Below are 53453 nucleotides of genomic sequence, written 5' to 3' on the forward strand. Positions count from 1 at the left end.
TCGCGCTTAATATTCCCGCACCATCGCCAGAATCTTTATCCGCGCTACAACCACCGGGGCGAAGTATCTCAAAAACGGGAATATCCCGGAAATATCCCTATATAGGTGCCTCAACTTTGAAGTTACCCCTTCTATCAGGTATCCACTGATTAACTTAATTAGCTTTGTAGCGATCGCAGGTCTTACCCCTTAGCTTTTGTGATAGTTAAAATTCCAAAAGTCTAGTGTCTTAAAAAACTGGTTCTAGACTTTTGAAAAACAACAGTTAAAGCTTTCGTTAGCTGGTACGGACAGTTTCCGCTTTAACTGTTGTAGAAAACATTAGCTCCGACTTACAAATACCGTACTTTTTTGTTTCGACTTACGTCCTGTTTTCATATTAATAATATAGCATATATAGATGGTAAAAACAAAAGAAAAACACTGCCTTTACCATAACTTTATTTTTATCTTAATTTCTCTTTTTCAAATAAATACGCGGCTGCTGTATGATGGCAGAAAATCTTATTATTTAAAGCTTTATATAGTTGCGGTAACTCGTTCGGTATTCGGTTTCTCCAGCAGCGATGCTTCATGCATTCACATTGCCATCCTTTGCCTTGATTGAAATATACAAAGTAATTTTTACTGTGGTCTTGAATTGAACTTACCAACCATCCGCCTCGGACTTTTTCAACTGGTAACTGTTCGGTTTGGCTAATTGCCGCTTCTCTCCAATACTCTGCGATCGCATCATAACTAATAATTGTCCCGGCTTGCTTTACCCATACTCCGGTTGTCCAAAACTCGTATTCTAAATCGTGGATGTTGTATTTATATTCCCAATTTATTCTACCTAGTTGAAAAAGAATATCTTTTAATACATATCTTGATAAAACCTGTGATTGTAAAGCGCTTGATACTTTCATAATTAAACCCCTATCCTTTTAATTTATATCTTGATTTTACCATATATAGAAGCTATAATGTATATATAAACTTAAGGAAATAATAAAAATGAAATTTGAATCTTGGAGAATTAATCGTAGTATTGTTGATGATGGTGATGAAGTTTGGGAATGGGCGGAGTTTTATTTTAGAGATGATGAAGGACTACTTGAAGGCAAAAGCCCCGTGTATGTTGTTGGAGCGTCCGATCATCATTGCTTAATGGAAGATACTTTAAAAGTTGTGCATCAACTAAGAGATGGGGAGAAGTGGGAAACTGTTTGTAGAAATTTTAGACAGTCTTGGTAATTAAATTAATAGAAGTAGCGGCGCATTAGCGCTGCTTTTTATTTACTAATTATTTATAATTTACCTTATATACAAGGTATAATATAATTATTAATTAACTAATTTAAAGATGAATATTGCATTTACAGGAACGCGAAAATTAATTAATAATCAAAATAAAATTGTTTGGGCTAAGCTCGAAGAAATCAGCCAAATTGAATCGACTTGGCACGTTGGCGATGCAGCAGGCGTAGATGCTGCTGTAAGACTTGCAGCGCAGCGCTATAACAAACAAATTAACGTATACGAAGTGCAAAACAAACAGCAGCGCTATGCATATGCTCAACGCAGCAAACGTATGGTTAAAGCAATTTCGCAAGTCCCACAGCCGAAGTTAGTTGCTTTTGCAAATAAAGAATGTCCCGACGGCTGCACACCTTGCGCTAGCCCGAACGGACGCGGAAGCGGTACTTGGTTGACTATTGCTTACGCATTTTATTTGAATATTGATATTGAAATAATTTTCTTAGAAGAAAACTTACAATTACCTTCTTGGATACTGCTGCCACAGCCAAAACAACTTTCGCTTTGGTAACACAAATTCTTTTATTCTTTCAACCATTTTTGTAAAGGGTAAAAAATGGACAAATTACTTTTTGAATTGCCCAAACGAAGAGCGATCATAGCAAACAGGTAGCTGAAGTAATTCAAAAATCATTTGTATTTTTTACCCTCCCCACGGGTAATTTATCTGTGGGGTACGTTTGCGGTTTTAACAGATTAGTTTAGGTTTCATTCTGATTAAGGTAAGCGATCGCAGCTTGTTCGAGCCATTTAGTTTTAGTTATCCCCGCTTCTTTTACTGCCGCTTCTATTTGGGCTTCAACGGTCAGCGTTGGGCGAAAACATATCGGCTTTTGCGATCGCGCTTCTTTCCCCTCAACCTTAAAGCTAGTGTCATTTTTTTTCTTGGGATTGCTCACCCCTGGTTTTCCAGTCCGCCCTTCTATTCCTGACATAATTCTTTCCAATATAAAGTTATTGTAAATTATGCCGCGTATACATGGCATAATGTTTGTATACATGGCATAATAATAATAACAAAAGAAAACCCGGCTACCAACCGGGAGAACATTTATAAATTATTCAACCATGTTACACAAACCCGAAGCCTCCAATCAACTAGCTTTAACTCTTGAGCAATTCGTAGCAGCAGCCGAAGCATTTTTACAAAATCATTATTCTGTAGGCAGCGATCGCGAAGATATCAGCAAAATTTTAAGAGACATTGAAAATCTGCGGTTAGATATCGATACAGAACAGCTTGAGCAAGAGTTTGGGTTATCTCAAGAAAAAAAAGACTTGATAGTTGATTTCTGCATTAAATTCTAACGATTCGCGACCTGGGTAAGTCTTGAAAACTGCCCAAACTTAAAAACTGCCGCCCAACCCGACCAAGAGCAAGCGGCAGCACCACCCACAAACAATGAGAGGTTTTTAAATCATGACACAAGATAACACCCCGCGCATTTATGTAGCTTGTTTAAGCGCCTATGTAAACGGCAAACTACACGGAGAATGGATTGATTGCGATCGCGACGCAGATGATATTTGGAAAGAAATAGAAAAGATGCTCGAAGCTTCCCCAGAGCCAGACGCAGAAGAATGGGCAATCCACGCCTTTGAAAACTGGCACGGTATCGAAATCAGCGAAAACGAAGATATAGAAAGCATCGCAGAGTTAGCCGAGCTAATTGAAGAACATGGAAAAGCTTTTGCAGTTTACTGTCAACATTACGGTACTGATGCGAGTGTTGAAGACTTCCAAGATAGTTACATGGGTGAATACGAAGACGAGGAAGACTTTGTTTACCGGATGTGGGAAGACGTAGGAACGCTTAAACAACTTGAAGAAATAGGCATCAATGAATTTTACATTGATTGGAGCGCCGTAGCCCGCGACTGGTTTATTAACGATTACTTCTCTGTAGAAGTTGGTTACAAGGAAACCTACATATTTAGACACTACTAAAAAAAACGACCTGAGCAAGTCGGTAAACTGCTCCACGCCTCACCCAAACCAAAAGCCATCCTCAGTTAAAACATATGATGACACCACAACAAGTAACCGAATACAAAGCAGCTTGCCGCAGAATTCAAGAACTCTACAGCTACGACTATATCAATGAGGAACTAGAAGCGTTAATGCGATCGCCCCAGTGGTCAGCAATTTACAGCCAATTAAATAAAAACGAACGGCGAGAAATTCGCGGATACCTTAACTACATTCAAGACAACGGTTTTGGATATCTTGATACTCAAATTAAAAACATTGAAACTCTGACAATCAAAGTAAAACAGCTTCATCTTCTCGAACTAAATGCTAGATGGGTGATATGCGATCGCTCCTCCGGGCTTTATTGGGCAAGAGTTATAAATCCTCCTTACTGGGGCAAGAAACACCGGGCTTTTTTATTTACTCAAGAGCAAGCAGAATTTTGGGTAAAGAAGTTTGCTCTCGTTACAAATTGGCACAGATTTACAGCGGTAAAAGTTGATGCTACCCGCAGGCTAAACCGTAGCAAATTTTAAAAAAGTTTAGATGTCTGCGTTTGATAAATAAAAAAGTGACCTGAGTAAGTCCTTAAACTGCTCGCCCAAGCCAAATTAAAAACCACTTAAATTGTAACTATGAACCTTAACGAATACCCACAATTAATCGCCAAGCTGCAAGCCCAACTGTTTAACCTTGATTTTGCAGTCGAGCAAGCCCAAGTAATACTCAAGCAGATTGAAGCCGAGATTGATGCAAACATTGCATTTGACAAAGAACTTCGTAACGATTCCCAACGTAAAGCAGCGCGGATTACCATGCTTGACAACCATCCCAACTACTGGGAACAGCAGGAAATTTTGAGCCAAATTAAAGCCAAACACCAACAAATTTACATCGAGCTTGGACTGCGGCGTAATGAATTTTCTGTATTGAAGTTGGAGCGGAGAGAAGCGATCGCCAGACTCGAAATGCAATCAGCTAGTTAACTGAAAAAACTGGGGGACTTTCCCCCAAAACTAAACCCAAAAGTATCGAAGACTTAAAGAGTTAATCATGACACCAGACCAAACGCAACTATGGCTTGATATTCAACTTCGACAAATACAGGCACTTGACTTTCAATTCGTGCGATCGCTTCAGTCGCCAATGCCATTTTACCCGTGGTTGTGTTAGTGGGATAAGACTTTTCTAACTGTTCGAGTAATGCTTGAATTTCGGCAGCAGCTTCGGCAAGGTTCTTTTTCTCAGTAGCAGCATAATAGTTACCTTGGATGTAGTTACCCGCAATGCTTTCATTGTAATTACCGCCACCTGTGTTGATATTGCGATCGCCTGTCATCGAATTATCTCCTAAGAATGAAAATGCTTACTGTATTATTGTAGTGGAAAGCACGGATGTTGCTCCGCAATAAGATACAAAGTTTACTATTGCTTACTGAATTAAACTATAAAAGACTCTTGCAGCAAAAATTACAGTTATTTACTTTAATTTATTAAATATTAAAAACTCGATTTACTCAGGGGTATTTATATTACTTTTCCACCTAGCCCGGATTTCTCACAAGACTTGAGAAAAGAAGAGTCAAAAACTGCCAAAATGTATATTGCAAAACTATTTCAGCAGTTTGAAGTATGACCCCAAATAAAAACGATTGTATACCCGAACAGTTTATATTTGAACAAGTAAAGTCACCTCCAGTTGTAGTTAATTTCAAGGGTGAGCCTGTAACATCAGATGCTGGCTTATACTTAATTGCGGAACTAGATAGAAAACTTGCAATAACATCAAGGTTTGCAGGATGTTTTAAAGATTACCGAGATAAAAATCGTACAGACTATTCTGTAACCGCATTTCTCAAATTGAAAATATTCCACCTTTGGCAATACCTTTGCCAAAAAAAGAGCCTACAAAAATTTTGACAAAACTGGCAAAATCACTCGTCAATAAGCGTTTAGCTGACAAGATAGTTTAAACTCTCAAACCCTTTATACTACGTGAAATATGCTAAAAAAGCCTTGCGAGAAACCTGGAAGGAATTTTTGGGACTGATTGTTTTTGCTCAGCTTCGGAGAAATGAGAGTTTGAGCATCAACTCACCCTCGTAAATTGGCGAAGGTATTGCTTTGGGGAAAGTTATTCAGGAGAAGTCTTCTTCTAATCCTTATGGTTGGTCCTGGATGCCTCAATAACTCCCTACCCCGAAATTTTGAGGGGATACGTATTATTCTTTACAATGATTTTACAAAAAAGCTAGTTTAGGCATCCTATACTAAGTGATATTCGTTAGCTTCCAAATTTATTAGAGATTTACCGTAAAGATACAGTATGGTTCGTCATAATCTAATTTGCAAACAAACATAATCTGGAGTGTTACATGGATATAATTCCAGGACTTACATTACCATTGTTTTCTGAAAACCTACCGAAAGCGCCTGAATTTAGCAACTTAATAGGTGATACACTAAAGGGAATTTTTTCTCCAGCAGTCAAAGCTTCTCTTGATGTTGATATTGATATTGGTGTTAAAAAGGAGGTTTGGTCTTTAGTCGATCATTTGTTCGACAAACTGAAAATACTTTTAGGTGATATAGCCTATGTGGCAGATGAACTACTTTCTAAAACAGAGGAAATAGGAAAAAATTTAATTCAAAAAATTTCTCAAGAGCTTTCTGGGTTAGTTCAACAGGTACAACGAGCTGTTAATGATATTTTAAGTGGTATCAAAGATAATTTGATTAACCCGTTTTTTGAGAAAGTTGATGAGCTTAGAAGAAATTTGGTCGAGGATATTCGTAGTTTAATAAATCAAATTCTGAATGGTGCTGGAGAATTAGCAGGCCAATTACTTAAAGAAGGTGATCGCATCCTTACAGGAACAATTAGCGAATTTAAATCTGAGGTAGAGAAGGTAGTAAATTTTTCTCGTAATCCTTTTGATCCTTGTCGAATAAAGTTCGATTTGGGGTGGGTACCAGGTCATAAGCTTACAATTGGAGATTTACATAATCTCTTTGAGTGCAGCCTTCTTAGGCGATTGGAGGAAGGTGATACGGTTAAAGAAATAAAAACTATCTATGCAGATTTACAGCATAGATCGTGGCATCTATCTTGTGTTGCCAGAGGAACAGTTCCTGGTATTTCCAGCAGTTCTGCTTTACAGGATATAGCAATTAAGGATTGGATTAAGTACGGTCAACTTTATAGTTTATGGAATCAATTTGAGGATAATATGACACCACTTACAGCCCTTGAAAATCGCATTAAGCAACTAGAAGATGAAATTGCTTATTTTCGAGCTAAGTCAGCTCAAATAGACGATGTAAGTACAGCAGTTCAGACAGCGCAACAAACCGCTGAAGCTGCTCAAAATGCAGCTAACAATGCCCAGAAAACTGCTAACGATGGTGTAGCGAAAGCTAACAATGCCCAGAAAACTGCTAACGATGGTGTAGCGAAAGCTAACAATGCCCAGAAAACTGCTAATAACGCTCTCGATTTAGCTAATCAAATCAATGGCAAGACTCGGTATATTAGTGTTCACGGTGCTACCACAATGATTGATGCAGGAGGCTGTTATTTAGCTATTCAAGCTGATGGAAATATAGTTGTATATAAAGATGGTGGGGGAGCTATTTGGGCTAGTGGAAGTCATGGATAGCAATAGATGATGTCGTAGTGCGCTTGTATAACACTTTTCAGTTCAATAAGTAGGTCAGCGTGAAAAACCAAAATATGTAAAGATAAATAAATACGGAGAACGCATCTACCGAGGTTATTAAAATATGGGCGCTCGTTTAAGAGTCTTTTTAACTCGCGATCAAGATAAAACCTTGTTAATAGGACTTACGCATTGACAAGAAAATTAGTCTATGTATTCAAGCCGCACAAGTATCACTCAAACTATCTAAAAGATATTCACGAATAACATTTGTGAATAGATTTCTTTGTACTTCGTACCAATTGTTAATGGTTTTTTCAGAGCGCATCTTTTCTAAACGAAATAGAAGTGTCGGCGGGAGCCTATCGCAGTAATTTAGCGCAAACTTAATTCTCAGAGAACGCGATCGCCCGAACATTTAAGGAAGATAAACCGACTCCTAGCCGTTCCAAATAACAGCGCTACTTTCCTTATCATTCGTAAGAGCGATCGCCCATCACCCCTACTTCTTTTTATCTCTGGCGCTGTTGCCTGCGATAATCCCAGGGCTTCTCGTAATTCCCACTCCACACCCCAACTTTCTTTGACTGTGCGATCGCCTTCAAAACTCATCAATGTTTGATACGTTTGCGATAATCCCAAGGACGCTCATAATTCCCCGACCATACGCCGATACGTTTGTCCTGGGCTATTTCTTCGGCACGTTGGAATACTTCAGCGTTCGGACAATTTTTAAGGTATTGATGGTAAAGATATGCGTTTCCTGAAGTCAATTGTTCTTCATTCAATGATTTTTCTCCACCATTTACTGATGTAAAAACTTCAGCAACTTTTCTGCCATATCTATCCGTATCAACTATACTTACCATCACCTCGTTATTTGCTTCTTTTATTAACGAGCGTAAATTAGATTTTGATTCTTCACCCCACTGTTGCCCAGTTTGATTGCCTTTTGAAGTTTCCGGTGCATCAATACAAGCAAGCCTAACTTTTAGCTTTTCTCCCGTTGTCTGCCCGACAGTTATCGTATCCCCATCCGACACTTTAACTACTGTCCACAGTTCAGTTATAGGTGCTGCTTTATTACTGTCTGCCGTCCATGTTTGCTGTCTGTCGGACAAAGATAATATAAGAAAAACAGCACTTACCCCAACAAAAAGTCCTGTATTTATAAAGTTTCTAGTAAGTTTTTTCATTGTTATTCACCCTAGTTTTTAAAATAATCAATTTATCTACAGCAAAATAATAAAATACTACTCGCTTTTTAATCTGCAAGAAGTAGTAATACTAATTGTGTGCGAGTTTATAGTTAATTCACCTCAGTGTAAGCCTGTAAATTTACTCTCTCGACAAATCCCCAAATTATTTTTTTAATAGCTGCATAAGCAATTATTTTTTGGTTTTAAACAATGATTTTAAAGAGATTTGGGAAAGTCGGAATTTTGTTAAGTTCAGTAATTGGTATTGTAGTTTCTCCGTTAACTGCATCTGCTATTCCATACCAGTCCAACACTGTATACAAAGCAATGGATGGGATGAATCAAGTAGTAGTATTTAGCGCTACTCCCGGCAGTAGAATCAGCGTAAATTTAGGCACTTCACCCCGTCCCGCTGCTCGATTAGCAGGTGCTTGTGGAGAAGTTAGGATTTCGCCTCCATCAACAGGGGATTTTACGGGGTTAGAAGTTGACGGAACTGCTATAGATGCTGCTTCATTATCGGTTCAAAGCTTACCTAGTTGTATAAACGGTTCGTTTAGTGAGGCTCGTGCTACGAACTTTAAGACCCCTACCGGACAAGTAATTATCGTTGGTAAAACTCCGCAGTCTGCCGTAACCATTTCGCTGCCTGCTGCGGTAACTCGTAACGTAACTGTAGGTGCTTGTGGATTTGGTGTTTTACGCCCCACAAACTCCAGCGGCCCCATACCTGCAACTTTCAGTGTGGATTCAACAAGTTATACCCTTGCTTCCCTACCCGATTCAGGCAGCGCTCCATATTGCCGCACTATAAGCGGCACTCCCTACGGATACGTACCAGCTACTTGGTAGTAAATTATTCATTCTTTATTAGCGATCGCAATTATTAAAAAAAAGCGATCGCTTCTTTTTTCCTTATACAAAAATGTTTAAGTACTTCACTTTTTTACTAATAGTATTTTCTCAATCTCCCGTATTTGCACAACAATCTACAGCTTTTAAAGATGAGAATAATACATTATTTTTATATGGTTTGGAACCGTCAAAAGTTGTAGAAATTAAATTACAAAAACCACTACATAAAGCTTTTAAGAGTAATGAATGTGGGTTAGTTACGGTTAATTCTGATGATGTCATCCAATTTGAAAGTCAGGTCATTACTCCTAATTTTAATTTTGAAGTTAAAGAAAATCCTAAAACCTGTAATGAATTAGCAACATACCCACAAATATTTAGAACTTTAAATGGCGCGATCGCAATACAAGGAATTCCTAATAAAGCTTATAAGATTACTTATCCCAATCATCAAATTAAAAGACAAATAATTGCTAATGAATGCGGATTTATTCAAATACGTAATTTTTCTGCACCGTTTTTAAATTTACCTACCGTTACAAAAGAGCGAGCCGATTTTGCATTTGCTTCCTTACCAATTAATAAACCTTTAGCTTGTTTAAAAAACAAACTTTATTTCCCAGTAGGATTCGATCCAAAACTTGCTATTGCTTCTGCACTGGGAGCGTCAAATCCTCCAACTACAGCACCACCAAGTAACACGGTTAACTCCCAAAATGCCCAACCCGTAGCGGTGAAGAACGGAAATTTACTAATTATTACCGGAATTCCACCAGGAGACTACACCGTTGTAAACGCCAGCAATCCAGTACAAAAAAAGAGCTATACCGTTACATCTAAAGCTTGCTTGGTGAGCGATATACAAAGTATTGGCTCTCCTAATAATTTTTTGATTAGCCGTCAGGGATTAACATTTCCAGTTGCTTGGAGCAATTTACAAACTGTTTCTACTATTCCGGTATGTAAATAATTATGTTTAAAAAGAGCGCTGTTATCTTATTATTAATTTCTTTATTTCCCCAAGCTGCATTTGCTCAAGTAAAAGGATATTTAGGAAAAGATGGATATTTTAATATTCGTGGCTTAGATGCAAATAGGGCTTATCAAATAAATTTAGGGGGAATGCCGTTAATTAGAGCAGGGCGTACTAATAGTTGTGGAGTGTTACGAGTTGCATTGAGTGGGGCAGTAAAGACATCTGATAAAATCGAGATTCATGATGTAAAAGCAAATAAGTATTATGGTTTTGCTAATACCCAAAATATTCCGACAGAAGAATTTAGCTGTAAGCCTGGAGAAGTAAAACCTGGGAGGGACATTTGGAAAGATACAAAAGGAACTTTATGGATATCAGGATTAACACCAAGCAGCGCCCAAACTATTAGATTATTATCAGAAAACCCCACTCGTAAAATACGCGCTAATTCTTGTGGATTCGTTTCTTTGCGTTTAGCTAACCCACAGCCTCCAGGTTTAGTTATTGATGATAATCAAGCTTTTCAAATCAATGGTGCAATTTCCGGCGGAGGAATTGTTTGTAGAAGAGGCAAGCTTTATGTAGCTTATCCTCCAGAGCCTGAAGTTAATCCCGTGTCGGCTGCAAGTTGGAGGCAAAATCCTTTATCACAAGTTAGCTTTGCACCCTATAGCGCGATCGCAACAATTACAGGTGGTAACGGAGGAGGAGAAACGACTTGGAGCGAACCACCTTCTCAACCACCACCGCCACCAGTATTTAACCCGCCAAAAGAACCAGTTGATCCACCTCCACCTCCAGAGGAACCACCACCAGATCCGCCAGCGCCGCCACCACCACCAACACCTCCACCGCCAGAACCACCTGCACCACCGCCAAAACCACAACCACCACAAGGTCAAAGAATGTGTAAGGTTGGCAGTCAACTTGTAGTATTGCGTTTAACTCCAGGTAAATCTTATGAGGCAGATGAGGATGATACTCGTACACCTCCAAGATTTGCGATCGCAGATAGTGATGGTAGGGCAGAATTTGAAAATATTAATTTTGAAAAGGAATATGAAGGTAATCCAGCAGGACTTTATGTGTTTGATTACGAAAGTGAAGATGTTGTAATTTCTACTTATGTAAGTGTTGTAAAACCTTGTGAGTATAATTCGTAAAAGACCTCTCTCCAAACCTCTCTTCTGCAAGGAGAGAGGCTTAATTTTCCCCCTTCCCTTGTAGGGAAGGGGGGTAGGGGGGTTAGGTTTTTGCATAAATTTGAAGTTCACTGTTCACTATCAAATTTCTGCATCTTTTACTGACAAAACTAACAGTTTAATCTCAAATAAGCTGCGTCGCATTTTAGCCCAAGCTCTGTAAGTTTGGGCTTTTGTATTGTCTAATTGATTCATTCGCTGTAAATAGGTTTCTGTATCAGAATTACCTCTTGTATACCTGATTTCAAAGACTTTAAATTGATCGACTGCTCTACTTGCTACTATTTGAGAAGTTTGAAAATCAGTACGAGCTTCATCAAATTGAATCAATAAAGTTGCTACTTTATCGCGAATTGTATCGGCAAGTTGCGCTCTGCCTCGCTGTAATTCTGCAACTTTTACTTGAATGTCGCTAATTGCGATCGCATTCCGTTGAGCATCGGCATTACCTCCTTGAGTTCCTAAAAAGAAAGGTACGCCAATAACGTTAATTAAGCCATTAATTAAACTGGTTCTTCCTCTAAGAATTCCCGCTATATTATCAATTAATCCGGTTCCCGGTGTTTGAGGTTGTCCGGCTGCTGGTGTAGGACCAAGTAAGTACTGCAATGCTGGAGTAAGTACTGCAAGCCGAATGCTTTTCTTGTTTCTAACTTTAGCTTCATTAATTCGTTCGTTGGCTTCGGCAATCCGAGCGTCAATTTCTTTGAGTAACGGGGATTGCACTACTGCTCTATCTTGCAATTGTTGTAAGCAAACAGAAGAAGTTTCTAAGCATGGTAATCCACCCCGCAATAACCGCCACATATCATCATTCATTTCCCGCTGTAAAATTGCGTCGATGCTTGGTTTATTAAAGGGATTTTGTTCGGGTTTGGGTAGCTGTAAATCGGCTTCTTCATCTAGTTGTTGAGCTTCTTCTGGAGTTATTTCTTGAGGTTCTGGTTCGGTTTCTTCTGGCGTTTCTTCGGGGGTTTGTTCTACTTCTACTTCTGGTGTTGGTGGAGGTGAGGGAATTTTATCCGAAGAATTTTTAACAGGTGGTGAAGACGGAACTGGTACGGGTTTAGTTTGTGCCGTTACTTCTGGAATTAATAATAGACTTAGGAATAGAGCTAATAGTAACGATTGTTTGATATTTGCCATTGTTACCCGTCCAGTTTTTAATTCTCCTGATATATCCATTCCGAGGCGATCGCACTGCTGGAATTAATGCTAACTTGTCATCGATGCCGCTTAGTGAAAGATTAACTTGGGCTAGCTGGTAATCGCGATCGCGTAAACTTTGGGCATATTGTGACTGTTGTTGCGAGTACGATTGCATTGATTGATTTTGCTGCTCAACACGTTGCACTGATTCAATGGAAGCTTTATATTCTACTAGTTTGCGGTTGCTGCGTGCTGTCGCAAGTCTAGACTCAGCCATGTTTAATTGCGATTGTGCTAACTGCACCGCAATTTCAAGGTTTTGTAATTCCTGCTGTTGAGTAACGGCGCTAGCGTTAAGTTTTGCCCGTTCCCGCTCCAATGCTGACTGTGCTTGCTCTAATTCCGATTGCAGTTGAGCAAGTTTTGCTTCTTCATGACGAATTACTGGCGCTTCCAGCTTCATATCCCGCATACTTCTGAGTAACTCTTCTTGCTCTTTAACTTTCTCTTGTGCCTGTCGCAATGCTGCTTCTGACTTTTCTGCTTCGGCACGTTTTTCAGGATTGTCCGCTTGTAATACGGGCGATCGCGATTTTAGGATTGACTGTGCCTGTTGCAGTTTAAGTTGTGCTTGAGAAATACTTGTTTCTTCTTCTACAAACTGGGCTGGTGGTAATGGAGAAAGTGGTGGTGGTACGGTTGGTTTAATTGGTGCGGGGATGGGTTTAGATTTGAGGTTATTGATTTGTAATAGTATGGACTGTCGTTGTTTGCTCAAGCGTTCCCGTTCGATGGAATTATCAGCAATAATTTGTCCAATTTTAATTTGTTCACCTTCTTTTACTTTCAGATGTGAAGGATCATCAACAGTAATTGTTAACCTTAATAATGGTTGGGGTTTACTAACTTGATTCTTTACCATATTTTGTGGCTGAGCGTTAGTTTGAGCTACAGCTTTTGTTTGAGGAATAATTATATTTGTACTGCCATTAATACTGCTTAATTTGGGTAAAGTTAACCCCAACACTGCCATTCCCACAAATCCACATACCGCTAACTTAAACTCGTTCATAGTAAAGTTTGATTTTGTCTCCAATTACCAATTCCCAATTACCCATTCCCAATTACCCATTACCAATCACCCATTACCAATTACCAACTTAAACTCGTTCATAATAGGGCTTGATTTTACACTTAGTCCCGACCGTACCCATCCGTACTAATGCTTCTAAAGGTTGCAGCGCTGCCACAATATTTTCCGCAAACCTGAATCTTCTCGCTACCCTTTTTACTTCCGATTGATCCACCATCAATACAATTTTGGTACTAGAATTGGCGATCGCCTCATCTGATATTTCCGCATCTCGTTGAGAAGCCAATACTGCACACAAACCGTATTTTCTCCCATCTCCCAAGATTATTTTTATACTTCTTGAGTTTTTAATTTCTTTAGCTTCATCGATAAAAACAAAGCTACGTGGGGTTTTGTCTTCAATTTCTCCCATAATTCGGTGGGTATCCATCAATTGTTTGGTTAATGTTTCCGCTGCGATCGCACTTAGTCCCGGTACTTTTCCTAGTGCTGATAAATCAAAGCGAATAATAGGATGGTCGAGGGATGGTTGGGGTTTGTCGAAAATGCCATATTGGAATGTCGCTGCAAGTTTTAGTTGGAGTTTAACTGATTCTTTGCAGCCGTCTTCAACCCTGGTTTCAATCTCAGCGCGGACATCAGCAAAGGTTGGTGGTGCTTTTGTCCAGGTGTTGAAGTCATCTTGGACAATTCCCTTAAGGCGGTAGCAGCTATTAAGGATAGAAATAACTAACCCTTCTTGATTAGCTCCCAATACCAGCGCTTTTTTAAAAGTCGCCGCCACCGAAATTGCTTGCAGATTCGGTCCGCCCCCTTTAGCATCCAAGTCAATTACCAGCGGGTTAATACCGTGAGGTGATTCCATATCAATGGGGTAGCAGATTGCATTAGGTAATTCTAAATCTCCGTGAAAGTCAATAATAATTATTCTGACTTCGGGAAATACTTGGGGCAGTTCGTGGGCGATCGCCTTTAACGTTTGGGTTTTACCGCTACCGGATGCGCCAATTAATACAACGTGTCCGTTTGGTAGGGTGACGGGATTCCAGGTAACGTTATCCCCTAGTAAAATTCCCTTCGTTATAGCAGCATTATCCTTTTTAGTTTGATTGGGTTTTAAAATCGCTTGTGGTAGTGGTTTGGGCATTGATAATCCTTATTTGTAAATTTCCTGTAGCGAATTGTTCGCCGATTTTTTCCATAACTTTACCCAGCGGTGCAGTTTCTAAACTTACCGATTCACCAGACACTCTAATGTAAGGGAATTGATAGGGGTCATACTCTGGCTTGATACTTTCTGGGTCATCAATTTGCAGTTGACCGCTGATAAATACCATTGCTCCGACTCGGTTAAATGGAATTAAAATCTCTGCTAATTGTTCTTCTTCTAAACTTAACGATTCAATATTGGTAATCGCAGCCTTACCCACATCAGCTGTAATGCGTTCAGTAATAATCTGCGAACCCGCTTCTGTCCCGGCTTTATAAATCTCACCCCTGCCTGACTGAACGATGAACCCCGAACCATGAGTTTGAATTACTAAAAAATCCCCCTCAACCTTTGAGCGATCGCCCGATCTTACCCCTTTAATCCGCGCTTTAATCAAGTTGGTTGCACCCGATGCGTTATAAATACTTTCAACCCCAGATGAACTGGCAATCAAACGGTTAAACTGCGTCAACATCCCGCCACTGTTGTTGATATTAAAAACAGCCAAAGAAATCGCCATTAACACTATCAATACAAAATATTCGGCATTACTTCCCGTCCTCAACCGAAAATTCCGATTCCCAGGACACACGCACTTGACCCTTGCAGGAAAGAACATTTGTACTCCTCCACGGGTAAAGGCATCGGCAAACCAACCAAAGAAGTACCCAATATTAATCGCGTGAACCAAATTTATAAAACTCGGTTGAAATAGTGTAATGGAGTAAGATGCGATCGCAATTACCAAAGATGCCAACAAGCTATGGGTACAGCTGCGATGGGGCATTCTTCGTTCTAAATATTTACTTACCCAGGGAAACGCTTGTCCTGCCGGAGATGTGGATATATCAACATCTGGTAACAGTCCTGCGATCGCACCCGTAGCAATAATGGTAGGGCTAGCCGTTCCTAATAGCAGACTAGTTGCCGTGCCACTAATCAATAAATGCGATACCCCTAACATTATTTGATCCTCCGGCTTTCGTTCGGTAAAGCATAAAGTAACCTGGCTAATCCCAAGAATATTGCAGCCGCAATTCCTCCAAAAATGTACATTGCTTGGTTGTTGGTTCCAAGTCCGATAAACCGCATCACTACAAATACAATTCCTACGAGCATTATTAAAGGTGTAATGTCAAAATATCTATCATGGTCAGCCCCCTCAACTTCCAACCCCAGATATTCCTCCTCAATTGCTCTTTGTGCCAACATCGGATTTCCCCCAGCCCGTTCTTGCAACTTAGATAATTCCGATGGTTTCAAATTTATCCCCCGCTCTAGTGCTGCTTGTTCCATCAATTCCCGAATCGCGTATTCAGGCAATGGCTGCAACTCTATACGCGGAATGTTAATAAAGATATCGGTTCTGGGTGGATTGGTAGCAAGCAACAACATCGGTACTTGCAGCTTCCGCAACTGCTTGAGCCACATCCGAAATTTCGCCTCACAAAACTGCACGTCATCAATTACCAAAAACGCCGTATTGTTTTCTAAGTAATTTGCGATCGCTCTTCTCAATTGTTCGGCACTCAGCGCTTTCCCCTCCAAACTTTGGGTTTCTACTCCTAGTTGATAGGCAATTTCGAGCAGCATCTGCTTGGGTGTAGTTGGTTCAATGTGTGCCACCACAAACCCATCTCCTTGTAGTTTCTCAACTACTGCCGATATTAGTACAGACTTACCACAACCTTCCTCTCCGGTAATTAACAGCGAGCCAGAAGCTAATAGCGAGGCAATAATCCGATTTAATTCGGTTTGGCGATACAGTCTAAAGCTAGTCGTAACTTCGGTACTAACGGTTAAATCTTCAATTTCAATAGTTGGATGATTAATTGGAGTACTAACGGTTTGGTCTGGTGGTTCGATTTCGGTTTTATTTACCTTTTTGTTAGACCTAACTACCAATTCCCCAATTGACATTGTTAATATCGCAGCAATCAACGAAATTGACGATACTCCATTAATTGCTATAACCATAGTCGCCAACACGATCCCCGACCAATTTAAGCTGCTACCACCCCAGGCTTGGCGAAGTTCACGAGCGCGTTGGCGTATTCTAAAGGGTCAACTTCAGGTATCCTTGCAGATTGCTGAATCTTTGCTTTAAGTTCATCGGACAACATCTCTGGATTGTTGATAAACTGTTCCGCCAAAACATTCTCAGCTATCAATATCCCCGCTGCTTTATTTTGAGCATTGTTGAATATCTGTTCGCTTAGCACGTTCATCTGCGATATTTCATGCTGGCGTACATCGATAGATTCATTCTCGGTCACGCTCAATGTCTGCTCTGAGGATACGGTTATTGCATTTGCTGAAGGCTGATTAACTTTATTTTCATCAACTGCTGTCGGCTGCGTTTTTTCTGCTACGGGTCCTGATGGTTCCGGTATCAAATAGCCTTCCATCCGTCCGGTAGCCTTAATGTGTTCGTGCAGTCCGTCCATCTGCTCTGCTTGTTCTGCATCCAGATAAGCCTTGTTCTTTATCTTGTAGGTTGTAATCTGCAAATACCGCATCCGACTGTACAGCGGATCGCGACCGATGCCATATTTTTTTAAAAATTCTGATATGGGAATTCTTGCAAAATTATCAACACTTTGACTGTCATCTGGCGTATTGTCTGGCATACTGTCTGCTACAACATTATAGTTTTGCAACGAACTATCGGGTAAAGTTTGGTTATTGTCGGGTAAACTATCGGGTGTAATTTTAGTAGAAGAGTGCAGATTATCCGGTGTAACAATTGTGTTTTCTACCGTACTATCTGCCGATAATGATTCATTATTTTCTACTTTGTCTGCCATAAAATCCCAGTTAATTTGTGGTTGTATATTCATTGTCTGCTATACATTACAGAATTTAGTACAGTACAACTACTGATTGTCTGGCAGACTGTACTGCTAACTATTTATCTGTCTGGTAATCAAATTATTTACTATTATATAAATATATAAATATATTTAATTAAAATTTAAGTATTTATCAGTTTAATTTATTATTTAATATTGAGTATAAAGTATTAGCTGATTATGCTCAAAATTGTTTAAGAACTAATAATTATGTTGCGATAGCGAAGCGCTGCTGCAAGCAGATCGCTCGTGCGGCTGTGCCAATCGCGCTGATAATAGATCGAATGGGGAATTATTGCTGATACACCGTTGCACTATCGTTTTCATCTATCGCTTATATAGCAAACGGGAGATGCACCACTGGGGCGCGAATAAGCAGAACGCTTACCACAACTACGTCCCCGACTATCTGTATCGTAAGGACAATCGCATTTACCACTTATCGATGCTCGGACTGGTGCATTAGGGTCAAGTACTGGTGCGATGTTTGGTTTGGAAATATTTTGTGGTGGTTCTGGTTCGGGAGTATTTACAACTTCAGGTACTGGTTCGATAACTGGTTTTGGTTCGGAGGTTTTAATAATTTCAGGTGCTGGCGTAATATCTGGCTCAAGCGTAGGAGCGGGTTCAGCAGTTGGTGTAAATGCAGGAGGAGTTGTAATACGTGCGGGAGATTCAGTTTCAACATTCGTAGGTGCAGTTTTAACCGATGGTGTAGGTTGAATAGCTTGAGGTTCTGTTGGTGAAAGCATTCCGAAAATAACGATGCTTATAAAAAATGCCAAGATTCTTCCACCTATATTCCACCTCAAACCATAACTTGAAGTAAATCGGAACAATAGCGGCAAAAAGATTAATCCCCAAATGATGCACGTAAAAGCAAGCGCAGGATTTTCTACAATACTGGTAAGCCCAACTAGTATGAAAAGTCCAGCCCACAACCAACCAAAAAACGATAATATTCGTCGCCACATAATAATTTAAGTATAACCACGCAGGCAACTTTACCACCAATTATGGTAACGAGTTGTGATTTAGATCGGTCACATATGACTATTAGCACTGCTAATTGTCAAAATCTGTGATTATCTGGAGTTTCGGGTGTAGTGTCAGTTTTTAATCTCAGATTAATTTTTAACGTCAGAGCTTGCTAATCACAACCGGAAGGAATGCCACTGGCATTTGAAAAAATCCATTAAAAACTTTTACGTTGCTTCTATCAGAATATAGACTGTTTAAATTTACACGAACAATGCAATTGCCGTGGTTTTTAGATTTTTGCGTTGTTTTTCCCCAATTTGTAAAGAGTCTTTACTTTTTTAATAAATTTGTAAGTGTTCGTAGCGTTTGTGTATTGAATATTTGGTAATGCTTTCGGTTAGGACTCCTAACCAATATTTCATCTCAATGGTAAACGTTTACCGCTTTCACTATAGATAGTGCATTAAGCTAAAACCCTTAGCCAGTATTTTATAGATTTTTATGGCGGTCGTAGTAAAGCTATCCGTTAGGGAAAAATTTCTTTAACGAGATATTCTGTCGTCTGAGATTACTTTTTTAGTAAAACCGTAATAAAGTTATTCGTTAAGGAAAAATTTCTTTAACCAAAGTTTAGATGTTTCAATCTCGTTGTTGAGTTTAGTCTACAGTTACAGTAAATTTAGGGTAACTGGATTAAAAAATAATTTATTGAAATTTAAGTGACTTAAATTTTTATATTTACAATTACCAAGTATAAGAGAGAAACATTTACTGTATTTTTTTTACATCCTCTGCATTTTTTTCACATTCTCTGTATTTTTTTTACATTCTCTGCATTTTTTTTGCATCCTATGTCATATTCGTCATACTTTAAATGACATATCGCTAATTAAAAATGTACTAACATGAGTAAATAACATTCTCAATACATCTATCAATGATATAGATAGGATAATAAATTATCGCGATACAAAGTTTTTATAATTTTAAGCTAATATTTATATCACGAGATATGATACAGATTATATTTTTTGTTGTAAACCGATATGTAAAATGTAAAAACTATGAAGAATATGTAAATAATATGAATTAATTGTGAAGGATGTAGTTATTTTAGTATTTTTTAGTTTTTTCTTTTAAAAAAAATGTATATTAGTAAGTAGTTAATATCAAGCGGTCTTTATTAGAAAGTATAGCTAGATATCCAACTAAATTTCGGGGTGGTTATATTATTTTTACTTTATAACTAAACATCTAACCGAAGCAATTGTAGACGTTTAGACTATTTTAAACGTGTGCGAAAGCAAAGTATGAAATCCTTTTAATAGTGTCTTGTGTGGATAACCACCAGTCACAATTGAATTGAAATTTGTACTACATTATTGAAGCTCAAGAAACGGAGCTAATTGAAAAACCCAGCAATGATTTGCACTCACTACTGGGTCAATGATTCACCTGCACTTACTGATTTGCACTCAGTAAAGGCAGAACTATCAAATTTTTTGCTTAACCTTATGATATCAAATAATTCTCAAGAAATCTCGTCTGAAAACTACATTGGCGTTCCAGCTACAACTGATATTCCAACTCCGCCAATAATTCAACCAACGCCATATCATTACCTGGCATTACTACCAGCAATTTTGACGGCTTTAACCCCATTGATTTTGGGAATGATGAAGAAAGATGAGGATGATAAGGACAAAGAATAGATAACAGTAGGCGATCGCTATCTTAATTATGTCAGCGATCGCGCTGCACTACCTTAATTTTTCTCACAACCTATTCCGTTACCATCGCCATCAAAGCGGTGGGGGTCTGGTGGTAGGACTTTGAATTTGCGTTGTTTAATGTCCGAGCATTGTAAATCGGGTAAATCTTTAGATATACAAAAATCTGGATAAGCAGGGTCACAGTTTTGTGCAGTTGAATTAGTACCTACATAAGTAGCAACTGCAATAGTTGTCCCAATTACTGCTGTAATTATCGTTACGATTCCTACTGTTTTTTCTAAAGAATTTTTTGATTTTTTTTGTTCTAGAGTAAGATGAATTTCTTCAATCTTATTATGTTGAGGAGATAGCATAATATTTCTATTATACTTTTGGTATCCTTCTGCCTCTACACGCATACGCGCTGAAACAGTATTTCCGTTTAAATCGGCATTAAATTGATAAAATCCTTCGCTATCAGAGTGAACGATATAGGATTGACCATCAAGTTCGAGAGTTACCTTTGCACTATCAACAGTTTTATTTTCACTGTCTAATACACGTCCTGTATAAGTATTGTAAGTATTATTAGTCATATTCGCCTCGATATAATAAGATAAAATGCTTGAATTGTAGTTTTTTTAGCTGAAGATTTACAGCCAGACTTAAATAAAAGTAGAACTCAACGCAAATGATTTTAAAAATAAATGCGCTCGGATGAAGTGATATCAGTAGTTAGATATGACAAGTAATTTAATACTTATGCAACAAACTGCTTTCGTATTAAAAAACATTTTCTTTAACTAGAAGCCAAGCAAATAGGGGCAATCATGACTTAAGTATCAAACTGGTAACTTTTACATTATCTACAAGCGTCATCAGTACAATTCCTGAATTTATAAAAAATTTGGAAAACTTAATAGATAACACTTTTAGATACCGTAAAACTCTCGATTTTAAAGCATTATGCTTTTTAAAGTGCAAAAAATATTACTTCCATAACTGCAATATTCTCAGTAATTATTCTACCTTATTACTGAAAATTACATTCTTATTAATAAAACTACATAGTTCAAATTTTACTCTTAACAAAGAATAAAAAAGATGTGCGATCGCTCCCAGCGGTCGATCAACCGCATCGCCCTTTTAAGTGCTGGCGCTGCGATCGCATTCAAGTAATGCAGTAATGCAGTATGTAAATAAGTAATTAATTAATGATTGTAATACTTGCAATTATCTGGTATATAAAGCATTAATCAAACTTTCAGCTTAATTACTCAATGCAGTAATTGATGCAGTAATGCAGTATGTCAGTAATATCATTAATTAATCAAAAAGGTGGCTGCTCAAAGTCCACAACCGCTGTGCATCTTAGCTATTGGTTATCGAGTAAAGGTTATTCAGTCCAGCTTATAGATGCCGATGCCCAAGGTAGTAGCTCTGTGTGGTTAAAGTCAATAGAAGAAAATAAAATACCATTTACGGTATTGCGATCGCCCGACGAACTGTTAGAACAAATTCCCGAACTAGCAGCGCAGTGCGATTATTTAGTTGTAGATGGTCCGGCGGGTTTGGCTGAATCTAGTAGGGCTATGTTATTTCGTAGCGATCTAGCAGTAGTCCCATGTCAGCCGACTGGTTTAGATTTGCAATCGGCTAGCGATGCAGTGCGGTTAATTAAGCAAGCTCAATCTGTTCGCGGTGGGCAACCCAAAGCCGCAATATTTATCAGCCGTGCGGTGAAAGGCACAAAACTTAAAGATGAGGCGATCGCACTGTTATCGAAAACCAAGGAAGTGACGGTGTTAAAAACTGTGATTCATCAAAAGCAAGCGATCGCGGATACGTTTGGTCAAGCTGCAACAATTTGGGACTTATCGGGACGTTCTGCTGCTGACTCGGCGCGGGAGTATGAAAAATTGTTTACAGAAATTCTAGGGATGCTCAAATGATTAAAAAACGTAAGTCCCTCGATGATAGTTTGGCAAGTGAATTTGTTTACGGTCAAAATAAAGAAGAAGCGCAACCAGTAACTAGTGAGGTTGAAGAAGTAATTGAAGAACCGGAACCACCTAAAAAAACTACAGCTGCTAAAACTGCTAAAACCAAAAAATCATCAATTGTGTCTAAGCTAAAACAAGAAAGCGTTAAAGAAGCAACTGTAAGATTAACTGTAGATTTACCCCAATCAATGCATCGTAAATTGTCTATGCTAGCTGCTTCTACTGGTAAGAAAAAGGCTGAGATTGTAAGGTTTTTGCTGGATGAAGCGCTGGAAGAAGTGGATGATTAATTAAGTAATGCAGTAATGCAGTAATTACTCAATCGAGTATGTAGAGGAGGTTAATTGCTGAAATTTCACCTTTTTATATGGAAAAATAGAATGATGAAAAGTTGATTTGAAAGAAGATATTTTCTTTTCTAATTTTATTCTTAACACATCGCTTCTGAAACCATGCTCCAACCCGATCTATCTGCTTTGAAAAGTCGAAATATATTACTAACCATGTTTGTGGTGCTTTGTATCCTAGATGCAACGCTAGTCGCGTTCGGCGCAGCCGTGCGGCTGATCGCACGGGATAATTGGGCAATTGAACGCATCTAGCGTTGCACCGAGATGACTGTAAAAACCCGCTGTCCGGCCCTCAAAAGGCTTGATTTTTCGTTATAAATAACGACTTTTTGACTTCAATGTAGCAAATTTTCAAACCTCTATAAGATAGGGGCTTTCAGACCATCTTGCAGAAAAAAAATACATATCTCGGCTCAATGCCTATATGCCAGTTTATTAATGTAATATTGTAGTACATTAAAAAGTAAGAGAAAACTAAGAATAGCATCTGGCACATTTTGTAATATTGAATTCGTAGAATGAAGCTTACACAGAATGTACAGGATTTTATTATCTAACCGTTACCTAGCATCTCCCGCAATGGCAATAGATACTCTTACGAAATATCGCCTTGTTATGTTTCCATAAATAATACTTTAATTAATTTTTAGTTCAATTACGCTCAAACGCCATAAATATTCTCACCCAAACTAGTTTGAGCAGGCAAACGAGTTCTTCTTTAAATCTGCCAAGCTGTAGATTTAATCTTGCCATAGCTTCTAGGGTTCTTTCTTGCCCCAAGCGGTAGCCATTCACACGATAGAGTGCTAAAGCTTGTTCGTATTTTTGCATCGCTTCGTCACTGCGCTTGAGGGACTGTAAAACATCACCTATTCCTTTTAAAGTATATCCTTCCCCATCGGAGTCGCTGACCTCACGAAACAATACCAAAGCTTGTTCGTATTTTTGCATCGCTTCGTCACTGCGCTTGAGGGACTGTAAAACATCACCTATACCTGTTAAAGTTTTTGCTTCCCATAAACGATAGCCAATCTCACGGTAAATTACCAATGCGGCTTCGTATCTTTCTAAAGCTTCCGTATGGCGTTTGAGCGTATACAATAAATCACCGATAGCTTTTAAGGTTTGCGCTTCCTCTAGGCGATAGCCAATCTCACGGTAAATTACCAATGCGGCTTCGTATCTTTCTAAAGCTTCCGCACTTCGTCGGTAAAAAAACTTCAAGATAATATCGCCAATGGCTTTTAAGACATTTGCTTCTCCAAGAGGAAAGCTAATCTTGCGGTAAAGTGCTAAAGATTGTTCGTAGTTTTGCATTGCTTCATCACTACGTTTGTTGAACTGCAAAACATCGCCAATGGCTTTTAAGGTATATGCTTCCCATAAAGGATTGCCAATCTCACGGTAAAGCGTCAATGCCACTTCGTATCTTTCCAAGGCTTCGTTACTACCTTTAAGGAACTTCAAGGCATTACCGATGGCTATTAAGGTATTAGCTTCTCCGAAGCGATCACCAATCTCACGGTAAAGCGTCAATGCCACTTTGTATCTTTCCAAGGCTTCGTTACGACGTTTGAGAAACTTCAAGACATCGCCGATGGCTCTTAAGGTATCTGCTTCCCAGCGAAACTTTAACAGGGGAGCTTGGCTAACGCCAATGTCCCGATAGGATACTAATGCTGCTTCGTAGTATCCTAAAGCTTCCGTATAACTATCGAGGTGCTTTAAGATATCGCCGATGGACTGTAAAGTATTAGCTTCCCCTAAAAGAGTTTCTAAGGAAGCAGCTTGGCTAATGCTAATATCGTGGTATAACGTTAATGCCGCTTCATAAGATTGTAAAGCTTGTTGTAAGTCATCCATGCTGCTGGAGAGCTGGCAGACATCACCAATGGCTCTTAAAGTATTAGCTTCTCCGAAGCGATCGCCAATCTCACGGTAGGATTCTAATGCTGCTGCATAGTATTTTAAGGCGGCTGATGCTTCATAAACTCGAAATTTTGTTTTGCCTGCCCAATAATAAACTTCTGCCTTAGCTGAAATTGTCACTCGCTCTGTTTCAATATGTTCTAGTAATACGGCAACCAGCGATTCTAGTTCGGCAATACGAAAATTATTATGCCAGTTTTCTGCTACATCCCAAAACTCACTACCTTGCCACTCTCGGTCAACTACAATTAAGTGATATAACCGTTCAATTTGAGTTTCTGGTCGATCAGTTATTGCTGTTTGAAGTTCATTGGTACTAAAAAAATACTCGGCTGCCCGTTGCGACAAGGTAATAAATTCATCCCGATGTTCTTGCCACAGATGATTTAACATTAAATTTCGCGTCAAATCATGAATATTATGTCCTCTATCAGCAAACTCTTCCACAAAAGGTAAAGCTTGCAATTCTGTATAAAGTTCAGATGATTGAGCTTGCAATTCTGGGCGCAGTGCTGCCAAAATTTCTGCATCAAACCAGTGTGGCACTACCACCGTCCATGCAGCCGCAGCTAACTCAGGTGAAAGCGTTGAGAGCAAACTCTCTGTTACAATCCAAGAGCGTTCCTCATCTGTTTGCGCCTTTGCTAGCTTCCCCAACAACTCCTGATTCACTGCTGTTCTCTCGCCAGTGCTTCTAAGGTTTTCACAATGTCCGCAGGTTGACCTTTTAGTATCTGCATCGCCATCCCCACTTCATCTCGATTAAAGGGCAATTTACTGTCTTTGCTGTACTTGTACCACGCTTCCCGATCCGAGATGCCTTCTAAACAACAACAGTGATGCAAATCCATCCACTCAATTGTCGGTTTGGGAATCTGCTGTCCGGCAATTACTACAATCAATTTGTGTGTATCAACAACATCAGCTAAAAATTTACCTCCTAGCCAGTTTGCCAGTTCAGAGGTAGCTTTTTCGTAAGAATCGAACAAAAACACTAGCTTTTGGGAAATTGTCCGCAAGTCCTGAAAAAATGTCTCGTGTAATTCAGTCAAACGAAAATTGCGTGTGCTTTTATCCACATTTGACAAAACCACGCTCAATTGGTTATCTTTGCCAATCATCGTTGTGCCAGAGACTTCTACCCCTGAACTGAGATATCGCTGCTGTGCAGCGTTTAATTTGGAAAAACGTTCCTGCCCTAAACGGCTGCGGACACAAGAAAAAATGTAAGGAATTCCTCGCTCTCGCGCTGATTTCAGATCAATTGGCACACATAACATATTTGACGGTAACGTATGCTTAAACCTGGATAGTAGGCAAGTTTTGCCATAACCAGATTTAGCTTCTATTAATAACACTCGTTTGGTACACTCTCCCTGCACTATCTTTTTGAAAATTTCAACTTCCCGCGTGCGATTAGCAATGCTCATGGATTTGAAGAATTATTTTGTGGCGAAGAAGGAGGATTATGAGAATTTTCGGTAACAGAAAACTCATTTTTCTTCCCTTCTATCTCTGTATTTTCTACCCAAGCATTGTTTTTGTTGACTTGCACTTTATTTTTATCCCCTTTCATAGTTGTCCCTTTGACAACAGTCCCTTTACCTGTAGAAGATTCTGAGGAAGTCGATTGTATAGATTGTCTACTCCAGGTAAGACCCCAAATGAGTTGCAAAATATTAACTAAAAAAGCTCCGAATAAAGCAGCAGCAATTTTTTCCAATAGTCCCCTGATATTTGACGTTTGGGCAATATCTCCAGATAACCATGCCCAAACTGCTCCCAAAACAGCAAGTTCAATTACCACGCCCACCACTAGCAACCAGCTACGACGAAACGTTCTAAGTGGCGGTAATTGATTAATAAAATATCCAGAAGCCCCACCAATAAATGCAGGCACTAGAATTTTTAAAAGCTCATTTGGCATAGAAAAATCAACTAATTAAAAGGTTGTAATTAAGCACAATTATACTGATTAAACTATACACTTAGAACACTGGTTCATTAATCAAACAGAAGAAGAGGCTGCATTAGTAGGGTAGCCGCCGATATACGGGGTTATAGCGATATAACCTGAAAATGAATCTCACTCAAATGGCAATACCAAGAAAGCTTAGTAATTTGATTGGTAATAGTTGAATGCATTTCGTAACGACCGGCATCTTGCGGTTTACCGTCAATAATTGCATCTGGTACTACCTGCCGAAATAGTGGGGTATCATAGCAAGTCCCAATAATACGGTTATGCTGCACGCTCCATTCGATGCTGTTGTGGAATTGTGACTGTAAAGAATCGGTTTGCCCGTCGTAGAATGTCCCCATCGTGCTTTTAACTCACATAACGCATATTTTTGCAAGTAATTTAATAAAACTTTGCAACGTGTCCTATTTTACACGAACCCCGGTGGAGACTATTTAACGCATAAAAAATATAGAGCCGCCAGATGGTTTAGTTACTTCGTCTTTTTCTTCGGAATCGATTAGAAAAAACAAACTTCTAGAGCCTTTATGGGTTTTTCTAATAAAAAAAGATGCAGCTAAAAGATGAGCAATTTCTCGTCCTAGCAAGTCATTTTTAGGTACGCAAGCCATAAAATTTTCATAAGCTTCATCTAATGTATATTCGTAAAAGCCAGTATTACTATTTTTATGCGTAATGCCGAACCATAAAGTATTTTTATCGCGATCGCCTACTATATCTTGTTGAAATTCGGGATTTGCTGCAACTGCGTTCCATGCTTCTTGCCGAGGAGCGGTCAATTTTTCATCGAACCTACCCGAATTAATAAAATATAGGGGTATTCCAGGGGTGCTGTTAGAAAAATCAATCCAAATATCAGTAGTGCCATCAAAGATATCTTCTACCAAACTTGCTTCCCAATTTTTAAATTCTAAGTCTTCTAATGTAAAACGACGTACACATTTTATATTACAATTATTACCACCGTAGGGGAATTGAAACTGACGGTCTACTAAATTTTTACGTCTTGCTGCTTTTAACTTACCTTTTCTACCCATATTTATAAAGCTATTGCTTAATTACTTATTACCATTCTACAAAGTCAAATTATTCGCACGAGTGAAGATAATTGTGCTGCTTGCTATAAGACTTGTTAACCAGTTTGTTTAAAAAAAATGTGGGTTGTAGAGTTGTCACCTGATAAAACCGCTCGTTCAAAGTCTGAAGTTAAAAAGGTTAAGAAGCGACAAGCCTAAAACTTTTAAGAAGAATTACGATACCCGCTTATTCTTGCTGATAGAAACGTTTAGTTTTGTTTTTGATTTTTGCTTTTCATATCCAGCGCGATCGCCCTTAATAGTTCTTCAAAAACTTCTGGCGATAAATTGCTTATCTGTTTGCTGATATCTTCAGCAGTGCCATTGAGTTGCAAAACGTTTGAGTTAGAAATCATATTATTGCCGCCAATAATTACAATTCCACCGGGATTACTACCCATCGCTCTTTGTGCTATTTCCATCCGCTGTTCTAGGGGCAATTCCTCAATACGCTTTGCAAATTCATCAAATTCTACGCATTCTACCAATTTAGCTACATGAATCTCTTTCATTGTCAGACTAGCTTAATTTAATACCTGTGAATAGTTAAGTTTTATTTAAACCTATACTAAGACATTATAATGGTCTTTTTAATACTAGCTTCATTCGTATTATTACCGTCGCTTTCTTCACGATTGGTTTTAAGCTTGTTCGCGATCGCCATTACGATATCGGACATTTGAAAGTTATCCATTTTGGCGATTAAGTGTTCTATAAGAACTCCTTCACCTAGCAGTAGATTAAAAAAATATACTTTGGCTTCAATTGGTAAAAATTCTAGAAGTCTTTCTAAACTATCAGTTTGGATCGATTTTTTACCCCGGCGAAACTCGCTAATTGACTGCGGAGTTACCCCAGATTGCTTGGCTAACTGTTTGGCACTAATTTCAAATCTTTTTAGCGTCATGTCAAAAGCTTGGTTAAAATTCATTAAGTTGTATTAAATTCGCTAATTAGGGAATTATTCTAGCTTGTCTTTGGTTAAAATTCGGTTATAAATGAATTGTTTCATTTTCATCTTATCTTTACAAAGCAAGCGAGATTATACAAATTATGCAACGTAAAACATAAAAACTTAAAAAATTATTAACGTGCTGCCTCGTTGCAACCTGCGTCGTCGGGCTTTGTTCCTAACTACACTGCCTGCGGTAAACAATTAGAATCTTTGTTTTCACGAGATTGGACGACCCAAATTGCAAGGGCGTTAAAAACCTCTGCCTTCTCTTGAGGAGATGCAGCTATAATTTGCGATCGCAAGCTAGCTTTAGGATTAACACCTAGTAAGCGAGAAACATACCATTCTTTGGCTTCATCGGGGATAGCCGCAAAAACTGCAAGAAATTTGCTCATCCCCAAATCGGCTTTACCTCGCCGAAATCTAGAAAGCATAACCTCAGAAATTCCTGCTGTCTCAGCTAGTTCCTTGGCTGAGATATTAAAACGGTTCATCATCTCATCGAACAGCTGTTGATGCGCTTCAGTTTTCTGTGTAACAATTTCTTGCATTTTTCACTGCTATCTCAATTAAAATAAGATTTAATGATTAAATTAACCTTTAAGACATTAAAAGCACAAGAGGACTAAAGAAATCTTTAACTGCTTGTATTTCTATATTAACTGTTAAATATCAACGGTTGATAATTGTGAAGTGTTCGCAAAAAAAATACCCCCAGTGTTTATTAACAGACTGGGGTAAAAATATTAAAACTTAGGTGCATTATGACCCATAACACTACCAAAATTCAAGGTAAATTTTACCCATTAACTCCAGACGTAGCTAAAAAACCCAAGAAAGCTAAATTAACTGCTGCCGAATGGAGATTCTGGACATATCTTGTAGAACTTAACAATTCAAAATTGGCGTTGGCTCAAGCAACCTGCTTGGAGATTGGAATCACCGTAACCTTCAAGGAGGTACAGCCATGATACCCAAGCCACAAAGAGATATGAAGGGGAAGGTACAGGGCGAATTTTACCCGCTGCAAAAAGCAGAGCTTATTGCCCTCCGTAAAGCCAAGCTGATAAACAATGTTGGCTTTGTTCACTTAGCGCTCAGGCACGAAAACCCTTTTTGCGATCGCTCTATTACAGTTATTCCCAAAGAGTTTGCACGACGATGGCTTCTTCCAGAAAGCAGCGTTTATGAAGCGATCGCCAGACTCAAGGAAAGCCACGCAATCAACATCAAATCGGGCAGAATCACCATCGAATGGGTAAATTCTCAACAAGAAGACTGTGATGACTCTCAGCAAGAATCAGTTGATAACTCCCAGCAAGAAGACTGTGATGACTCCCAACAAGAACCAGTTAATGACTCTCAACAAGAGTGCGATTCTGAGAATCCAGAAAAATTCTGGGAATCCAGAAAAAATTCTGAGAGTCCAGAAAAAATTACGGAATCCCAGAAAAAATTCCAGAATCCCAGAAAAAATTCTGGAAGTTCAGAAAAACGATGCCCGCAAAGCGCTCCAGGCAATGATTCTGGCTTCTCTCAGACTATTCAGACTTATCCAGACTTTATACAAACTCTCTCAAAAGGCGAGAGAGAAAGCTTTTTAGAATTTGGTAAGAAAAAAGCGAGCCAGCTACCAAAACCACCACAACTAACCATCAAGTGGATTCAAGCTCATCATGAGGAATTATGTTCCGAGTGGCGCGAAACGCAAAATAAAAATCAAAAATCAATTTACAAATTTGAGGTTTACCAGGAATACCAGCATCAAATGTGGTACGGACGGCTACAGTCGGTCGTAAAAATTCTAGTTGGATTTGGTGACGATAGCGGCTTGCGAAAATTCTTTATGGACGATTTTCAGCGATGTTGGTACGACTGGGCAAAATCTGCCCGCATGGACGTGCGCGAACTTTTAGCAAATAATCCGATAATGCAGGAGTGGAAGTATGGTTGATAATCCCAATTTTGCCTGTAGTGACAAATTACCTCCCCAAAGTATCGAAGCAGAACAAGCAATTTTAGGCGGAATCTTGCTCGACCCAGGTGCGATCGCCAGGATTCGGGACATCCTTGTGACGAATGCTTTTTACCTGGGCATCCACCGCGATATTTATCAAGCAGTCTTGGAACTTGATAACCAAGGTAAGCCGACAGATTTACTCGCAGTTATTAGCTGGATGGAAGACCGCAATCAGCTCTCAAAAATTGGTGGTAGAAATCAATTAGCGTCGCTTGTAGACCGGACGGTATCGGCAGTTAACATCGATGCCTTGGCGGCATTGGTGATGGATAAATATCACCGACGGCAATTGATTAAAGCCAGCGGCGAAATTTTGGACTTGGCGCACGACCAAACCCAAGAAATAATCCAACAGTTAGAAAGGGCATCTTCAAAGATTCTGGAGGTAAATAACAGCGCGATCGCTTCAGATTCCGAGCCGACTCCGCTATCAGATATTTTGTTCGATGCCTTTGAACGTATTGAAGAAAAAAGTATGGGTAAAGCGCTAAGGGGCGTTAATACTGGATTTTATGACTTAGATGCGGTAATTGGAGGATTTAAACCGGGAAAGCTGATAACTATTGCTGGTCGTCCGGCGATGGGCAAGTCATCGTTTTTGGGTAATTTAGCTTTTAATATTTCGCTACATCAGCATCTGCCAACCGTAATTTTTAGTCTTGAGATGGGTAAGGAAGAATGGGGAGATAGATTTTTATCAACTGATATGCCCATTGAATCAAGCTATTTACAAAACGGTAAAATTAGCAAAACCGAATGGGAATCTTTAGCGCAATCGATTAGTAAATTAAGCGAATTACCCATTTACATCGATGATTCGCCCATAATAACTCTCAATTCAATTCGGACGAAAGTTAAGCAGCTTATTGCCAAGCATCATCGCATTGGCATGGTTGGAATTGATTATTTGCAGCTGATGGAAGGGACAGATGGCGATAGTTTTAATTTGGCTTTTCAAATCGGCAAAATCACCAGAGGTTTAAAACAGTTAGCACGAGAATGTAACACAACTGTTGTCATCTTGTCGCAGTTAAATCGTGGTGTAGAAAGTCGGAATATCAAGCGCCCTATGATGTCGGACTTGAGAGAATCGGGGCGAATTGAGGAAGATTCGGATTTAGTACTGCTGCTTTACCGGGATGAATATTACCACCCAGATACGATTGATAGGGGTATTGCAGAAGTAATTATTGCCAAAAATAGAAGCGGATCAACGGGAACAATAAAACTGCTGTTTGACGGACAGTTTACTTGTTTTAAAAATTTGGCACAGCGTTAACAGTGAGCAGTTAACAGTTATCAGTTATCAGTAACATACCGGGATACAGAAAAATGACAACACTTTTTAATATTGAGCAATACCAAAATTCTTATCAACGCGACTGGGATGGTGCTAATTATGACCCTGCTTGGGACAAACCTGATGATGTCTCTGAAAAATCGCATGAAAAAGTTTCCTCAGTTGTGGAAGTTTCCACGGGTGAGGAAGAAATACAGCCGGAAGTTTCCGAACGTTGGAACCCGAAACATTTTGGAGAAACACCGCGTAAAGTTGATGAAACTGGAAATCCTACCGTTTTCTGGGATGAAAGCATAGAACCACCCCTACCTGATGATTTTGAATCACTACAAGAATACGAGGAAGCATGGTTACGTTGGGAAATAGAAAACTGCGACAGATCGATTTGTGCAGCGGGGTTGGGGCGGGATTTCCCCTCGCCGGATTGCAGCTTAGAGAATTTGAACTCATCGGACTCTGCGAAATCGACGAGTGGTGTAGAGACAGATTGCAGCAACGCTTCCCCGATGTCCCCATCTACGACGACGTTAAACAATTCCCCAGAATCGAGGGAATCGACTGCATCACCTCATCGCCACCATGTCAACCCTTTACCGTTGAAGGAAAACGACTCAGTGGAGCAGACGATCGAGACTGCATCCCCGCAGTACTGCAACTTGTCCGCACAATCAAACCTAAATACTTCTGTTTGGAAAACGTCCCCGGACTGTTATCGGCACCCCGACGACCTGGAGACAAAGAAGGAACATATTTTCAACAGATGCTCCAAGAGCTTCATGAAAGCGGGTACGATGCACAATGGATTGTTGTCGGAACGCGGTTTTACTTCGGAACCAGATGGACTGGTGAAAGACTCTTGCTCGTTGCCGCGTCCAGGAGCCTTGAGTTGGAGTGGGAAAGGGCGACCCCCTGGGAACACCAAGTCAGAAGCCAAAGCCAAGAAGATTGGGTTAATCGCCAAGAACGAAGTCTACAATCCAGAGTGGTTGGAGCAGGAATTTGGACTACCAATCGGGTGGACAGACCCCCAGGAACACCGAGCGGCAACTCAATTACTAGAGCTAGAAGGGCAGCCCTCGGAAATATTCTTGACCCCAGAATCGCCGCGATCGCCCTCCGCAGAGTCTTGTACCTCAACTCACTCATCAAATAAGGGTAAGAAAAAATCCTCAGACTGCTGGTATACGCCACCTCACATCATTGAATTGATAATCCAGGTACTTGGCGTTATCGACCTCGACCCATGCGCTGATGATGGTAAACATATTCCGGCGCGATCGCATTTCACCTTTAACTCGGATGGGCTAGCGGCTGTGTGGGAAGGGCGTGTTTTTATGAATCCTCCCTACAGTTGTCCAGGGTTGTGGATGAAAAAGCTATGCGCTGAGTTTGAATCGGGAAGGGTAAGGGAAGCGATCGCTCTTGTTCCGGCAGCTACTGATACTAAATGGCTCAGTCCATTTCTAAAAACTCAAGTTGTTTGTTTTTGGACGGGTCGGATTAAGTTTTTGGATGAAGATTATCAACCCAAATTAGCTGCACGGCAGTCTCATGTATTGGTTTACTGGGGGGAGAATTGGGAACGGTTTAAGGAAGTGTTTGAACCGCATGGTTTTGTGTCTGTGCCTAGTCAATTCTTAGAGGATAGGTTAGTTGAACAGGTATCCCCTTTTAAAGAGAAAGATGACTGCAAGTTCATAGAAGATAAACAAGTAAAAAATCAGTCATCTAGGAATACGGAAAAATTCGGTGAGTTGATACATGAGAAACTAAATAATCAAAGTGTTTCTGAGGAAAAACACGAATTCCTAGATGATACAAATTACTCCTCTAGGAAAACACGTCGAAGCCGGGGTGAGGGAAGCGGCTGCATCTATTACCGCACTATTACTAAAAACGGTAAAGAGTATTGTGAAGCATATTATCAATATGAACTGTGGAGTGATGGAAATGCAGTAATTAAAACTACTAAGTATATTCCTAAACGTTTATTACAACAAATACAAGATTTAAACAGTCAAAAAACTCCAGTATGGAAAATTTTGCAAGTATTAAGTGTACTTCTGTAACTCAATATACTTGCATAAGTCCCATGAGAGCTTAAATATAAATGTTTCCTAGAGGATTATCTTTTGTCCTCTAGGAACGATAATTTTTATTGAAGTACAGGTAAAATTAATTACTATTATTAACCGCTGTCAATGTAATGAAGATAGTAGCAATTTGCACTAGAAGAAAAAGCTGAACTCAGGAGCGATCGCCTAAGTTGTATCCATTTTTCTTGGTACTTATAGGTTGTTATAACTATTAGCATTTTAAAAAAGTGTAAAATAAGACAAGCAATAGTGAAAGCGTGTCTCCTTAGAAATCAGTACTAACTTGTCAGTTTGCTACATAGTCGCAGCATAATTTTCTATAGGATTATTAGCTTATTCATTTGACCCAATTAAATAAACTAGAAAAATCCGAAATATAGTACAGTGAGTTTGTAGACATACTAGTGTCATTCAATTTGTGGTCTAGCCTGATGAAAAAATCTTTAAAAGCAATAGTAATCATCTGTTCATTTTTCTCAAAAGCAATCAAAGAAAGCGAAAATTTTTAGCTAAAAGCGTTGTTGATAAATTTATTCTTATAGTAAAATTAATCCTTTATTAGAATATAATAGATAACTTTTAAACCTTAATTATCTGATTTTATTTCCTGTAAATAATACATTGCCATAGTTAAAAGGTATATTTACAAGGATCTTAACCTACCTTTTATATAAAAAATTATATAAAACTTTGCTATATAAGGAATTAAATTAATGCTGGATTTATTAGCTCGGAATACCAAATTTTTTATTACTATACTTGTGTTAATAGCTTCAACTTTACTATTGATAGCAACTATCCTTTCAAAAGAATATTTAAAATTTACTGAAGCGTTTTATACGATTGGTATAAGTATATCTACATCTGGTTTAGCAACTAGCCTTGTTCAAATTATTGAGCTACTTACAGAGGGAATAGAAAAGCGTTCTAATCAACGTAATTTTTTGAGACTTTTTGGTTGTGATGATAAAATAAATGGCTCTATAGCAATTATTATTCCAGCGTTTACTCTTAACCAAAACAACTCATCGCAGGCTAACAATACTTTTAAGCGGCAAGCACAGAATATAGTTTGGAAGTATTCTAGTAAGGCAGCTATAAAAAATGATGTTGCTGCTGCTTCATATTTCGTATCAACTTTCTCTAAACTTGGTCTTCCTGTTCCTCAAATAAAGTGGGATGAAGAGGTAAAAGATGATGATAACGATGGAATTAAAACTTATATTCTTATAGGTCTTTCAAATAATGTAATTGAATTCATAAAAAAATCTGGTGACAAATATTTCTTAATTGACCCAAATCTAGATCAAGATAAAAACTTGTCAAAAGTTTTAATAAAAGCTGGTTTTTTTGATAATTCTAATGAGCTTGTAGATAAAACACGATGGATATCTCACTCAGTATTACTTGATTCTCAAACTTTTCGGCCAAATGATGACGTTGATTATGCTTTATTTGCAAAGTTTCGCATAAATAATAAAGTATTTATTGTATGTGGAGGAGGCACGGAATGGGGTACTCACGATATAGGATTACATATGAGTCGTGGCGGATGGAAACGTGCCTACTCCGACTTAAAAATAGAAAAACGGAATCCCATAACTACAGATGAACCATTTGCGATCGTTTTTCAAGTACCTATAAATAGACCATCAGAACGTATATCGATTGTCCACAAATGTATTAAAAGATAAAAATAACATCTCTTCAGTACCTAGTGTGTCAAATTGTTAGTTAAGAACTAAAGTTTTATTTTTAACATAAGTTTGAAGCTTCAAACTGTAAACAAGCAAGAAATATTAGTGAAAAAGGCCTGAATCTATCACATGGCGATGCTTTCAATATTTATGTAAGCATTTTTAGCATAATAAGTACTGAAGATCCAAAATAAAAAATTAGCACCGTATAGTGTAAATATACTTACCATTTTTAAATGCTAAAATTATGTTAATTTTAACCAGTCCCAACGGTTATTTTATTTGTGACGTGTTCTACTAAACTATAATTTTATTATAAATAACTAAGTATTGTATTAATTTTGAGTAAATGAATCTGGAAGTCTTTATTAGCGACATTTTATCTTACCATATTTCTCCTGAAAGCTTCTCTTCATACATTAAAAATATATGGGAAAGTGAAGAAGGCTGTGTGAGATCCTATCACGATCCTAACTTTTTTTGTCTTGATATTTGGCATTTATCTTTTGATGAATTAATTACAGAACACGGTCGTCACGATCAGCCATTGTCTATTTCCCAACATTTATTTGGTGATGAGAATCGTATCTCAGCGCGTTTGGTATACGATCCACTAAAACAAGATAATCAAGCTCCTTTAGAATATCATTCTCACCCAGTTGATACAGTTATTGTTGTGGTTAGCGGTTCAGGGATTTTTTCTTTTATTTGTAATGATAGTAAACAGTCGATTGATATAGACCTCAGACCAGGTAAAACCTTATTTTTTCCATCAAACATCGTTCATACAATTAAAGAAGTTGGCGATGATGGCTTGGAAACATTGAATATAACTAATCGATTAAACCAACCAAGCTATCGTACCGAACTTACCAATGAGAAAAAGGATTTTTTAGTAAAACCTTCAGAAGATTTTAACCAAATTTACGGTCAAATTTTGCTGGGAAGCATTATAGAATAGTCATCAAAGTATATTCCCAAACGGTTATTATCCCAAGTGCAGCAGTTGGAAGTGGAGAAAACACCAGTAAGAGAAATATTGCAGTTGTTGGGAATAAATCTGTAGCCATTGTTAGAAATAACGGTATCTTACCCTAGTTTAATTGGCATTATGAACGTTAATTTATATCAAGAAAAGGTTTAAAATTATTTTGCTAATGACTTCTATTAAAACTTGAATTGGGGTGTAACAGATTGATTTTAATAATTCGCGGTCGCGCCACAAAAGAACAATTAGATGAAATGCTCGTAACTTGGGGAGTATTTATTAAAATAGTAGTTGATATTGAACGTGAAGTTTTAGCTGGTGGTGCGGAACGTCATTATGAATGCGAGCAAGAATTATTAAAAAATGGTAGCAAACAAAAAGATTTGTGGGGTGCTGATTGGTGTCCTTACACCCAAGAAATAGTGTTTGAGTCGATTATCAATATTCGCCCCAGCCAAAACAATCGTACTATGATAGTCCAATCCCCTATCATTAGAGAAAGAATTACCACTATTACCAAGCAGTTGCTAGGAGAATTCTGATGCCTAATTGGAGTGCAATTGAAGCAAGTTTTTTAAATCAACCGATACCCCAACAATTGGGAGAACTGGCAGCGAGTTTAGCACGTCTTAAATCTTGGAGTCAAAAAAATGCTAGTCATGAAATAGTTCCAGTGTTATTAGAAGAAAGTTTACTTTATGTCAATTTATTACAGAAACAAAATCATCCCCATCACGTTGAGTTAACACAGTTGCAAAAATTGTTACAAGAGTGGGTAAATAAAATTAATAATTCAACCGAAATTGTAAATCTTGCCGCTGTTGCTGCTAATTGGTCGGAACGAGTACTGGATATGTCGGGTTTATTAGTGGTGGCAGATTCTAAAATTGCTTGACGCTAATATTGCTTTACCCGGTATGGATAATGCTTACTGTTGCGTAGATAATAAAATGGTTGAGCGATCGCGTAATATTCCAATTGAAGAAATAATCAGCTTTATTCATAGAGTAAAGCGTAAAAAATAGTTAGGGATGGGACAATTTTTAGATAGTAAGAGCGATGCGATCGCGAGAGTTAAATTCACTAAATATATTCCCAAACGATTATTGTCCCAGGTGCAGCAGTTGGAGGTGGAGAAAGCATCAGTAAGAGAAATATTAAGAATGTTGGGAATATATTTTTAATACGACTATTGCCAAACCTTAGCTATTTGAGCTAACCCACCTTTTTTAACACACGTTGAACCTAAATATGCAGTGTAATCACCATGATTTTCGTGATGATGCCTCTTTATTAGCATTGCATTATTGTCACTCCACTTGCCTTTTATTTTGTTAATTTTTAAGGTTTTCGGGTTTAGAAAATGGTTAAGATTACCGCTCAATGTTCCCCACCAATAGGAAGCTCCGACCATTCTAGTATTGGTAAATTTAACGCCAGACATTTTTACGACAGAACCAGTTTTTGTATTAAAAGAACAAGCTGTATTCGTTTTATTATCCAGTGCAATTATCAAATTACTGTTAGTTGCAAAGAAATCCATATCATCATTTATGTTACTGGCTACCGCAGGCAACGGTAATGAAATTGCCAAAATACTTAAAGCTGCAACTAGTTTATTCATCGGTTTAAAATTGAATTGCTAATTCTTAGACCGTAACACTAATGTATAGTTAACGACTAGAGAGTAAGTATGAAGATATCAAAAAATAGTTACTGATAAATACTGTAAAGCCCTTTGTGAATTGATATTTAGACGAAATAAAGAAGTTGGCGAAGACGGAGACGACACCGGGACGTATATCGGTACGTCTCCTTATCTTCTTTTTAATGAAACTTTATTAATAGTTATTCTTTTTATAAATATAAATACTTAAATTATTAGTTAAAAACATACTTTTTAGCTAATTTATCTAATTCAGTAGAGTTACCCTACCTGTTTAGAGTGAAAGATAACTAATATAAATCAGGTGATACATCATCTCATGCATTTAATATTCTGTTCAATTTTAATACATGAATATCAAAAAACCTTTGGTTATCAACCAGCCGGAGGTAGGTGAACTTATTCGTGAATTGCGGCTTTTAACTAGATTAACCCAAGAGAAATTTGCAGCACAATTAGGAGTAACTTGCTTAACGATTAATCGTTGGGAAAACGGACGTTCTAATCCTTCACCTTTGGCTATGGAAAAGGTTGAATCGTTGCTCGTTGAAATGGGCAATCGCGGAGAAAATTTGCTGTCAAGATATGCGGATTAATTAGTAATAAATAGGTTATCTTTTTTTAAGCAAATAAAGCAAAAAAGATTATGCTGCCATCTACCCAAACAGTTTCATGAGTTATTTTCCTATTATTCGGATTCCTAAAGAGATTGAGCAAGTGCAGTCAGCAATACCACCTGCTGTACGCTTTACGGAAGCACCACCATCTCAGCTTGGAGAAGAACCTTCTCGCCAGAACATTACGCTTATTGCTGTAGAAACAACGATAGCTGCTATCGCTGCTCCTATTTTTTCTCAAGCAACATCTATACCGGGTTTGTTGTTATTTCTTATTGCTGCTGGTGCAATTGCTATCCAGGCATGGCAGCAATTTGATAGTTATCCTAAGCGCTTACAGGAATACAGACATCAAGAAAAAGATTACGGGATACAACGTTCACAATATGAAGAAAGACAACGTAGACATGAAGAAGAACAAAGAATAGCTCAAACTCCAGAACGGATTGCTCAATGGCAGCGCAATCAATTACTAGAAGTACTTGCATATACCGTTCCGCACGATGGCGATTGCAGTTCGGCGCAAGAGGGTGCATCTGAAGAAAGATTTAGAAGTTACCTTCGACGATATTTTCCTAATCAAACCCACGTTGGATTAACTCTTGAAATCCCTGACTTTCCACATCCTTTTACCCCAGATATTGCTTACATTGACCGTGCAATAAACCTCTACATCGATATTGAAGTAGATGAACCTTATGTTTATCACACCGGGCAACCTACTCACTATGCAGGAGCCAGAAGAGACAACAATCGGAATAATTTTTTTTACGATAAGAACTGGGTTGTAATTCGATTTAGCGAACAACAAGTTGTTTGTCACCCCCATAGCTGCTGCAAAACTGTAGCTCAAGTAATTGCTCAAATCACCGGGGATAATTCGATTTTGAACCAGTTTATAAGTACTCCAGATTTACACCAACAGCGACAGTGGACGGAAGATGAGGCGATACAAATGGCACAAAGAGGGGAACGGGATAATTATTAATAAAATGAATATTTTTAAATCCAAACATTTCAAATTAATCTATATTAATATGCACATTCAAAAAATTATTGTCGGGTTATTAACTTTAAGCTTATCTTGCATTTCCAATTCCCCTGTATTAGCTACAGAAGTATCATCAAAAGAAAAATGCATTTCGGAAACTAAAGAAGTAGCACAAAAACTTATAGAAAATCGAAATGTTAAGTTGAGGTTTGATGTAAGGGATATATCCAAATATGAAGAAGATTATCCTTATAATCGTCCATTAGCTTTTGACTTTGCTTTTGAGGGTCAGGCTACGGGAGACATCATGAATTCGCCTCAGTTTTTAAAGATTGCTACTACTCGAATAATTAGAAATTGTTCTAATGTTGCACAGGTAAATTTTGGACAATATCAAACAGACTGGTCAATTACTGTTGGGTTAATGCACGATGGTAATATCAGGCGTTTTAAATGTTTTGATCCATCGGAGCTTACGGTATCTTCCAAGTTGAAGTGGGGAGAAACAATATGTTTATAAACTGTATTGTTTTCTGTAATTAATATAATTTAACTACACAAATAAACATGAACAACGAATTCCAACCAGTAAACGATGGGGAAATCATATCTCTTAATCATCAAGATATTGGTCGTCAGCTAAATTTAGCATCGCATGGTTTTGATGACGTACAAGTTAAGTCGGAACAGTTTGCAAAAGTAATTAGGCGAAGATTGAATATAAAGGACGCTAAAGGGCAAACGTTATTTAAAGAAGGTATAGGCTGTGAGGTTTTTAAATCTGGTTCTACAGGCTTACAAAAAGGAAGATTAAGAGCCAGATTAGTTATGGAATTTTGTCCCGATGAGCTTATAAACGACTTTCCTGAATTATCGCAAGATAAATATTTCTCGAATGATGAAATATAAAGGTTTTGAGGAACGATCGCCTCCAACAACGCTGAGCCGTACTATGTCCTCCGCACAAGCGATCTGAACAGCTTTACTCGAAGAGCGATCGCGCCAACTGCGTGAACTTTAAGTAAATGCGATCGCACAGAGAAAATTTTGTCTACAGCAGAAATAGCAATTATCCCGCCGTACTCTTTTTTTAATTCCGAAATAACACGAGATGATAATGTAGTTATGTACCGTTTTAAAGAAGAGTAGGCTGTCTATTATGGCTGAATTTTATAATAAAGGCGAACGTGTTGTTGTGCTACAAGACGAATACAGAAACCAGCACGGTAAGATTAATAGCGAAATGTTAGTAAATAATTTTGGTTTACGAAATAAATACCGAGTAAAATTAGATAACGGTAATATCGATGAATTTTTTACCTCAGATATAGAGGATGAAGATTTAGGGTATGCTCAAATTTCAGAAATAATAGAAAATATTACGAAGAAGGTTAATCAAGTTGCTTCAAAACTTCCAGGAGAAATGAAAACGGAATTACCTACTCATATCGGCTATCTTGAGAATGCTTTATTATCTAAAGATAAGCCAATGGCTATTACTGAATATAGCTATGTTACAAGTAATCTTAAAAGGCTATCCGAACAAAATATTTTATCACCAGATTTCACAGAATCTACTCGAATTGATTTTGAAAAAATAGATGGAGCTATAAAGCGTGTTTCTTAATGTTCCTCTATCGGCGTAAATGCAAGATTAGTTTTGTAAAAATATGAAATAATACTAAATCTTCACTACTTTACTACAACAAACAAAAAAGCCCAGTTGACTTAGCAACCGGGCTTCACACATTACAATGTCACACAGCACTTACGTACAAGAAATCTTAATTTTGTTCCAAGCTAACTTTAACTACCTTGTTCTTTTCTTCTTCGCTTTTAGGTAGTGTTAAATTCAAAATACCGTCTTTATATTCTGCGGTAACGTTAGTATTTTGAATTCTTACTTTGAGGGGAATTACACGCTGGAACTTACCGTAGTAGAATTCAGAACGAGTATCATCTTTATGCTCTGCTTTGCGTTCTGCAATTACTTTGACTGCATTGGCGGTAACTTCAATATCTACATCTTCAGGCGACATCCCAGGAAGTTCGAGTCTTAAATGCAGCGCATCTTCAGTTTCGGTCAGTTCGGCTGCTGGAGTTCTAAATGCTGGTGTTTGAATATCTTCAAAAACCCGGTCAAGTTGACGTTGCATTGCGTTCATTTCTGCCCAAGGGTTGTAACGTGCAATAGCCATTTGATTAACTCCTAGATGTTTGCTTAATTAGTAGTTTCAATTTGTTTCTTTGATTCCTATAGTAGTGATTATTAAATGAGCAGTGAATTCGGTTTATATCACCTAGTTAATGTTGAATACCGACCAATTAAATAGGGACAATTAGAGGTACGGTAAACTTTAATATTATTGGTACGGTTTACTCGAATTATAATTTGTAATAGTTATATTTAAGCTACAAACTATTAGCTAGAATATCAATTTGACTCGCAAGCTACCCCATCGTTATCACGATCCAACCGACTTGCCCAAGGGTTGATACTCACATCAATATTCGTAATTCCCCTGGCGCGGAGTTCCTTGCAACTACCCGATTGTGCTGGGATAGTCGAACTGTTGGTTACAGGTGTTTGATTTTCAACTTGTTGTGGTTTGGATGCAGGCGATATAGGCGATCGCTCATCTTCATTATCCCTAACCGGGCGATCGCTTGGTACTTTATTAAGATTAACTGGATTTTGGTAAGCAGGAACGTATATGCGTTCGGTTGTAGGAGTGGAAGTAACATCTACAGTAGGAGACGATGTTGCATTTGGCTCCACAATCAATTGCATCTCCGATTCATATTTTGGTTGACAGCCAGTTATTCCAACAGCGATCGCCCATAATAAGCACAATCTTACCTTTCTCATTTCACTTCCCTACAAATTTTCTAACAGTATATCTACTGTATTGTTGCTCTACGGGTTGTGATTTGGGTCATGGGGGACGGCAATCGCTCTTTATGAGGTAGCAGATGCGATCATCATTCACGGGCGCGGGCGTTGCCCAATCGCTCAAAGGCAAGTATTCTCTGTCAAGTCGCAATTACGCTATTATCATCGCTATATAGAGAAAATATGGCAGCACTTCTTTAACTTTTCAAAAATATACATTTTTAGTAAGCAAGGGAAAAATTCAAATGACTTTACCCATCAAAGAAATTGTACTAGCTCCCCAAGAGGGCGATCGCCTGACAATTGGCAATAGCGAAGTTATATTTAAAGCGGTTGGTAGCGATACTCACGGACACTTAGGATTGTTTGAGAATGTAATCGGGCCTGGTGGTACTGCGCCAGTATTACATATTCACCGTCAGATGGAAGAAATGTTTTATGTGTTAGAGGGAGAAGTAGAAATCAAGGTTGGCAATCAAACGATACAAGGTCAGCCCGGAGCGTTTGTACTTGTGCCTCGCGGTACGCCTCATACATTTGCCAATCTAAGTACAAAACCTGCGAAGTTATTAATTATGTTTACTCCTGGAGGGGAACGCGAAAAGTACTTTGAGGGTTTGGCTGAACTTATAAAGGACGGTCAAAAGCCAGACCGGGAAGCGCTTTTAGAATTAATGCGGCAATTTGACCAAGAGCCAGTAGAAACTATTAATTAATAAAGTTACTTGTAAATTTAATTTTTACCGGGCGCGATAGTTGCTTTCACTCAAAACAGAAGCAGTTTTACATCGTCGGCGCAATAAAAAAGTAGTCCCAATTATACCTATCCCAGTTAATGCAGCAACATTGTTTGATTCTGGAACTTTTTGAGTTAAAGGTACTTCAATCGTGCCAGTTATTCTTACGGTACCTGTACTAGTACTCGTTGGGTTTACTAAAAGATTGTCAATTTGATAAACTTCAGAACCAGTAAACGTGCCAGTAGCACCTTGAAATAAACCTTCACCACCAGTGATGTTGTTAATATTAGTGCCAGTAGTTGTTAAATTGGCTAAATCAATAACTCCTGTACCGTTTTCAACTTCATAAAATAGTTTATTTTCTCCTTCTCCAAATAATGTCACTCCACCTCGCGGCAGACCTTGTAAACCGAATGTTTCTGGATTGCTACTAAAGCTGTAAGAATTATTACTTAAATCACTTTTTATATAAAGTACACCACTAGCTTTAGTTAAACCCAAAGGTGCATTATTACTTACTCCTGATATAGTCTGTGATGTTATCTCTTCAGTAATCGGATTAAGTAGGGTAGATGATGCGTCATAGGTGGCATCAAATGGGTATGTAGTCTGTGCCTTTACGCTTCCTACATTCGACCCAAAACCAATCAAAGCGAGGATTCCCGGAATTAACCACGAAGTATATGAGCGGATCATCATTGCTAGACCTTTAGTGGAAATTACTGATAATGATGATACAGCAATACTTAGGATTTGATTCATTTCATCCAAAAGGTTGCCCCCACACCCGCCACATTTCTTTATTAAATGGACTACGCCATTTTTGTATCAATGCTTGCTCTAGCTGCTGCCGCTTTTTAGTATCAGTTGGCGTATCCCACCAAAAAGCAATATTAACTGCTGTTTTTAACTTGTAACGGTAATGCAAATCTTGATAGCTAATGATGTAATCTTTACAGTCATGTACTGCTTTCCAGCGCTTGTTAGAACGTAAAGTTTCACCAACATACAAGATTAAATTAGCAGCAGAATCAATCACAAAATATAAACAAGCTTCCCCTGGATAATCGGCTGGTATTCGGTAAAACGCCATCGACTGTAATTGAAGAGTTAGCGGGTCAATTTTATCGGGGTCACAATGATTGGGTGCAATATCGAATAATGCTGCTTGCTGAACTGGTGGAGTTTCGCGTGTTTTCTGTTGATAATTTGTTATCTGCAATTTCCACCGCTGCAATTCTTCACTACTCATCACCAATTCATCGCGGCGCTTGGATTTATATTCTTTACTAGGAAATAACTCCACCTGTCCCGGTGGTGGTGGCAGTGGCGGATATGCAAACAGTTCCAGTTGTTTTGGTTCAACTGGCGTATCTTTAAATAAATCAAGCTGGTTCGGCTCCACAAGCATTCCTCAAACCCACTTGTTGATAATATCCGCCGCTGGAGAAATAAACAAAGAAAGTTTTATGAGCAAAGAGTACCAGACCAGTCTTGATGTCCTCGACCCAATTGGCACTTATATTGTTCGCCTACCCAAACAATTTCCCATTTATTTTGGTTGCGTTTCAATTCGATGCGATTTCGTATTCCACCAACTGAATCATCAGCTAAACCTATTATGGTATACACGATTACAGCAGTTTCTCTTGTCGGATATGCAACTGAAATGTCCTCAGACTTTCTTCCTTCTTCATCAAATGAATTGTTAAACAATTGTACGGCTACTGATTTTGGGTTGAAATCTTTAATTCGATTACGAGAGATAAATTCTTGTACGCTAATTACTCGAAAATCAAAACGCGGATTGCTTTCTTGCAATGCTGCGTTTAGCTTAGTCCAAGTTTTCTCTCCGACAATGCCATCTGGAATTAGCTGTTGAGATTTTTGAAAATTAATGACAGCTGCATTAGTTTGTGAGCCAAAAATACCATCAATAATACCTGAATAAAAGTTGAGCTTTTTCAAATCTTCTTGCAGCTTAGTCACTTCTGCACCCTTTGAACTAACTCTTAGCACAACAGAAGTAATATTCATAGTTAGTATTTCTTATTTGGTGTAATTACATACTTAATATCACTTTTGAATTTACCGATTCCGGGCGTACAAGCATAAAAATATGAAATTTTTCTCAAATGATAAGTGGAATACAAAGTGCGATCGCTCTTCACGGGGAATCCAATTTTTGTGACTAAAATATAAGTCATCGCCACTAGCAGCAGCGAACGTAGTAATAGGAAGCATAAAATGTTACAGCTTCTTTAATATGACGATCAGTTCCAGGTAGGTTCTTCAGGATGTGTATCTAGATTTAATCCAGCTTTTACAAGCCAGCGGTCAATGATTTGATAAATTTGATTAATCCGGTCTTGAGAATAGCCATTTGCTAACATCCAGGTTTCAAAAAAGTTACCACTCGCTGAAATATGTTCCCACATTGCATCGAATTGCGCTTCTGAAATACCCATCGTTACCAAAAAATCAGCTTGGTTCCAGGGAATGATACCGTCATCTATTAGTTGCAATAAAGGACTTTGATTTTCTAACACCAACTGCTCTAAAAAATCACGAATCTCCCTTTGGCGCTCCACAGCTAAACGTCTTCCTTCCATCTGGCGATCAAGTTGAAGCTGAACGCGACTAACACCACCCAAAGCTAGCCAACTTTTCATATCATCAACAGCGCTAGAACATCTACCAAATCTATCCGTTTGCAGTAGGGCGATCGCTCCTTCAAAATTCCTGCGGAGAGCTTCCCGCCAATCATCACGTTCTAGATATTCAATTAATGCCATGTTGAACGAGTATTCATAACGCCTTTTCTTATTGTATTGAAAGTACTTTAAAAACTCGCTTATGATTAATTGCTCATAGTTTCTATGATTTTGTTACCCGCTGCAACCAAACTAGGAACAATTATTTCTGGTTGCGGGTAAACATCAAGGTAATCAATTTCATTTTGAGTAATAAAAGCGGTTCTCAGATCGGCACGCACAGCACCAGCGATATCCCAAGCATGAGCAGCGACCATCCAAACATCGCTCAAATCATCTTGCTTAACCAAAGCATAAACGTCTTTGTGGGGCTTTGTTTTAGAAACAGCATCACAAGAAAAAATGCAGTCAAAGTATTTAATAGCACCAGCACGTTCGAGCAGTTTGCGTGTGGAATCTTCACTGCCATTAGTTAAGGCAACTATTGAACAATTTGCCTGTTTTAACACTTGAAACGACTCAAGAGCGTCTGGTTGTAAATCTAACTCGGAAAAAGATTCTATTACCTGAGACATCTGCATGGAATCTGCTTGAACACCAAGTATTTTTAAAGTTCGAGGTAGTTCCGAAGAAAGCACTTCTTTAAGTGGTCGATAACCACCCGCGTGAGATAGAGCAAAGGCATCGCGCAATGTTTGTGCTAACCAAAGCTCTACAGAATAATCGGGTGCGCCTCGTTCTATCAATTTTTGTCTGGGTTTGGACAAGCTAAAACAAGTACCAATAATATCGAACGCTACTGTAACTTTTTTCATTTGCTTTTAAGGCTTTAGATTTTCACCATAATTTAATCAAGGTGATGAGAGAAAAGCCAAACTAGTATACTATATTGACTTTATATAATACTACAATGATATTATGCAAAACATAGATAAACGCGCTTTGAAATTATGTTCAATGCTTATCTAAATAAAGATAATTGAACTATTCGTAGTTCCTCTTTGTTCTTAAGATTAGATAGCGAAATTCCCAACAACCGAATACTTTTAGCCCCCAGTTCAATTCCTTCAAATAGCGCGTTCACGGAGTGGCGGCTTCCGCATCGCTCCCCCAATTATCTCCCCCAACTCTTTAATCGGCATCAACAAAGTTTTACTGCGGGTAATCTGCTGATAATCTGCAAACTTTACTTTTAGCGTCAGTGTTCGACCGGAAGCTTGATGTTTCTCAATCCGTTTATGCAGCGTAGACGCAATTTGTTCGAGTTCAAATATACAGGTTGCGCGTTCACGAAGTGACTCTGAAAGAGTATCGCTCAAGTCCTGGGCAAACGAGTTTTCAGCACCAATTGACTTACGAATACGGTTTGGTTCAACAACGCAGTCATTTTGTCCCTTAGCAATATTGTAATAATAATTATGGTATTGTTAATTTCAAAAAAATTACCCTTATGGGTACTGTATAAAAACAATTAAATTTTCTATATTAGAAACAAGAAATAAGAAAAATATTAAGGAAAATGTTATGGCGTTAAACGTTGTAGTAGTTAGTGGAAACGTTAGGATTGTCGATGACGAAGTATTTCGTGATGAAGTATGCACTGCTACCCTTTCTGGTAGCGCTCAGTTAACTAGCGAAGGTCAACCGTCGGAATTAGTGGAATTCTCTAAAGGATGTGGCGGAGAAGTTCGCGCTGAACTTGATTTGAACTGTGTGCGTCTTGATAATGGCGATGTCAAAATTAACGGTGAAGCACGACTTTATGAAGGAACCTCAGAAAATACTGGCGACTTAGAAGACACAAAAAGTCTTTCCTATCTAGTTCCTAAAGGGCGAACCATTACCAAAACAGTAAAATTACGAAACACTGAAACGTTTGGTGGCGATACTGCCAAATTTACCCTTACATTGGTAAACATTCAAGCTGCATAAAGCTACTACGAAGTATTATAAAAATATTTAACGTTTTCTCAATAAGACGTTAAAAATGCTTGCTCTTGTGACTACAAACTCCCTACTTTCCTGCCGAAATAAAATCAATAAAATCGTGTATTCCGAATAAATAGGAGTTTTAGCAATTTGTCTGGATCAAAAGATTAAGTATGCAATATATTTTTAGCCCTTTCGGGGCTGTACTAAAGTAGAATGCCGTGCCTGTATGGTGCGGTATTTTTACGTAGAGAAATCTCTCATGCTTGGTTAATTAATAATAAAGGAGAAGTAATTGACCCTACTTGGATTGAAAAAAATCACAAATCAACAGTTTATTTTGGTATAGCTTTTAACCGAAATTATGTAGAGCAAATGTATGAAAAAAATGAACAGAGTTATAGTATTTTAGAAAATTTCCACATGAATGGAAACGAATTTATGATGACTAAAGGATTTCCCCCGCACGTACTGCACAAAATTTAATGACTATAGGCGTTCACCTTTTTGTGCGGCTTAGCTGATACCGGGACGGCGATCGCAAAAAGTTTCAATAAAAGTTATCGCGGGTAAGCTGGCAGTTAGCTATCGGATTTAATAAACGATTTGTAACCTTCAATCTTTGATCGCATCTCCCAAAACGGGAACACTAATACGGTAGCGTTCCTCTCCGACTATGAAACTACTCAACTTCCTTAAACCCAAAACACCCCAACCAACCATTGATAGTTATGGCGAAACAACCGGAGTTTCATCAGAACAAGTTCAATCAATAATGGAATGGTTGTTTGCTAGCTTGATGGCAGCCGGGTACTTGGGGCGATCGCATCTTATCTGGTTTGACAGCGACAACCCTGACCCCAATCTAGAAAAGTTAATTAAAAAACTGACACGCTACAATGAGCCAACTTTCCTTTGCCGTTGCGGTGGTAGGGTAATGCCAGCGCCTGACGATTATTATTGGCGGATGATGACCGAACACCCTTCAATGCGGGTTTATCAGTTAGAAGTTAAGGAGTAATTTACATCGGATCTGGTCTACCTATACCCAATTCCCTCAACTTCAGTTTTACGTCTTCCCACTCAACCCCACAGTAGTAGTATTTTTTATCTAAAATATTGGCGATATAGTAACCTTGTTTTCCACCGTTAATGCGAAATAGTTCGACGGCTACCTTCTTCATTGAAGTACCAAAAGCTTTAAACTCTTCGGATGGTGATAAATTCGGGGCGTTAAATAAATTTATAAATGGTTCGTCTGCAATATCGTCCAGGTCATCTCTGACAACTTCCGAATCAACGAGGTATGTTTCCCCCGAAACTTCATCCCTTTTCTTCCAAACTCCTTGGAATAAACGAATAAAAACTTTAACAGGGTTCCAAACATCTCGATGACCGTTACCATTTTTGCTCAATCAACCACCTCCTTTTAAAACACAAAAGGGGATTTTTTTATCCCCACGTTAATTTTACCACTTTTAACTAGTATAACTAACCGCTTTTATTTACATTACTTCTATTTTTCGTAGCAATTAATATTAACTCACCAGACGCGATCGCATCTAATAATTGACCTGTAGAACCTTCCCCGTTGTATACATAGCCTAGTAATTGGGCAACTTCTTTTAACTTGTCTATCGTTCCCTGCTCAACCCTTGCATGAAGACTTACGCGGTCTAACTTCTTTCTACCTGCCATAAGTGTTAACTATAAAGTATTAAAAGTGGTTTACAGATATAGAATAGCAAAAAGCGCCACAAAAAAAGTTAATTCAGTTTAGATTATCAACGTTAATTTAAAGATGAATAACGTTTTGATAAATTGGCATTGATTTTGGGGCAATCTAGAACTAAGTATACCTGTACTGTTACTATGCCCAAAATCCCAGAGTGCGATCGCTGCCGTTTTTATTGCGGCAGTCACTACCTTGTATGCGCCGTCCTTCCCAGTGGTCCCGATGGGAAAGAATGCCATCATTTTGCCCCAGAACCTAATGCGGAACCACAAGAACTGTGGGAACCCCAAGGGGCGAGATATATTGATGACGAATTGGTAATTGAGCGTGTTACCTACAATGGCGAAGAAATTATCCAGCCCCCACAACGATGGAGCCGAGAAAAAAAGTTGTGGTTATTAGATAACCATCCGATGTTTACTGGGTTATGTCCTAGTTGTGGTGCAGAGTTTGAGAGGGACTTCACCGCAAGAGTGCATTGGGATTGCCCCGAATGTGGCTGGAAGGATGATTCGGTATAGTAATTTTACACCGCTTTTAAAAACTCCAGATAATCAAAAAAACTTAGTAAATAAACTTGTGGATACAGATTACACACGTCTTGAGAACCTACTTGAATCAAGTAGATGGCGCAGCGCCGACGAAGAAACAAACTCAATAATACTTAAAATAACTAATCGCGTTGATGTAGGCTGGTTAAGGGAAGAAGATTTTACGGCAATTTCTTGTTTTGACCTCGAAACTATTGACGAACTATGGGCAAATCACAGCCAAGGACATTTTGGTTTTACCGTTCAAAGTCAAATTTGGAAGACTGTAGGGGAAGATTACGCTAAATTCAGTAATACTGTAGGCTGGCGGTTAAATTATGAGTGGCAGAAATATTCTCAACTTAAATTTAACTTAGAAGCCCCACCCGGACATTTACCCGCTGCACCTTTCTACAATTTAGGTAACGAAATTGCGATTGGTTGGGCAGCTTCTTTGTCACCAAAATTAGTTGATTGTTTGGACGAGAGTTTTTAATTACTGACTGGTTCAACCTTCTCAACTGAATTATCCCCTACTCCCAAAGTCAGTTCTAAGGGCGATCGCTTTGGGTAAGCTTTTACTACTTGTCTGTAGACATCATAATTTGTAGGTAACGTCCTTTGCTGCGTATCTTCTGAGTAAATAAATTCGTACTTTACAGACTTTAATAATTCGGGTCTGCTTGCCTCTTGTTCCGAACCTTGACGTTGCTCCACTTCATCAACTGTTGGTCGCGGTGGTAATGCAGCCCACCATAAACCTTTGTCATCGGGTCCGGTAACTGCTCCTGGTGGTTTCAAGCCATTACGATTAAGCAGGGAAGTTGTAGCAAATTCTTCTCTTCGTGGTGATGGCTCCGTTGTTAGATTATTCGCATATTTTACCTGCCAGGTATAAGTGGTCAGCGCTGTAGCTTCATATTGGCTTGTAGTTACGTTAGTGCAGCCAGCCATTACAGCCGAAAAAAGCAATGAAAATAATATCGGAGCGCGTTGTTTTTTTAATTCCACTACTTTATTTATCGTGCGACTCATGCCAAAAAAATAGTAATGAATATATATTACATACGAAGGTATATTGTTGAAATCGGTATTTAATCAAATCTTATATGGTATGAATGTACCATCACCGACCTCAACTACTTTACTTGGTTCGGCTATCCGTTATAATTACCGCGTGCCAACATTCCTTGACAAAATGATACCCGCTGCACAAAGTTCAAACCAGCAACAAGCAAACACCACGCAACAGTTTGAATCGATAACAGGTGTAATAGAACGCCTGACTTTTTATAGCCAAGAGTCGGGTTATACTGTAGCGCGATTACAAGTCCCAAGAATGAGGGATTTAACTACGATTGTCGGTAGTCCGCTTAACGCAAGTATTCCGTCAAGCTGCAAGTAGTAAAATTATTACCAGCGCCCATCAAATTAACCGGGGATACTACCCTGACATCGAACCAATTTCTGAAACTCCCCAAACCGATTGTTTGTGGCATGGTGGCGGACATCAACCAGAACATGGCGTACAAGCAATTAGCGAAATGGTTAGCGATTTTATTCCCAAACTTGGTTTTAATCCCGCCTCCGACGTACAGGTATTATCGCCAATGAGTCGGGGACTTGTAGGTACTCGCAACCTTAATAAAGTGCTGCAACAATTAATCAATCCCCCCAGCCCCGATAAATTAGAAATCAAACGGGGAGAAATAGTTTTTCGGGTAGGCGATCGCATTATTCAACTTACCAACGATTACCAGCGGGAAGTTTTTAACGGCGACATGGGATTTATTACTGACATTGACACTGAAGAGCAAGAAGTAATCGTGCAGTATACCGGACGCGATGTTAAATATGATTATGCCGACCTCAATGAAATTGCCCTGGCGTGGAGCGTTACTATCCATAAATCCCAAGGGTCAGAATACCCGGTAGTAATTATGCCATTATATACACAACACTACATGATGCTTTCACGTAACTTAGTATACACGGGTTTGACGCGGGCTAAGAAGTTGGCGATTATTGTAGGGTCGAAGAAAGCGATCGGTATGGCAGTGCGGTCTGTTAACCAGAAACCGCGCTATACCCAATTACAGCAGAGGTTGGGTCAAGCAACTTCACTAACATAAGCGATTAATTTCATTGACTCTACAAAGTATAGTTTCTGCTGATTGCGATCGTTATGCTACCTTATCGAACTCAATATAGAGGTGTTTCAATCCCCGTATAAGTACATTCGGTATATACTCGTAATCTTCAGGTGCCAAGCGGACATTCTTAAGCCTTAACAGCAAACGCTTATAAGCAATCTGCATTTCCTTACGAGCCAGCATAGCGCCCACACAAAAATGAATGCCATGACCAAAAGATAGGTGGTTGCTAACATTATGGCGGCACACATCCAAACGTTCACCATCTGCAAATTTCATGGGGTCGCGGTTAGCAGCATCGAAGCGGATCATGACCAAAGACCCAGCTTTGAGTTCAATATCTTCTAATTTTGTATCTTGTGTCACAACTCGCCACATTCCTGCTGTTGGAGTTTCCATCCGCAGAACTTCTTCAACAAAGTTATCTATCTGGGTATCTGTTTGTAACAACTCGATTTGCTGGGGATTCTTTGCTAGCAACAACATCCCCGACGCAAGCGCACTGGTAACAGTCTCATTCCCTGCCACTAGGATTTGCTGAATTATACTTAGGAGTTCAGCAGTGTCGAGCGATTGCGCTTCAGCCACGTTTGCCTGTACTAAATCACTAATTAAATCATCCTGGGGCTGTTTTCGGCGTGACTCCATAACATCATGAAAATAATGCTGAAAAGCAACGACATTTTTAGCACATTCAATCTCCTCCTCTCTAGAAAGCATATGACCTAAGCGTGCAATAAAAGCATCAGACCATTGCTTTAACTTCGGCAAATCTGCTTGCGGTACACCTAACTGTTGAGCAATAACTTTGATTGGTAAGGGTACAGCAAACTCACTGACGAATTCACACTTGTTTCTATCGATGAAACACTCAACAAGTTCATCAACAATCTGCTCAATCAAGTCATTCATTTTGTTAACACGGGAAGAG

At 38.7% G+C, this 53453-nt stretch carries 73 protein-coding genes and 1 pseudogene (1 of these 74 running past the window's edge); 39 read left to right on the plus strand and 35 right to left on the minus strand.

The genetic code is table 11. The annotated features are described in order from the left end of the window. Nucleotides 1–446: 446 nt before the first annotated feature. Nucleotides 447–908 (minus strand): hypothetical protein, encoded by a 462-nt coding sequence (locus tag ACM03V_RS26460; protein ID WP_414623787.1) that lies wholly within the window; start codon nt 906–908, stop codon nt 447–449. Between the two features lie 88 nt (nt 909–996). Here ACM03V_RS26460 and ACM03V_RS26465 point away from each other — a divergent pair, with 88 nt between their 5' ends. After that, nucleotides 997–1236 (plus strand): hypothetical protein, encoded by a 240-nt coding sequence (locus ACM03V_RS26465; protein WP_414623788.1) that lies wholly within the window; start codon nt 997–999, stop codon nt 1234–1236. Nucleotides 1237–1345: 109 nt separating this feature from the next. Next, the gene (locus tag ACM03V_RS26470; protein ID WP_414623789.1) at nt 1346–1810 is read left to right on the plus strand and encodes a hypothetical protein; all 465 of its coding nucleotides are present in this window, start codon (nt 1346–1348) and stop codon (nt 1808–1810) included. A gap of 190 nt (nt 1811–2000) precedes the next feature. Here the strand turns inward: ACM03V_RS26470 and ACM03V_RS26475 are convergent, their stop codons facing one another. After that, nucleotides 2001–2234: a hypothetical protein gene (locus ACM03V_RS26475; protein WP_414623790.1), complete on the minus strand. Its 234-nt coding sequence runs from the start codon at nt 2232–2234 to the stop codon at nt 2001–2003. 133 nt (nt 2235–2367) lie between these two features. On the opposite strand from ACM03V_RS26475, the gene ACM03V_RS26480 reads away from it, so the two are divergent. From ACM03V_RS26480 to ACM03V_RS26495, 4 genes are all read left to right on the plus strand, one after another. Next, nucleotides 2368–2607, plus strand: coding sequence for a hypothetical protein (locus tag ACM03V_RS26480; protein WP_414623791.1), 240 nt, complete (start codon nt 2368–2370; stop codon nt 2605–2607). 112 nt (nt 2608–2719) lie between these two features. Beyond that, the gene (locus ACM03V_RS26485; RefSeq protein ID WP_414623792.1) at nt 2720–3247 is read left to right on the plus strand and encodes an antirestriction protein ArdA; all 528 of its coding nucleotides are present in this window, start codon (nt 2720–2722) and stop codon (nt 3245–3247) included. 74 nt (nt 3248–3321) lie between these two features. After that, nucleotides 3322–3807, plus strand: coding sequence for a hypothetical protein (locus tag ACM03V_RS26490; protein WP_414623793.1), 486 nt, complete (start codon nt 3322–3324; stop codon nt 3805–3807). 99 nt (nt 3808–3906) lie between these two features. Beyond that, the gene (locus ACM03V_RS26495; RefSeq protein WP_414623794.1) at nt 3907–4257 is read left to right on the plus strand and encodes a hypothetical protein; all 351 of its coding nucleotides are present in this window, start codon (nt 3907–3909) and stop codon (nt 4255–4257) included. A gap of 65 nt (nt 4258–4322) precedes the next feature. Here the strand turns inward: ACM03V_RS26495 and ACM03V_RS26500 are convergent, their stop codons facing one another. Further along, entirely contained in the window at nt 4323–4610 is a 288-nt protein-coding gene (locus ACM03V_RS26500; RefSeq protein WP_414623795.1) for a hypothetical protein, read from the minus strand. A 293-nt stretch (nt 4611–4903) separates the two neighbouring features. Between ACM03V_RS26500 and ACM03V_RS26505 the strand changes: the two genes are divergently transcribed. After that, nucleotides 4904–5191 carry a transposase gene (locus ACM03V_RS26505; protein ID WP_414623796.1) on the plus strand — a complete coding sequence of 96 codons (288 nt, stop codon included), beginning with the start codon at nt 4904–4906 and terminating at the stop codon, nt 5189–5191. Nucleotides 5192–5646: 455 nt separating this feature from the next. Beyond that, on the plus strand, nt 5647–6930 hold the full coding sequence (locus tag ACM03V_RS26510) for a hypothetical protein (protein WP_414623797.1): 1284 nt from the start codon (nt 5647–5649) through the stop codon (nt 6928–6930). 393 nt (nt 6931–7323) lie between these two features. Here the strand turns inward: ACM03V_RS26510 and ACM03V_RS26515 are convergent, their stop codons facing one another. Together ACM03V_RS26515 and ACM03V_RS26520 are read right to left on the minus strand one after the other, a co-directional pair. Further along, on the minus strand, nt 7324–7542 hold the full coding sequence (locus ACM03V_RS26515) for a hypothetical protein (protein ID WP_414623798.1): 219 nt from the start codon (nt 7540–7542) through the stop codon (nt 7324–7326). Continuing rightward, entirely contained in the window at nt 7542–8126 is a 585-nt protein-coding gene (locus ACM03V_RS26520) for a thermonuclease family protein (protein ID WP_414623799.1), read from the minus strand. Before ACM03V_RS26520 ends, ACM03V_RS26515 begins: the two co-directional genes overlap by 1 nt. A gap of 246 nt (nt 8127–8372) precedes the next feature. Here ACM03V_RS26520 and ACM03V_RS26525 point away from each other — a divergent pair, with 246 nt between their 5' ends. The 3 genes from ACM03V_RS26525 (at nt 8373) to ACM03V_RS26535 (ending at nt 11123) form a co-directional block, all read left to right on the plus strand. Continuing rightward, complete coding sequence (locus ACM03V_RS26525; protein ID WP_414623800.1) at nt 8373–8981, plus strand: hypothetical protein; 609 nt, start codon at nt 8373–8375, stop codon at nt 8979–8981. 73 nt (nt 8982–9054) lie between these two features. Next, the gene (locus ACM03V_RS26530; RefSeq protein WP_414623801.1) at nt 9055–9954 is read left to right on the plus strand and encodes a hypothetical protein; all 900 of its coding nucleotides are present in this window, start codon (nt 9055–9057) and stop codon (nt 9952–9954) included. A 2-nt stretch (nt 9955–9956) separates the two neighbouring features. Next, nucleotides 9957–11123: a hypothetical protein gene (locus ACM03V_RS26535; RefSeq protein ID WP_414623802.1), complete on the plus strand. Its 1167-nt coding sequence runs from the start codon at nt 9957–9959 to the stop codon at nt 11121–11123. 120 nt (nt 11124–11243) lie between these two features. Here the strand turns inward: ACM03V_RS26535 and ACM03V_RS26540 are convergent, their stop codons facing one another. The 7 genes from ACM03V_RS26540 to ACM03V_RS26570 form a co-directional block, all read right to left on the minus strand. Beyond that, nucleotides 11244–12308, minus strand: coding sequence for a hypothetical protein (locus ACM03V_RS26540; protein ID WP_414623803.1), 1065 nt, complete (start codon nt 12306–12308; stop codon nt 11244–11246). Further along, the gene (locus ACM03V_RS26545) at nt 12229–13383 is read right to left on the minus strand and encodes a hypothetical protein (RefSeq protein ID WP_414623804.1); all 1155 of its coding nucleotides are present in this window, start codon (nt 13381–13383) and stop codon (nt 12229–12231) included. The genes ACM03V_RS26540 and ACM03V_RS26545 overlap by 80 nt, the downstream gene beginning before the upstream one ends. Nucleotides 13384–13471: 88 nt before the next feature. Beyond that, on the minus strand, nt 13472–14551 hold the full coding sequence (locus ACM03V_RS26550; RefSeq protein WP_414623805.1) for an ATP-binding protein: 1080 nt from the start codon (nt 14549–14551) through the stop codon (nt 13472–13474). Next, the gene (locus ACM03V_RS26555) at nt 14505–15578 is read right to left on the minus strand and encodes a metal-dependent hydrolase (protein ID WP_414623806.1); all 1074 of its coding nucleotides are present in this window, start codon (nt 15576–15578) and stop codon (nt 14505–14507) included. The genes ACM03V_RS26550 and ACM03V_RS26555 overlap by 47 nt, the downstream gene beginning before the upstream one ends. After that, nucleotides 15578–16591, minus strand: a complete 1014-nt coding sequence (locus tag ACM03V_RS26560) for an ATP-binding protein (protein ID WP_414623807.1) — start codon at nt 16589–16591, stop codon at nt 15578–15580. The genes ACM03V_RS26555 and ACM03V_RS26560 overlap by 1 nt, the downstream gene beginning before the upstream one ends. Before the next feature lie 26 nt (nt 16592–16617). Next, a complete protein-coding gene (locus ACM03V_RS26565; protein ID WP_414623808.1) occupies nt 16618–17454 on the minus strand; it encodes a hypothetical protein in 837 nt (278 codons plus the stop codon). A gap of 335 nt (nt 17455–17789) precedes the next feature. Further along, entirely contained in the window at nt 17790–18440 is a 651-nt protein-coding gene (locus ACM03V_RS26570) for a hypothetical protein (protein ID WP_414623809.1), read from the minus strand. A gap of 1521 nt (nt 18441–19961) precedes the next feature. Between ACM03V_RS26570 and ACM03V_RS26575 the strand changes: the two genes are divergently transcribed. Beyond that, entirely contained in the window at nt 19962–20159 is a 198-nt protein-coding gene (locus tag ACM03V_RS26575) for a hypothetical protein (RefSeq protein WP_414623810.1), read from the plus strand. A 53-nt stretch (nt 20160–20212) separates the two neighbouring features. Here ACM03V_RS26575 and ACM03V_RS26580 read toward each other — a convergent pair whose 3' ends face one another. Beyond that, nucleotides 20213–20755 (minus strand): carboxypeptidase-like regulatory domain-containing protein, encoded by a 543-nt coding sequence (locus tag ACM03V_RS26580; RefSeq protein WP_414623811.1) that lies wholly within the window; start codon nt 20753–20755, stop codon nt 20213–20215. 711 nt (nt 20756–21466) lie between these two features. On the opposite strand from ACM03V_RS26580, the gene ACM03V_RS26585 reads away from it, so the two are divergent. The 3 genes from ACM03V_RS26585 to ACM03V_RS26595 all read left to right on the plus strand — a co-directional run bounded on the left by ACM03V_RS26585 (nt 21467) and on the right by ACM03V_RS26595 (nt 22764). Next, nucleotides 21467–22111, plus strand: a complete 645-nt coding sequence (locus ACM03V_RS26585; protein ID WP_414623812.1) for an AAA family ATPase — start codon at nt 21467–21469, stop codon at nt 22109–22111. Then, the gene (locus ACM03V_RS26590; protein ID WP_414623813.1) at nt 22108–22452 is read left to right on the plus strand and encodes a CopG family transcriptional regulator; all 345 of its coding nucleotides are present in this window, start codon (nt 22108–22110) and stop codon (nt 22450–22452) included. Before ACM03V_RS26585 ends, ACM03V_RS26590 begins: the two co-directional genes overlap by 4 nt. 162 nt (nt 22453–22614) lie before the next feature. Then, nucleotides 22615–22764: a hypothetical protein gene (locus tag ACM03V_RS26595; RefSeq protein ID WP_414623814.1), complete on the plus strand. Its 150-nt coding sequence runs from the start codon at nt 22615–22617 to the stop codon at nt 22762–22764. A gap of 399 nt (nt 22765–23163) precedes the next feature. On the opposite strand, the gene ACM03V_RS26600 is transcribed toward ACM03V_RS26595, so the two are convergent. The 8 genes from ACM03V_RS26600 to ACM03V_RS26635 form a co-directional block, all read right to left on the minus strand. Beyond that, nucleotides 23164–25113: a tetratricopeptide repeat protein gene (locus ACM03V_RS26600; RefSeq protein ID WP_414623815.1), complete on the minus strand. Its 1950-nt coding sequence runs from the start codon at nt 25111–25113 to the stop codon at nt 23164–23166. Beyond that, the gene (locus ACM03V_RS26605; protein ID WP_414623816.1) at nt 25110–25712 is read right to left on the minus strand and encodes a hypothetical protein; all 603 of its coding nucleotides are present in this window, start codon (nt 25710–25712) and stop codon (nt 25110–25112) included. The genes ACM03V_RS26600 and ACM03V_RS26605 overlap by 4 nt, the downstream gene beginning before the upstream one ends. Before the next feature lie 155 nt (nt 25713–25867). Beyond that, nucleotides 25868–26368, minus strand: a complete 501-nt coding sequence (locus ACM03V_RS26610) for a hypothetical protein (protein ID WP_414623817.1) — start codon at nt 26366–26368, stop codon at nt 25868–25870. A 131-nt stretch (nt 26369–26499) separates the two neighbouring features. Continuing rightward, complete coding sequence (locus tag ACM03V_RS26615; RefSeq protein WP_414623818.1) at nt 26500–26763, minus strand: hypothetical protein; 264 nt, start codon at nt 26761–26763, stop codon at nt 26500–26502. A gap of 93 nt (nt 26764–26856) precedes the next feature. Beyond that, the gene (locus ACM03V_RS26620; RefSeq protein WP_414623819.1) at nt 26857–27459 is read right to left on the minus strand and encodes a hypothetical protein; all 603 of its coding nucleotides are present in this window, start codon (nt 27457–27459) and stop codon (nt 26857–26859) included. A gap of 248 nt (nt 27460–27707) precedes the next feature. Further along, entirely contained in the window at nt 27708–28010 is a 303-nt protein-coding gene (locus ACM03V_RS26625) for a hypothetical protein (RefSeq protein WP_414623820.1), read from the minus strand. A gap of 56 nt (nt 28011–28066) precedes the next feature. After that, the gene (locus ACM03V_RS26630; protein WP_414623821.1) at nt 28067–28429 is read right to left on the minus strand and encodes a helix-turn-helix domain-containing protein; all 363 of its coding nucleotides are present in this window, start codon (nt 28427–28429) and stop codon (nt 28067–28069) included. Between the two features lie 203 nt (nt 28430–28632). Beyond that, complete coding sequence (locus tag ACM03V_RS26635; RefSeq protein ID WP_414623822.1) at nt 28633–29004, minus strand: helix-turn-helix domain-containing protein; 372 nt, start codon at nt 29002–29004, stop codon at nt 28633–28635. A 213-nt stretch (nt 29005–29217) separates the two neighbouring features. Here ACM03V_RS26635 and ACM03V_RS26640 point away from each other — a divergent pair, with 213 nt between their 5' ends. From ACM03V_RS26640 to dnaB, 3 genes are read left to right on the plus strand one after another with little or no spacing between them, the layout of a single operon-like run. Continuing rightward, the gene (locus ACM03V_RS26640; RefSeq protein ID WP_414623823.1) at nt 29218–29424 is read left to right on the plus strand and encodes a hypothetical protein; all 207 of its coding nucleotides are present in this window, start codon (nt 29218–29220) and stop codon (nt 29422–29424) included. Beyond that, nucleotides 29421–30407, plus strand: a complete 987-nt coding sequence (locus ACM03V_RS26645) for a hypothetical protein (RefSeq protein WP_414623824.1) — start codon at nt 29421–29423, stop codon at nt 30405–30407. Before ACM03V_RS26640 ends, ACM03V_RS26645 begins: the two co-directional genes overlap by 4 nt. After that, nucleotides 30400–31752, plus strand: a complete 1353-nt coding sequence (gene dnaB / locus ACM03V_RS26650) for a replicative DNA helicase (RefSeq protein ID WP_414623825.1) — start codon at nt 30400–30402, stop codon at nt 31750–31752. Before ACM03V_RS26645 ends, dnaB begins: the two co-directional genes overlap by 8 nt. A gap of 118 nt (nt 31753–31870) precedes the next feature. On the opposite strand, the gene ACM03V_RS26655 is transcribed toward dnaB, so the two are convergent. Further along, nucleotides 31871–32068, minus strand: a complete 198-nt coding sequence (locus ACM03V_RS26655; protein ID WP_414623826.1) for a hypothetical protein — start codon at nt 32066–32068, stop codon at nt 31871–31873. 51 nt (nt 32069–32119) lie between these two features. Here ACM03V_RS26655 and ACM03V_RS26660 point away from each other — a divergent pair, with 51 nt between their 5' ends. The 8 genes from ACM03V_RS26660 (at nt 32120) to ACM03V_RS26695 (ending at nt 37738) form a co-directional block, all read left to right on the plus strand. Continuing rightward, the gene (locus tag ACM03V_RS26660) at nt 32120–32926 is read left to right on the plus strand and encodes a DNA cytosine methyltransferase (protein WP_414623827.1); all 807 of its coding nucleotides are present in this window, start codon (nt 32120–32122) and stop codon (nt 32924–32926) included. Further along, nucleotides 32862–33842, plus strand: a complete 981-nt coding sequence (locus tag ACM03V_RS26665) for a DNA N-6-adenine-methyltransferase (RefSeq protein ID WP_414623828.1) — start codon at nt 32862–32864, stop codon at nt 33840–33842. Before ACM03V_RS26660 ends, ACM03V_RS26665 begins: the two co-directional genes overlap by 65 nt. A 740-nt stretch (nt 33843–34582) precedes the next feature. Beyond that, nucleotides 34583–35563 carry a hypothetical protein gene (locus ACM03V_RS26670; RefSeq protein ID WP_414623829.1) on the plus strand — a complete coding sequence of 327 codons (981 nt, stop codon included), beginning with the start codon at nt 34583–34585 and terminating at the stop codon, nt 35561–35563. A gap of 454 nt (nt 35564–36017) precedes the next feature. Then, entirely contained in the window at nt 36018–36527 is a 510-nt protein-coding gene (locus ACM03V_RS26675) for a cupin domain-containing protein (protein WP_414623830.1), read from the plus strand. Between the two features lie 233 nt (nt 36528–36760). Next, nucleotides 36761–37096, plus strand: coding sequence for a DUF5674 family protein (locus ACM03V_RS26680; RefSeq protein ID WP_414623831.1), 336 nt, complete (start codon nt 36761–36763; stop codon nt 37094–37096). Then, nucleotides 37096–37449, plus strand: coding sequence for a hypothetical protein (locus ACM03V_RS26685; RefSeq protein WP_414623832.1), 354 nt, complete (start codon nt 37096–37098; stop codon nt 37447–37449). Before ACM03V_RS26680 ends, ACM03V_RS26685 begins: the two co-directional genes overlap by 1 nt. Continuing rightward, entirely contained in the window at nt 37442–37579 is a 138-nt protein-coding gene (locus tag ACM03V_RS26690) for a hypothetical protein (protein WP_414623833.1), read from the plus strand. The genes ACM03V_RS26685 and ACM03V_RS26690 overlap by 8 nt, the downstream gene beginning before the upstream one ends. A gap of 6 nt (nt 37580–37585) precedes the next feature. Further along, nucleotides 37586–37738, plus strand: coding sequence for a hypothetical protein (locus ACM03V_RS26695; RefSeq protein ID WP_414623834.1), 153 nt, complete (start codon nt 37586–37588; stop codon nt 37736–37738). A 5-nt stretch (nt 37739–37743) separates the two neighbouring features. Here ACM03V_RS26695 and ACM03V_RS26700 read toward each other — a convergent pair whose 3' ends face one another. Beyond that, nucleotides 37744–38178, minus strand: coding sequence for a hypothetical protein (locus tag ACM03V_RS26700; RefSeq protein WP_414623835.1), 435 nt, complete (start codon nt 38176–38178; stop codon nt 37744–37746). A 392-nt stretch (nt 38179–38570) separates the two neighbouring features. On the opposite strand from ACM03V_RS26700, the gene ACM03V_RS26705 reads away from it, so the two are divergent. The 5 genes from ACM03V_RS26705 (at nt 38571) to ACM03V_RS26725 (ending at nt 41455) form a co-directional block, all read left to right on the plus strand. Continuing rightward, entirely contained in the window at nt 38571–38816 is a 246-nt protein-coding gene (locus ACM03V_RS26705) for a helix-turn-helix domain-containing protein (protein ID WP_414623836.1), read from the plus strand. 76 nt (nt 38817–38892) lie between these two features. Next, a complete protein-coding gene (locus ACM03V_RS26710; protein WP_414623837.1) occupies nt 38893–39825 on the plus strand; it encodes a hypothetical protein in 933 nt (310 codons plus the stop codon). Between the two features lie 49 nt (nt 39826–39874). Then, nucleotides 39875–40348, plus strand: coding sequence for a hypothetical protein (locus ACM03V_RS26715; protein ID WP_414623838.1), 474 nt, complete (start codon nt 39875–39877; stop codon nt 40346–40348). 47 nt (nt 40349–40395) lie between these two features. Continuing rightward, the gene (locus tag ACM03V_RS26720) at nt 40396–40737 is read left to right on the plus strand and encodes a KGK domain-containing protein (protein WP_414623839.1); all 342 of its coding nucleotides are present in this window, start codon (nt 40396–40398) and stop codon (nt 40735–40737) included. 250 nt (nt 40738–40987) lie between these two features. Beyond that, nucleotides 40988–41455, plus strand: coding sequence for a hypothetical protein (locus ACM03V_RS26725; protein WP_414623840.1), 468 nt, complete (start codon nt 40988–40990; stop codon nt 41453–41455). A gap of 157 nt (nt 41456–41612) precedes the next feature. On the opposite strand, the gene ACM03V_RS26730 is transcribed toward ACM03V_RS26725, so the two are convergent. Both ACM03V_RS26730 and ACM03V_RS26735 read right to left on the minus strand, forming a co-directional pair. Continuing rightward, a complete protein-coding gene (locus ACM03V_RS26730) occupies nt 41613–42026 on the minus strand; it encodes an Hsp20/alpha crystallin family protein (protein WP_414621548.1) in 414 nt (137 codons plus the stop codon). Nucleotides 42027–42262: 236 nt separating this feature from the next. Further along, nucleotides 42263–42697 (minus strand): excalibur calcium-binding domain-containing protein, encoded by a 435-nt coding sequence (locus ACM03V_RS26735; protein ID WP_414623841.1) that lies wholly within the window; start codon nt 42695–42697, stop codon nt 42263–42265. Nucleotides 42698–42966: 269 nt separating this feature from the next. Here ACM03V_RS26735 and ACM03V_RS26740 point away from each other — a divergent pair, with 269 nt between their 5' ends. Continuing rightward, the gene (locus tag ACM03V_RS26740) at nt 42967–43437 is read left to right on the plus strand and encodes a cupin domain-containing protein (protein WP_414623842.1); all 471 of its coding nucleotides are present in this window, start codon (nt 42967–42969) and stop codon (nt 43435–43437) included. A gap of 24 nt (nt 43438–43461) precedes the next feature. On the opposite strand, the gene ACM03V_RS26745 is transcribed toward ACM03V_RS26740, so the two are convergent. The 6 genes from ACM03V_RS26745 to ACM03V_RS26770 all read right to left on the minus strand — a co-directional run bounded on the left by ACM03V_RS26745 (nt 43462) and on the right by ACM03V_RS26770 (nt 47494). Beyond that, on the minus strand, nt 43462–44223 hold the full coding sequence (locus tag ACM03V_RS26745) for a hypothetical protein (RefSeq protein ID WP_414623843.1): 762 nt from the start codon (nt 44221–44223) through the stop codon (nt 43462–43464). Between the two features lies 1 nt (nt 44224). Next, on the minus strand, nt 44225–44872 hold the full coding sequence (locus tag ACM03V_RS26750; RefSeq protein ID WP_414623844.1) for a GIY-YIG nuclease family protein: 648 nt from the start codon (nt 44870–44872) through the stop codon (nt 44225–44227). Between the two features lie 56 nt (nt 44873–44928). Beyond that, entirely contained in the window at nt 44929–45498 is a 570-nt protein-coding gene (locus ACM03V_RS26755) for a peptidoglycan-binding domain-containing protein (RefSeq protein ID WP_414623845.1), read from the minus strand. Nucleotides 45499–45734: 236 nt separating this feature from the next. Continuing rightward, nucleotides 45735–46256 carry a hypothetical protein gene (locus ACM03V_RS26760; RefSeq protein ID WP_414623846.1) on the minus strand — a complete coding sequence of 174 codons (522 nt, stop codon included), beginning with the start codon at nt 46254–46256 and terminating at the stop codon, nt 45735–45737. A gap of 65 nt (nt 46257–46321) precedes the next feature. Continuing rightward, nucleotides 46322–46990, minus strand: coding sequence for an HAD-IA family hydrolase (locus ACM03V_RS26765; protein WP_414623847.1), 669 nt, complete (start codon nt 46988–46990; stop codon nt 46322–46324). Nucleotides 46991–47242: 252 nt separating this feature from the next. After that, the gene (locus ACM03V_RS26770) at nt 47243–47494 is read right to left on the minus strand and encodes a hypothetical protein (protein ID WP_414623848.1); all 252 of its coding nucleotides are present in this window, start codon (nt 47492–47494) and stop codon (nt 47243–47245) included. A 205-nt stretch (nt 47495–47699) separates the two neighbouring features. Here ACM03V_RS26770 and ACM03V_RS26775 point away from each other — a divergent pair, with 205 nt between their 5' ends. The 3 genes from ACM03V_RS26775 to ACM03V_RS26785 all read left to right on the plus strand — a co-directional run bounded on the left by ACM03V_RS26775 (nt 47700) and on the right by ACM03V_RS26785 (nt 49125). Then, nucleotides 47700–48107 (plus strand): hypothetical protein, encoded by a 408-nt coding sequence (locus ACM03V_RS26775; protein WP_414623849.1) that lies wholly within the window; start codon nt 47700–47702, stop codon nt 48105–48107. 213 nt (nt 48108–48320) lie between these two features. Next, nucleotides 48321–48590, plus strand: a complete 270-nt coding sequence (locus tag ACM03V_RS26780) for a hypothetical protein (protein WP_414623850.1) — start codon at nt 48321–48323, stop codon at nt 48588–48590. 190 nt (nt 48591–48780) lie between these two features. After that, nucleotides 48781–49125, plus strand: coding sequence for a hypothetical protein (locus ACM03V_RS26785; RefSeq protein ID WP_414623851.1), 345 nt, complete (start codon nt 48781–48783; stop codon nt 49123–49125). Nucleotide 49126: 1 nt separating this feature from the next. Here ACM03V_RS26785 and ACM03V_RS26790 read toward each other — a convergent pair whose 3' ends face one another. Beyond that, on the minus strand, nt 49127–49519 hold the full coding sequence (locus tag ACM03V_RS26790; RefSeq protein ID WP_414623852.1) for a hypothetical protein: 393 nt from the start codon (nt 49517–49519) through the stop codon (nt 49127–49129). A gap of 76 nt (nt 49520–49595) precedes the next feature. After that, nucleotides 49596–49802 carry a hypothetical protein gene (locus ACM03V_RS26795; RefSeq protein WP_414623853.1) on the minus strand — a complete coding sequence of 69 codons (207 nt, stop codon included), beginning with the start codon at nt 49800–49802 and terminating at the stop codon, nt 49596–49598. A 174-nt stretch (nt 49803–49976) separates the two neighbouring features. Between ACM03V_RS26795 and ACM03V_RS26800 the strand changes: the two genes are divergently transcribed. Further along, on the plus strand, nt 49977–50360 hold the full coding sequence (locus ACM03V_RS26800) for a hypothetical protein (protein ID WP_414623854.1): 384 nt from the start codon (nt 49977–49979) through the stop codon (nt 50358–50360). After that, the gene (locus ACM03V_RS26805; protein WP_414623855.1) at nt 50347–50865 is read left to right on the plus strand and encodes a GUN4 domain-containing protein; all 519 of its coding nucleotides are present in this window, start codon (nt 50347–50349) and stop codon (nt 50863–50865) included. The genes ACM03V_RS26800 and ACM03V_RS26805 overlap by 14 nt, the downstream gene beginning before the upstream one ends. Here ACM03V_RS26805 and ACM03V_RS26810 read toward each other — a convergent pair. Further along, on the minus strand, nt 50862–51323 hold the full coding sequence (locus ACM03V_RS26810; RefSeq protein ID WP_414623881.1) for a hypothetical protein: 462 nt from the start codon (nt 51321–51323) through the stop codon (nt 50862–50864). The two genes, ACM03V_RS26805 and ACM03V_RS26810, sit on opposite strands and share 4 nt — an antisense overlap. 160 nt (nt 51324–51483) lie before the next feature. Here ACM03V_RS26810 and ACM03V_RS26815 point away from each other — a divergent pair, with 160 nt between their 5' ends. Next, nucleotides 51484–51774, plus strand: coding sequence for a hypothetical protein (locus tag ACM03V_RS26815; RefSeq protein ID WP_414623856.1), 291 nt, complete (start codon nt 51484–51486; stop codon nt 51772–51774). Beyond that, nucleotides 51725–52501: pseudogene (locus ACM03V_RS26820) on the plus strand (ATP-binding domain-containing protein); the annotation flags it as partial. The gene ACM03V_RS26815 and the pseudogene ACM03V_RS26820, both read left to right, overlap by 50 nt. 51 nt (nt 52502–52552) lie before the next feature. Here the strand turns inward: ACM03V_RS26820 and ACM03V_RS26825 are convergent. After that, a protein-coding gene (locus ACM03V_RS26825; protein ID WP_414623857.1) for a cytochrome P450 crosses the window boundary here: on the minus strand, nt 52553–53453 show its 3' portion. The gene runs 338 nt beyond the window's last position; only the last 901 of its 1239 coding nucleotides appear in the window; its start codon lies beyond the right edge, outside the window — the gene reads right to left on this strand; its stop codon occupies nt 52553–52555.

Source organism: Calothrix sp. CCY 0018 (assembly GCF_963920925.1).
Taxonomy (GTDB): domain Bacteria; phylum Cyanobacteriota; class Cyanobacteriia; order Cyanobacteriales; family Nostocaceae; genus Rivularia.

Excerpts from the sequence above, each read along its gene's own strand:
- ACM03V_RS26490 (WP_414623793.1), top strand. The coding sequence starts at position 3,322 with ATGATGACACCACAACAAGTAACCGAATACAAAGCAGCTTGCCGCAGA.
- ACM03V_RS26545 (WP_414623804.1), bottom strand. The coding sequence starts at position 13,383 with ATGAACGAGTTTAAGTTAGCGGTATGTGGATTTGTGGGAATGGCAGTG.
- ACM03V_RS26510 (WP_414623797.1), top strand. The coding sequence starts at position 5,647 with ATGGATATAATTCCAGGACTTACATTACCATTGTTTTCTGAAAACCTA.
- ACM03V_RS26700 (WP_414623835.1), bottom strand. The coding sequence starts at position 38,178 with ATGAATAAACTAGTTGCAGCTTTAAGTATTTTGGCAATTTCATTACCG.
- ACM03V_RS26610 (WP_414623817.1), bottom strand. The coding sequence starts at position 26,368 with ATGCCAAATGAGCTTTTAAAAATTCTAGTGCCTGCATTTATTGGTGGG.
- ACM03V_RS26595 (WP_414623814.1), top strand. The coding sequence starts at position 22,615 with ATGCTCCAACCCGATCTATCTGCTTTGAAAAGTCGAAATATATTACTA.
- ACM03V_RS26565 (WP_414623808.1), bottom strand. The coding sequence starts at position 17,454 with ATGAATATACAACCACAAATTAACTGGGATTTTATGGCAGACAAAGTA.
- ACM03V_RS26735 (WP_414623841.1), bottom strand. The coding sequence starts at position 42,697 with ATGAGAAAGGTAAGATTGTGCTTATTATGGGCGATCGCTGTTGGAATA.
- ACM03V_RS26645 (WP_414623824.1), top strand. The coding sequence starts at position 29,421 with ATGATACCCAAGCCACAAAGAGATATGAAGGGGAAGGTACAGGGCGAA.
- ACM03V_RS26710 (WP_414623837.1), top strand. The coding sequence starts at position 38,893 with ATGAGTTATTTTCCTATTATTCGGATTCCTAAAGAGATTGAGCAAGTG.
- ACM03V_RS26755 (WP_414623845.1), bottom strand. The coding sequence starts at position 45,498 with ATGAATATTACTTCTGTTGTGCTAAGAGTTAGTTCAAAGGGTGCAGAA.
- ACM03V_RS26725 (WP_414623840.1), top strand. The coding sequence starts at position 40,988 with ATGGCTGAATTTTATAATAAAGGCGAACGTGTTGTTGTGCTACAAGAC.
- ACM03V_RS26475 (WP_414623790.1), bottom strand. The coding sequence starts at position 2,234 with ATGTCAGGAATAGAAGGGCGGACTGGAAAACCAGGGGTGAGCAATCCC.
- ACM03V_RS26590 (WP_414623813.1), top strand. The coding sequence starts at position 22,108 with ATGATTAAAAAACGTAAGTCCCTCGATGATAGTTTGGCAAGTGAATTT.
- ACM03V_RS26760 (WP_414623846.1), bottom strand. The coding sequence starts at position 46,256 with ATGGCATTAATTGAATATCTAGAACGTGATGATTGGCGGGAAGCTCTC.
- ACM03V_RS26660 (WP_414623827.1), top strand. The coding sequence starts at position 32,120 with ATGGTTACGTTGGGAAATAGAAAACTGCGACAGATCGATTTGTGCAGC.
- ACM03V_RS26800 (WP_414623854.1), top strand. The coding sequence starts at position 49,977 with ATGCCCAAAATCCCAGAGTGCGATCGCTGCCGTTTTTATTGCGGCAGT.
- ACM03V_RS26750 (WP_414623844.1), bottom strand. The coding sequence starts at position 44,872 with ATGCTTGTGGAGCCGAACCAGCTTGATTTATTTAAAGATACGCCAGTT.
- ACM03V_RS26815 (WP_414623856.1), top strand. The coding sequence starts at position 51,484 with ATGAATGTACCATCACCGACCTCAACTACTTTACTTGGTTCGGCTATC.
- ACM03V_RS26480 (WP_414623791.1), top strand. The coding sequence starts at position 2,368 with ATGTTACACAAACCCGAAGCCTCCAATCAACTAGCTTTAACTCTTGAG.
- ACM03V_RS26585 (WP_414623812.1), top strand. The coding sequence starts at position 21,467 with ATGTCAGTAATATCATTAATTAATCAAAAAGGTGGCTGCTCAAAGTCC.
- ACM03V_RS26765 (WP_414623847.1), bottom strand. The coding sequence starts at position 46,990 with ATGAAAAAAGTTACAGTAGCGTTCGATATTATTGGTACTTGTTTTAGC.
- ACM03V_RS26670 (WP_414623829.1), top strand. The coding sequence starts at position 34,583 with ATGCTGGATTTATTAGCTCGGAATACCAAATTTTTTATTACTATACTT.
- ACM03V_RS26465 (WP_414623788.1), top strand. The coding sequence starts at position 997 with ATGAAATTTGAATCTTGGAGAATTAATCGTAGTATTGTTGATGATGGT.
- ACM03V_RS26615 (WP_414623818.1), bottom strand. The coding sequence starts at position 26,763 with ATGGGGACATTCTACGACGGGCAAACCGATTCTTTACAGTCACAATTC.
- ACM03V_RS26625 (WP_414623820.1), bottom strand. The coding sequence starts at position 28,010 with ATGAAAGAGATTCATGTAGCTAAATTGGTAGAATGCGTAGAATTTGAT.
- ACM03V_RS26685 (WP_414623832.1), top strand. The coding sequence starts at position 37,096 with ATGCCTAATTGGAGTGCAATTGAAGCAAGTTTTTTAAATCAACCGATA.
- ACM03V_RS26720 (WP_414623839.1), top strand. The coding sequence starts at position 40,396 with ATGAACAACGAATTCCAACCAGTAAACGATGGGGAAATCATATCTCTT.
- ACM03V_RS26795 (WP_414623853.1), bottom strand. The coding sequence starts at position 49,802 with ATGGCAGGTAGAAAGAAGTTAGACCGCGTAAGTCTTCATGCAAGGGTT.
- ACM03V_RS26740 (WP_414623842.1), top strand. The coding sequence starts at position 42,967 with ATGACTTTACCCATCAAAGAAATTGTACTAGCTCCCCAAGAGGGCGAT.
- ACM03V_RS26640 (WP_414623823.1), top strand. The coding sequence starts at position 29,218 with ATGACCCATAACACTACCAAAATTCAAGGTAAATTTTACCCATTAACT.
- ACM03V_RS26520 (WP_414623799.1), bottom strand. The coding sequence starts at position 8,126 with ATGAAAAAACTTACTAGAAACTTTATAAATACAGGACTTTTTGTTGGG.
- ACM03V_RS26695 (WP_414623834.1), top strand. The coding sequence starts at position 37,586 with ATGGGACAATTTTTAGATAGTAAGAGCGATGCGATCGCGAGAGTTAAA.
- ACM03V_RS26570 (WP_414623809.1), bottom strand. The coding sequence starts at position 18,440 with ATGTGGCGACGAATATTATCGTTTTTTGGTTGGTTGTGGGCTGGACTT.
- ACM03V_RS26780 (WP_414623850.1), top strand. The coding sequence starts at position 48,321 with ATGCCGTGCCTGTATGGTGCGGTATTTTTACGTAGAGAAATCTCTCAT.
- ACM03V_RS26540 (WP_414623803.1), bottom strand. The coding sequence starts at position 12,308 with ATGGCAAATATCAAACAATCGTTACTATTAGCTCTATTCCTAAGTCTA.
- ACM03V_RS26530 (WP_414623801.1), top strand. The coding sequence starts at position 9,055 with ATGTTTAAGTACTTCACTTTTTTACTAATAGTATTTTCTCAATCTCCC.
- ACM03V_RS26705 (WP_414623836.1), top strand. The coding sequence starts at position 38,571 with ATGAATATCAAAAAACCTTTGGTTATCAACCAGCCGGAGGTAGGTGAA.
- ACM03V_RS26580 (WP_414623811.1), bottom strand. The coding sequence starts at position 20,755 with ATGACTAATAATACTTACAATACTTATACAGGACGTGTATTAGACAGT.
- ACM03V_RS26730 (WP_414621548.1), bottom strand. The coding sequence starts at position 42,026 with ATGGCTATTGCACGTTACAACCCTTGGGCAGAAATGAACGCAATGCAA.
- ACM03V_RS26630 (WP_414623821.1), bottom strand. The coding sequence starts at position 28,429 with ATGAATTTTAACCAAGCTTTTGACATGACGCTAAAAAGATTTGAAATT.
- ACM03V_RS26500 (WP_414623795.1), bottom strand. The coding sequence starts at position 4,610 with ATGACAGGCGATCGCAATATCAACACAGGTGGCGGTAATTACAATGAA.
- ACM03V_RS26555 (WP_414623806.1), bottom strand. The coding sequence starts at position 15,578 with ATGTTAGGGGTATCGCATTTATTGATTAGTGGCACGGCAACTAGTCTG.
- ACM03V_RS26560 (WP_414623807.1), bottom strand. The coding sequence starts at position 16,591 with ATGGTTATAGCAATTAATGGAGTATCGTCAATTTCGTTGATTGCTGCG.
- ACM03V_RS26785 (WP_414623851.1), top strand. The coding sequence starts at position 48,781 with ATGAAACTACTCAACTTCCTTAAACCCAAAACACCCCAACCAACCATT.
- ACM03V_RS26810 (WP_414623881.1), bottom strand. The coding sequence starts at position 51,323 with ATGGCTGGCTGCACTAACGTAACTACAAGCCAATATGAAGCTACAGCG.
- ACM03V_RS26635 (WP_414623822.1), bottom strand. The coding sequence starts at position 29,004 with ATGCAAGAAATTGTTACACAGAAAACTGAAGCGCATCAACAGCTGTTC.
- ACM03V_RS26485 (WP_414623792.1), top strand. The coding sequence starts at position 2,720 with ATGACACAAGATAACACCCCGCGCATTTATGTAGCTTGTTTAAGCGCC.
- ACM03V_RS26805 (WP_414623855.1), top strand. The coding sequence starts at position 50,347 with ATGATTCGGTATAGTAATTTTACACCGCTTTTAAAAACTCCAGATAAT.
- ACM03V_RS26515 (WP_414623798.1), bottom strand. The coding sequence starts at position 7,542 with ATGAGTTTTGAAGGCGATCGCACAGTCAAAGAAAGTTGGGGTGTGGAG.
- ACM03V_RS26655 (WP_414623826.1), bottom strand. The coding sequence starts at position 32,068 with ATGCTTTCATCCCAGAAAACGGTAGGATTTCCAGTTTCATCAACTTTA.
- ACM03V_RS26535 (WP_414623802.1), top strand. The coding sequence starts at position 9,957 with ATGTTTAAAAAGAGCGCTGTTATCTTATTATTAATTTCTTTATTTCCC.
- ACM03V_RS26505 (WP_414623796.1), top strand. The coding sequence starts at position 4,904 with ATGACCCCAAATAAAAACGATTGTATACCCGAACAGTTTATATTTGAA.
- ACM03V_RS26775 (WP_414623849.1), top strand. The coding sequence starts at position 47,700 with ATGGCGTTAAACGTTGTAGTAGTTAGTGGAAACGTTAGGATTGTCGAT.
- ACM03V_RS26715 (WP_414623838.1), top strand. The coding sequence starts at position 39,875 with ATGCACATTCAAAAAATTATTGTCGGGTTATTAACTTTAAGCTTATCT.
- dnaB (WP_414623825.1), top strand. The coding sequence starts at position 30,400 with ATGGTTGATAATCCCAATTTTGCCTGTAGTGACAAATTACCTCCCCAA.
- ACM03V_RS26550 (WP_414623805.1), bottom strand. The coding sequence starts at position 14,551 with ATGCCCAAACCACTACCACAAGCGATTTTAAAACCCAATCAAACTAAA.
- ACM03V_RS26575 (WP_414623810.1), top strand. The coding sequence starts at position 19,962 with ATGATATCAAATAATTCTCAAGAAATCTCGTCTGAAAACTACATTGGC.
- ACM03V_RS26495 (WP_414623794.1), top strand. The coding sequence starts at position 3,907 with ATGAACCTTAACGAATACCCACAATTAATCGCCAAGCTGCAAGCCCAA.
- ACM03V_RS26470 (WP_414623789.1), top strand. The coding sequence starts at position 1,346 with ATGAATATTGCATTTACAGGAACGCGAAAATTAATTAATAATCAAAAT.
- ACM03V_RS26745 (WP_414623843.1), bottom strand. The coding sequence starts at position 44,223 with ATGAATCAAATCCTAAGTATTGCTGTATCATCATTATCAGTAATTTCC.
- ACM03V_RS26460 (WP_414623787.1), bottom strand. The coding sequence starts at position 908 with ATGAAAGTATCAAGCGCTTTACAATCACAGGTTTTATCAAGATATGTA.
- ACM03V_RS26620 (WP_414623819.1), bottom strand. The coding sequence starts at position 27,459 with ATGGGTAGAAAAGGTAAGTTAAAAGCAGCAAGACGTAAAAATTTAGTA.